The sequence below is a fragment of the Nonomuraea sp. NPDC051298 genome, assembly GCF_055586305.1.
Genome location: NZ_JBVJIM010000038.1, coordinates 19,071 through 59,864 on the forward strand (window position 1 = coordinate 19,071; position 40,794 = coordinate 59,864).

The 40,794-nt window shown below is 70.6% G+C and carries 38 protein-coding genes; 12 read left to right on the plus strand and 26 right to left on the minus strand.

The genetic code is table 11. The annotated features are described in order from the left end of the window. Nucleotides 1–179: 179 nt before the first annotated feature. A complete protein-coding gene (locus ACZ6S0_RS49605) occupies nucleotides 180–1,478 on the minus strand; it encodes a M48 family metallopeptidase (protein ID WP_465927546.1) in 1,299 nt (432 codons plus the stop codon). Between the two features lie 64 nt (nucleotides 1,479–1,542). Next, nucleotides 1,543–1,914, minus strand: coding sequence for an NADH-quinone oxidoreductase subunit A (locus ACZ6S0_RS49610; protein WP_465927618.1), 372 nt, complete (start codon nucleotides 1,912–1,914; stop codon nucleotides 1,543–1,545). Between the two features lie 109 nt (nucleotides 1,915–2,023). Between ACZ6S0_RS49610 and ACZ6S0_RS49615 the strand changes: the two genes are divergently transcribed. From ACZ6S0_RS49615 to ACZ6S0_RS49640, 6 genes are all read left to right on the plus strand, one after another. Continuing rightward, entirely contained in the window at nucleotides 2,024–3,475 is a 1,452-nt protein-coding gene (locus ACZ6S0_RS49615) for a polysaccharide deacetylase family protein (RefSeq protein WP_465927548.1), read from the plus strand. Nucleotides 3,476–3,534: 59 nt separating this feature from the next. Beyond that, on the plus strand, nucleotides 3,535–3,624 hold the full coding sequence (locus ACZ6S0_RS49620) for a putative leader peptide (protein ID WP_311132193.1): 90 nt from the start codon (nucleotides 3,535–3,537) through the stop codon (nucleotides 3,622–3,624). Nucleotides 3,625–3,750: 126 nt separating this feature from the next. After that, nucleotides 3,751–5,598 (plus strand): 2-oxoacid:acceptor oxidoreductase subunit alpha, encoded by a 1,848-nt coding sequence (locus tag ACZ6S0_RS49625; protein ID WP_465927550.1) that lies wholly within the window; start codon nucleotides 3,751–3,753, stop codon nucleotides 5,596–5,598. Then, nucleotides 5,588–6,637: a 2-oxoacid:ferredoxin oxidoreductase subunit beta gene (locus ACZ6S0_RS49630; protein ID WP_465927552.1), complete on the plus strand. Its 1,050-nt coding sequence runs from the start codon at nucleotides 5,588–5,590 to the stop codon at nucleotides 6,635–6,637. The genes ACZ6S0_RS49625 and ACZ6S0_RS49630 overlap by 11 nt, the downstream gene beginning before the upstream one ends. Nucleotides 6,638–6,697: 60 nt before the next feature. Continuing rightward, on the plus strand, nucleotides 6,698–7,621 hold the full coding sequence (locus ACZ6S0_RS49635; RefSeq protein ID WP_465927554.1) for an NAD-dependent epimerase/dehydratase family protein: 924 nt from the start codon (nucleotides 6,698–6,700) through the stop codon (nucleotides 7,619–7,621). A gap of 58 nt (nucleotides 7,622–7,679) precedes the next feature. Further along, complete coding sequence (locus tag ACZ6S0_RS49640; RefSeq protein ID WP_465927556.1) at nucleotides 7,680–8,336, plus strand: class I SAM-dependent methyltransferase; 657 nt, start codon at nucleotides 7,680–7,682, stop codon at nucleotides 8,334–8,336. Between the two features lie 21 nt (nucleotides 8,337–8,357). Here the strand turns inward: ACZ6S0_RS49640 and ACZ6S0_RS49645 are convergent, their stop codons facing one another. Beyond that, the gene (locus tag ACZ6S0_RS49645; RefSeq protein ID WP_465927558.1) at nucleotides 8,358–9,146 is read right to left on the minus strand and encodes a right-handed parallel beta-helix repeat-containing protein; all 789 of its coding nucleotides are present in this window, start codon (nucleotides 9,144–9,146) and stop codon (nucleotides 8,358–8,360) included. Between the two features lie 7 nt (nucleotides 9,147–9,153). Between ACZ6S0_RS49645 and ACZ6S0_RS49650 the strand changes: the two genes are divergently transcribed. Then, a complete protein-coding gene (locus ACZ6S0_RS49650) occupies nucleotides 9,154–9,747 on the plus strand; it encodes a hypothetical protein (protein WP_465927560.1) in 594 nt (197 codons plus the stop codon). 313 nt (nucleotides 9,748–10,060) lie between these two features. On the opposite strand, the gene ACZ6S0_RS49655 is transcribed toward ACZ6S0_RS49650, so the two are convergent. Together ACZ6S0_RS49655 and ACZ6S0_RS49660 are read right to left on the minus strand one after the other, a co-directional pair. Next, nucleotides 10,061–10,993, minus strand: coding sequence for a right-handed parallel beta-helix repeat-containing protein (locus tag ACZ6S0_RS49655; protein WP_465927562.1), 933 nt, complete (start codon nucleotides 10,991–10,993; stop codon nucleotides 10,061–10,063). Then, nucleotides 10,990–11,805, minus strand: a complete 816-nt coding sequence (locus ACZ6S0_RS49660; RefSeq protein WP_465927564.1) for a 2OG-Fe(II) oxygenase — start codon at nucleotides 11,803–11,805, stop codon at nucleotides 10,990–10,992. The genes ACZ6S0_RS49655 and ACZ6S0_RS49660 overlap by 4 nt, the downstream gene beginning before the upstream one ends. 115 nt (nucleotides 11,806–11,920) lie before the next feature. Here ACZ6S0_RS49660 and ACZ6S0_RS49665 point away from each other — a divergent pair, with 115 nt between their 5' ends. Both ACZ6S0_RS49665 and ACZ6S0_RS49670 read left to right on the plus strand, forming a co-directional pair. Beyond that, a complete protein-coding gene (locus ACZ6S0_RS49665; RefSeq protein ID WP_465927566.1) occupies nucleotides 11,921–12,844 on the plus strand; it encodes a glycosyltransferase family 2 protein in 924 nt (307 codons plus the stop codon). Between the two features lie 10 nt (nucleotides 12,845–12,854). Further along, nucleotides 12,855–13,403, plus strand: a complete 549-nt coding sequence (locus ACZ6S0_RS49670) for a dTDP-4-dehydrorhamnose 3,5-epimerase family protein (protein WP_465927568.1) — start codon at nucleotides 12,855–12,857, stop codon at nucleotides 13,401–13,403. Here ACZ6S0_RS49670 and ACZ6S0_RS49675 read toward each other — a convergent pair. Genes ACZ6S0_RS49675 through ACZ6S0_RS49685 form a run of 3 tightly spaced genes read right to left on the minus strand, consistent with a single transcriptional unit; the run spans nucleotide 13,292 to nucleotide 16,347 of the window. After that, nucleotides 13,292–14,734, minus strand: a complete 1,443-nt coding sequence (locus tag ACZ6S0_RS49675; protein ID WP_465927570.1) for an O-antigen ligase family protein — start codon at nucleotides 14,732–14,734, stop codon at nucleotides 13,292–13,294. The two genes, ACZ6S0_RS49670 and ACZ6S0_RS49675, sit on opposite strands and share 112 nt — an antisense overlap. Then, a complete protein-coding gene (locus ACZ6S0_RS49680) occupies nucleotides 14,731–15,480 on the minus strand; it encodes a hypothetical protein (protein WP_465927572.1) in 750 nt (249 codons plus the stop codon). Before ACZ6S0_RS49680 ends, ACZ6S0_RS49675 begins: the two co-directional genes overlap by 4 nt. A gap of 9 nt (nucleotides 15,481–15,489) precedes the next feature. Beyond that, a complete protein-coding gene (locus ACZ6S0_RS49685; protein ID WP_465927574.1) occupies nucleotides 15,490–16,347 on the minus strand; it encodes a hypothetical protein in 858 nt (285 codons plus the stop codon). A gap of 245 nt (nucleotides 16,348–16,592) precedes the next feature. Here ACZ6S0_RS49685 and ACZ6S0_RS49690 point away from each other — a divergent pair, with 245 nt between their 5' ends. Beyond that, the gene (locus ACZ6S0_RS49690; protein WP_465927576.1) at nucleotides 16,593–17,696 is read left to right on the plus strand and encodes an acyltransferase family protein; all 1,104 of its coding nucleotides are present in this window, start codon (nucleotides 16,593–16,595) and stop codon (nucleotides 17,694–17,696) included. Here ACZ6S0_RS49690 and ACZ6S0_RS49695 read toward each other — a convergent pair. The 10 genes from ACZ6S0_RS49695 to ACZ6S0_RS49740 all read right to left on the minus strand — a co-directional run bounded on the left by ACZ6S0_RS49695 (nucleotide 17,689) and on the right by ACZ6S0_RS49740 (nucleotide 27,765). After that, on the minus strand, nucleotides 17,689–18,534 hold the full coding sequence (locus ACZ6S0_RS49695) for a hypothetical protein (RefSeq protein ID WP_465927578.1): 846 nt from the start codon (nucleotides 18,532–18,534) through the stop codon (nucleotides 17,689–17,691). The genes ACZ6S0_RS49690 and ACZ6S0_RS49695 overlap by 8 nt on opposite strands. A gap of 124 nt (nucleotides 18,535–18,658) precedes the next feature. Further along, nucleotides 18,659–19,480 carry a hypothetical protein gene (locus ACZ6S0_RS49700; RefSeq protein ID WP_465927580.1) on the minus strand — a complete coding sequence of 274 codons (822 nt, stop codon included), beginning with the start codon at nucleotides 19,478–19,480 and terminating at the stop codon, nucleotides 18,659–18,661. Nucleotides 19,481–19,487: 7 nt separating this feature from the next. Then, nucleotides 19,488–20,366: a glycosyltransferase family 2 protein gene (locus ACZ6S0_RS49705; RefSeq protein ID WP_465927582.1), complete on the minus strand. Its 879-nt coding sequence runs from the start codon at nucleotides 20,364–20,366 to the stop codon at nucleotides 19,488–19,490. 16 nt (nucleotides 20,367–20,382) lie between these two features. Next, a complete protein-coding gene (locus ACZ6S0_RS49710; protein ID WP_465927584.1) occupies nucleotides 20,383–21,858 on the minus strand; it encodes an oligosaccharide flippase family protein in 1,476 nt (491 codons plus the stop codon). A gap of 11 nt (nucleotides 21,859–21,869) precedes the next feature. Beyond that, on the minus strand, nucleotides 21,870–22,862 hold the full coding sequence (locus ACZ6S0_RS49715) for a hypothetical protein (protein WP_465927586.1): 993 nt from the start codon (nucleotides 22,860–22,862) through the stop codon (nucleotides 21,870–21,872). Continuing rightward, nucleotides 22,859–24,124, minus strand: a complete 1,266-nt coding sequence (locus tag ACZ6S0_RS49720) for a DUF4910 domain-containing protein (protein WP_465927588.1) — start codon at nucleotides 24,122–24,124, stop codon at nucleotides 22,859–22,861. Before ACZ6S0_RS49720 ends, ACZ6S0_RS49715 begins: the two co-directional genes overlap by 4 nt. Further along, nucleotides 24,121–25,137 (minus strand): NAD-dependent epimerase/dehydratase family protein, encoded by a 1,017-nt coding sequence (locus ACZ6S0_RS49725; RefSeq protein ID WP_465927591.1) that lies wholly within the window; start codon nucleotides 25,135–25,137, stop codon nucleotides 24,121–24,123. Before ACZ6S0_RS49725 ends, ACZ6S0_RS49720 begins: the two co-directional genes overlap by 4 nt. Further along, the gene (locus tag ACZ6S0_RS49730; RefSeq protein WP_465927593.1) at nucleotides 25,137–25,784 is read right to left on the minus strand and encodes a PIG-L deacetylase family protein; all 648 of its coding nucleotides are present in this window, start codon (nucleotides 25,782–25,784) and stop codon (nucleotides 25,137–25,139) included. Before ACZ6S0_RS49730 ends, ACZ6S0_RS49725 begins: the two co-directional genes overlap by 1 nt. Further along, a complete protein-coding gene (locus ACZ6S0_RS49735; protein WP_465927595.1) occupies nucleotides 25,781–26,560 on the minus strand; it encodes a glycosyltransferase family protein in 780 nt (259 codons plus the stop codon). Before ACZ6S0_RS49735 ends, ACZ6S0_RS49730 begins: the two co-directional genes overlap by 4 nt. After that, nucleotides 26,557–27,765, minus strand: a complete 1,209-nt coding sequence (locus ACZ6S0_RS49740; protein ID WP_465927597.1) for a class I SAM-dependent methyltransferase — start codon at nucleotides 27,763–27,765, stop codon at nucleotides 26,557–26,559. The genes ACZ6S0_RS49735 and ACZ6S0_RS49740 overlap by 4 nt, the downstream gene beginning before the upstream one ends. Before the next feature lie 93 nt (nucleotides 27,766–27,858). Here ACZ6S0_RS49740 and rfbC point away from each other — a divergent pair, with 93 nt between their 5' ends. Both rfbC and ACZ6S0_RS49750 read left to right on the plus strand, forming a co-directional pair. Beyond that, entirely contained in the window at nucleotides 27,859–28,416 is a 558-nt protein-coding gene (rfbC, locus tag ACZ6S0_RS49745; RefSeq protein WP_465927599.1) for a dTDP-4-dehydrorhamnose 3,5-epimerase, read from the plus strand. Nucleotides 28,417–28,421: 5 nt separating this feature from the next. Then, complete coding sequence (locus tag ACZ6S0_RS49750) at nucleotides 28,422–29,240, plus strand: glycosyltransferase family 2 protein (RefSeq protein WP_465927601.1); 819 nt, start codon at nucleotides 28,422–28,424, stop codon at nucleotides 29,238–29,240. Here ACZ6S0_RS49750 and ACZ6S0_RS49755 read toward each other — a convergent pair. From ACZ6S0_RS49755 to ACZ6S0_RS49790, 8 genes are all read right to left on the minus strand, one after another. Continuing rightward, nucleotides 29,237–33,052, minus strand: coding sequence for a LamG-like jellyroll fold domain-containing protein (locus tag ACZ6S0_RS49755; protein ID WP_465927604.1), 3,816 nt, complete (start codon nucleotides 33,050–33,052; stop codon nucleotides 29,237–29,239). The two genes, ACZ6S0_RS49750 and ACZ6S0_RS49755, sit on opposite strands and share 4 nt — an antisense overlap. Nucleotides 33,053–33,122: 70 nt before the next feature. After that, on the minus strand, nucleotides 33,123–34,238 hold the full coding sequence (locus ACZ6S0_RS49760) for a hypothetical protein (RefSeq protein WP_465927606.1): 1,116 nt from the start codon (nucleotides 34,236–34,238) through the stop codon (nucleotides 33,123–33,125). Beyond that, complete coding sequence (locus tag ACZ6S0_RS49765; protein WP_465927608.1) at nucleotides 34,235–35,014, minus strand: WecB/TagA/CpsF family glycosyltransferase; 780 nt, start codon at nucleotides 35,012–35,014, stop codon at nucleotides 34,235–34,237. Before ACZ6S0_RS49765 ends, ACZ6S0_RS49760 begins: the two co-directional genes overlap by 4 nt. Nucleotides 35,015–35,066: 52 nt before the next feature. Next, nucleotides 35,067–36,002, minus strand: a complete 936-nt coding sequence (locus ACZ6S0_RS49770) for an endonuclease/exonuclease/phosphatase family protein (protein ID WP_465927620.1) — start codon at nucleotides 36,000–36,002, stop codon at nucleotides 35,067–35,069. A gap of 104 nt (nucleotides 36,003–36,106) precedes the next feature. Then, the gene (rfbD, locus tag ACZ6S0_RS49775) at nucleotides 36,107–36,958 is read right to left on the minus strand and encodes a dTDP-4-dehydrorhamnose reductase (RefSeq protein WP_465927610.1); all 852 of its coding nucleotides are present in this window, start codon (nucleotides 36,956–36,958) and stop codon (nucleotides 36,107–36,109) included. Between the two features lie 25 nt (nucleotides 36,959–36,983). Continuing rightward, a complete protein-coding gene (gene rfbB / locus ACZ6S0_RS49780) occupies nucleotides 36,984–37,910 on the minus strand; it encodes a dTDP-glucose 4,6-dehydratase (protein ID WP_465927612.1) in 927 nt (308 codons plus the stop codon). Next, nucleotides 37,907–38,974, minus strand: a complete 1,068-nt coding sequence (locus tag ACZ6S0_RS49785; protein WP_465927614.1) for a glucose-1-phosphate thymidylyltransferase — start codon at nucleotides 38,972–38,974, stop codon at nucleotides 37,907–37,909. Before ACZ6S0_RS49785 ends, rfbB begins: the two co-directional genes overlap by 4 nt. Before the next feature lie 3 nt (nucleotides 38,975–38,977). Then, nucleotides 38,978–40,432 carry a sugar transferase gene (locus ACZ6S0_RS49790; protein WP_465927616.1) on the minus strand — a complete coding sequence of 485 codons (1,455 nt, stop codon included), beginning with the start codon at nucleotides 40,430–40,432 and terminating at the stop codon, nucleotides 38,978–38,980. Between the last annotated feature and the right edge of the window lie 362 nt (nucleotides 40,433–40,794).

Below are 40,794 nucleotides of genomic sequence, written 5' to 3' on the forward strand. Positions count from 1 at the left end.
GTGCGGGGGTGAGGAAGGTGCGGGGGTGAGGAAGGTGCGGGGGTGAGGAAGGTGCGGGGGTGAGGAAGGTGCGGGGGTGAGGAAGGTGCGGGGGTGAGGAAGGTGCGGGGGTGAGGGAGGTGCGGGGGTGAGGGAGGTGCGGGGGTGAGGGAGGTGCGGGGGTGAGGGGGGTGCGGGGGTCAGTGGTAGAGGGCGGAGCGGGCGTCTTCCTTGATGGCGTGGGCCACGCGCCGCGCGACCGTCCCCAGTTCCCCGTCCATCAGCTCAACGCCTTCCGACTCCGCCCCCATCAGTCCCGCAGCGCGTACGCGGCCCTCCGGGTACGGGAGGCTCGCCACCCACTCCATCCGCAGGTACGTAGGGGGATGCGTCTGGTCCACGCGGAGTTCCTTCAGGCGGGCGGCTCGGCGGCGGCGTTCGCGTTCGGAGTCCGGGAGGGTGTCCACGGCGGCCCGTAGCGCCGTCCAGAGTTCGTCGGCCTTGGTGACGACGACGCTCGTGTCCAGGAACCGGACGGCGGGGTCCGCACGGGTGACCAGCGAGTTCAGACACGAGTTCATGGCGGGTACGCCCGCCACCTGGGCGGCGAGTTCGTCGGCCCGGTATTCGGCCCGTTGCGACGAGCGGTACAGCAGCAGTTCCAGCACCGCGATCAGGCCCCGTACGGGCAGCCCGACGACGGCGAGCAAGGACTCGGCGAACCAGCGCGACGCGCCGTCTCCCGGCTCCCAGCCGAAACGGGTCACATCGCGCAACACGCCGAGCGAGTGCAGCGCGCTGCCCACGACCAGGCCGTGCCTGCCGTCGCCGTTGCGGGAATGGGCCATTTCGTGGGCGAGGAGCGCGACGCGTTCCTGTGGGGTGAGGATGATCCACAGCGGGTAGCCGATCTCGACCAGGCGCCGACGCCGCCAGCCGTACGTGCGGAACGACGCGTTCACCGAGCCGCTGACGGCCACCAGGTCGGTACGTGGCGCGCCGATCTCGTCGCCGATCCGGTCGAGCAGGGCGTACAGGGTCGGGGCGGCCTCGCGGGTGAGGGGCTCGGCGTCCCGGGGGAAGGGGGCGGGGCGGGGCCGGAGCAGCCAGGCCAGGTCGAGGGCCACCAGGGCGGGGAGGACGGCGAAGAGGGTCCAGCGGGTCACGAGGTAGACGCCGAGGGCGAGGAACGCGGGGGCGAGGAGGTGGACGAGGAAGGCGAGGGCGTAGGTGGCGACGCGGGCCGCTCCCACCGAGGTGCCGGATCCGTCGGTACGCGAGCGGACGACGTCCTCGTGCAGGCCGCGGACGAGTCTTTCCGATAATCGGGCGAAGTGGGCCTTCTTCGCCGGGGCGGGGGTGCGTACGACGTTCCAGTCGCAGGACGGGCACCACTGCGGGTAAGGGGGCTCGGTCTTGAGCGGCTGGGCGCACTGCGGGCAGTCAAGGTCGCTCTGGGGGTGATCAAGCCTGTGAGGGCTCTGGGGGTGGTGGGTCACGGCACAGCAAGGTGCCACAGCGGGAGCACGCCCGGATAACGCTCTCCGGCCGGCGCGTCCGTCGCTACGTCCAGCTCAGTACGCGCTTGCGCCACGCGTACACGATGCCCAGGGCGATGAACCCCAGGAAGACGAACATCTCCACGAGCGTCGTCAGCCCGTAGCCGGGCGCGTCGAAGACCGTGGCCCAGGGGAAGAGGAAGACGGCGTCCACGGCGAACACGACGTACAGGTACGTGAAGACGTAGTAGCGCACCTGCGACTGCGCCCAGCCCTCCCCCACGGGGTCGACCCCGCACTCGTACGTGGTCAGCTTCTCCGGTGTCGGGCGGGTGGGGCGGAGGAGGCGGTTGGCGAACAGGGCACCGGCCACGATGGCGACGCCGATGGCGAGCAGCGCGGCCACGAGCGCGTAGGAGCCGAAGTAGCCGTCCATGACGGGATCGTAACCCGGCGCCGTGCCGATACCCAGCGCGGTCAAAGCCTCTCCGCCGATCACACAAAATCCAGGTAAATGGTAAGAATAGCCACATACCCTGACGTTTATGCGCATACCGCGATTCTTCACCGGAATCGCTCTGCTGGCCCTCTCGGTCTCCGGCTGCAGCCTCGCCTCCGCCCACGAGGGGGATGTCGTGGTGCCGGCAGAGCCGACACTGATCGACTTCGTCGACCCGGCGACCGTCGCCGGCCTGTCCACCAGAACGCTGACCGAAGGCGACTCCACCGCCCGAGGATACGTGCACATCAACTATCCGGAGCTGGCCAACGCCCCAGCGCTCAACCGGGCCCTGTCCGCCCGGGCCGAGCGCCAGCTCCGCGCGTTCCACAGCCGCACGCGCGGCGAGGACGCCTCCGGTCCTCGCGCCGAGCTGAACGTGGACTGGCAGCTCGCCGCCGCCTCTCCCCAGGCCGTCGCGGTACGGCTGCGCACCGGGGAGTTCCTCGGCAAGACCTGGGGCAACTCCACCCGTACGTACTGGTTCGACCCGGCCAAGGGCCAGGCCATCGACTCCACCGGGCTGCTGTCGGGACAGGCGTCCCAGGAGCGACTGGTGACGCTGGTCAGCGGCCTGCTGGAGAAGCGCGGGTCACAGGTGGATCGGAACGAGCTGAAGGCGGGCGGCAACGAGTTCGACTCGATGGCGTTCAACCGCAGCGGCGATCTCGTGGTGGAGTTCGACGACTGCGAGATCGGGCCGTGCTCGATCGGCCGCCTGGCCGTGGCCGTGCCCGCGCATCAGGTGGCGCCGCTGCTGTCGGACCTGGGGCGGCGGGCCCAGGAGAGCGTGCGGGCGGCGGCCACGCGCGCGGCGGGCGGCGGCACGCCGCCGTTCGCGCCCACGCCCGGGGTGGCCAGCGCAGGGAGCGGGTCGGGGAGCGTGGACTGCGCGCAGGTCAAGTGCGTGGCGCTGACGTTCGACGACGGGCCGGGGCCGTACACCGCGAAACTGCTCGACCTGCTGGCGCAGGAACGGGCGCGGGCCACGTTCTTCGCCGTGGGCAGCAACGCGGCCGCCCAACCGGCGCTGCTGAAGCGGATGAGCACGGAGGGCCACCTCGTCGGCAACCACTCCTGGGCACATACGGACCTGTCGAAACAGGCCAGCAGCAAGATCGCGGACTCGATCGGGAAGGCGGAGGACACGCTGTCGGCCGTCACCGGGCAGCGTCCCAGGCTGCTGCGCCCGCCGTACGGGGCCGTGAGCCAGCAGGTACAGGACGTGGCACGTGACCTGGGGCTCTCGCTGGTCACGTGGAGCGTCGACGCCGAGGACGGGCCCGGCAGCGAACCGCGCGACATAGCGGACCGGACCGTGCGCCAGGCGCATCCAGGTGCGATCATTCTCTTGCACGACATTCACCGGGAAACGGTGGATGCGGTTCCGGACATCCTCAAAACGTTGCGTGGGAAGGGTTACAGCTTCGTGACCGTTCCCGAGTTGTACGGCACTGCGGGGATGCAGGCCGGACGCCTGTACAGGTCAGGGAACTAACCGCCCGGTAAGCAGCCCTGACACCGAGCGCGTGTTGGGGGGACGTATAGTTGGCGCTCGTGACCCGAACCGTCCTGTTCGCCCGCCTGCATGTAGACCTCTGCAGGCTCGCCTCCGGACTGTGTCGTCGTTCTCCCACCTCACCCTGACTGTCAGTCGACCACGTTTACCCGCTCTTTGCGGGACGCAAACGCGTGACCTTCCGAGGATTTAGCATGGAAACAGAGAACGCGCCGAAGGCAAACGCGCAGTGGCGCGTCGAGGAGGACTGAGCTGTGACGAAGCAGGTCCAGCAACTTGACCGTGTGATCATCAGGTTCGCTGGAGACTCCGGCGACGGTATGCAGCTCACCGGCGACCGCTTCACCGCGGGCACGGCGGAGTTCGGCAACGACCTGTCGACGCTCCCCAACTTCCCCGCCGAGATCCGCGCGCCCGCAGGCACCCTGCCCGGCGTGTCGAGCTTCCAGCTCCACTTCGCCGACCACGACATCCTCACGCCGGGCGACGCGCCGAACGTGCTCGTGGCCATGAACCCGGCGGCGCTCAAGGCCAACCTCGGCGACCTGCCGAGAGGCGCGGACATCATCGCGAACACCGATGAGTTCACCAAGCGCAACCTCCAGAAGGTCGGCTACGCCGCCAACCCGCTGGAGGACGACTCGCTCAGCGAGTGGCGCGTGCACGCGGTGCCGCTGACCTCGCTCACCGTGAAGGCCCTCGAAGGCTTCGAGCTGTCCAAGAAGGACGCCGAGCGGTCGAAGAACATGTTCGCCCTCGGCCTGCTGTCGTGGCTCTACCACCGGCCGACCGAGCACACCATCACGTTCCTCGAGCAGAAGTTCGCCAAGAAGCCCGACATCGCCAAGGCCAACATCGCGGCCTTCCAGGCGGGCTGGAACTACGGCGAGACGACCGAGTCCTTCTCCGTCTCGTACGAGGTCAAGCCCGCGCGACTGGCGCCGGGCGTCTACCGCAACATCTCCGGCAACCAGGCGCTGGCCTACGGCCTGATCGCGGCCAGCGTGCAGTCGAAGCTGCCGCTGTTCCTGGGGTCCTACCCGATCACCCCGGCCAGCGACATCCTGCACGAGCTGTCCAAGCACAAGCGCTTCGGGATCCGTACCTTCCAGGCGGAGGACGAGATCGCCGGGGTCGGCGCGGCGCTCGGCGCCGCGTTCGGCGGGGCGCTCGGCGTGACCACGACCAGCGGCCCGGGTGTGGCGCTGAAGGCCGAGACGGTCGGCCTGGCCGTCACCACCGAGCTGCCGCTGATCGTCGTGGACGTGCAGCGGGCCGGGCCGAGCACCGGCATGCCGACCAAGACGGAGCAGACCGACCTGCTGATGGCCATGTTCGGCCGCAACGGCGAGTCGCCGGTGCCGATCGTGGCGCCGATGTCGCCGAGCGACTGCTTCGACGCGGCCGTCGAGGCGGCCAGGATCGCGATCAAGTACCGCACACCGGTCATGCTGCTCTCCGACGGCTACCTGGCCAACGGGTCCGAGCCCTGGCGCCTGCCCGAGATCTCCGAGCTGCCGGACATCTCGCAGACGTTCACCACCGAGCCCAACGGCGCGGACGGCGAGTTCCTGCCGTTCAAGCGCGACACCGAGACCCTCGCCCGCCCGTGGGCCATCCCCGGCACCCCCGGCCTCGAGCACCGCATCGGCGGCATCGAGAAGGCCGACGGCACCGGCAACATCTCCTACGATCCGGACAACCACGACCTGATGGTCCGCACCAGGGCCGCCAAGATCGCCGGCATCGACGTGCCCGCGCTCGATGTCGACGACCCCGACGGCGACGCCGACGTGCTCGTCATCGGCTGGGGATCGACGTACGGGCCGATCGCCGCGGCCGTGCGGCGCATCAGGAAGAGCGGCGGCAAGGTGGCCCAGGCCCACCTGCGCCACCTCAACCCGCTGCCCGCCAACACCGGCGACGTACTCAGGCGCTACGACAAGGTGCTGCTGCCCGAGATCAACCTGGGCCAGCTCGCGCTGCTGCTGCGGGCGAAATACCTCGTCGACGTGATCAGCTACAACCGTGTGCGCGGGCTCCCGTTCAAGGCCGAGGAGCTGGCCGGAGTCATCCAGGACGTGATCGACAGTGACCAGTGAGCTGGTGAACGGGAAGGGCCTGTCGCTCGTCCCGAAGACCGACGCCAAGCAGGGCCTGAAGGACTTCAAGTCCGACCAGGAGGTGCGCTGGTGCCCGGGTTGCGGTGACTACGCGATCCTGGCCGCGGTGCAGAGCTTCCTGCCCGAGCTGGGGCTCAGGCGCGAGAACATCGTGTTCGTGTCGGGCATCGGATGCTCGTCGCGCTTCCCCTACTACCTCAACACGTACGGGTTCCACTCGATCCACGGCCGGGCGCCGGCCATCGCCACCGGGCTCGCGGCGAGCCGGCCCGACCTGAGCGTGTGGGTGATCACCGGTGACGGCGACGCGCTGTCCATCGGCGGCAACCACCTGATCCACGCACTGCGCCGCAACGTCAACCTGAACATTCTGCTGTTCAACAACAGGATCTACGGTCTGACCAAGGGCCAGTACTCGCCCACCTCCGAGGTCGGCAAGATCACCAAGTCGACGCCGATGGGCTCGCTGGACCGGCCGTTCAACCCGATCTCGCTGGCCATCGGGGCCGAGGCGTCGTTCGTGGCCAGGACCATCGACTCCGACCGCAAGCACCTGCAGTCGGTGCTGCGCGAGGCGACCGCGCACCGCGGCACGTCGCTGGTGGAGATCTACCAAAACTGCAACATCTTCAACGACAACGCCTTCGAGCAGCTCAAGGACCCCGCGATCCGCGACGACATCACGTTGCGCCTGGAGCACGGGCAGCCGATCGTGAGCGCCTCCAAGGCCGTCGTACGGGCCGCGAACGGCGGCATCGAGGTCGTGGCGCGCGAGGGCGTGAGCGACGACCAGGTCCTCGTGCACGACGCCCACAACCCCGACCCGTCGGTGGCCTTCGCGCTCAGCAGGCTCGACGAGCCCGCGTTCGAGCACGTGCCGATCGGCATCTTCCGCCAGGTCGACCGCCCGGCGTACGACGTGCTCATGGCCGAGCAGCTCGAGGCGTCCGTGACGGAGAAGGGGCCCGGCGACCTGAGCGAGCTGCTGCTCGGCGGCGACACCTGGCGCATCGGCTAGTTGATGTATTAGATGGAGCCGTCGGCCCGACGGCTCCATCTCCCACGGAGGTCAATCACGATGGCGTATTGGCCGCGAACCGTGGTGCTGGTCACAGGGGCGGCCGGGTTCATCGGCTCGCATCTGGTGCGGCGCCTGCGCGCGCTCGGCGCCCAGGTGCACGCGGTCAGCCGCCGACCCCGGCCGGCTCGGCACGGCGAGACCTGGCACGCGGCCGATCTCTCCGACGCGGCCGCCACGGCGAGCCTGCTCCGGTCGGTACGCCCGGCCGTGCTGTTCCACCTCGCCGGCGAGGTCACCGGGTCGAGAAGCGACGAGGTGATCCGCGCGACCCTGGAGAACAACGTCCTCGGCTCGGTCAACCTGCTGGCCGCCGCCCGCGCGAACGACGTCAGGACCGTCTTCACCGGCTCCATCGAGGAGCCGCGGCCGGGCAACGACCTGGCCCCGCCGTCGTCGGCGTACGCGATGTCCAAGTGGGCCGCCACCGGCTACGCGCAGCTCTACCACCGGCTCTGGGACCTGCCCGTCACCGTGCTGCGCCCGAGCATGGTCTACGGGCCGGCCCAGCCCGACACCACCAAGCTCGTGCCGTACGTGACGCTCTGCCTGCTGCGGGGCCGGCGGCCCCGGCTCACCAGGGGGACCAAGCTCGCCGACTGGATCTACGTGGACGACGTCGTGGACGCGTACGTCCTGGCCGGGGAGTCGGACAAGGCGATCGGGCACACGCTCGACATCGCGACGGGCGTCGAGACCCCCGCCCACGAGATCGTCACGAGGCTTTACCGCATCACCGGCGCGGACACCTCCCCGGAATTCGGCACCTCTCCCGACCGCCCGCACGATATTACGCAGGTCGGCGACATCGCGCCCGCCGCTGATCTGCTCGGCTGGCACCCTGGCACGGAATTGGACGACGGGTTACGCCGAACGGTCAATTGGTACGCGTCCCAAGAATGTCACGAAGATTCGCCTTCTTAGGTTCTCGGGTTGAATTCTGGGAGCATTGGGGTACTTATCTGGCCGGAGGAGCCCCTTTATGAGCCGTTTGAATGGTCTGCGCAGTCGATTCGTGGACGCTCCGGACTCCCTGGGGGCCAAGGCGCGGGCGCGGAGGTGGCAGTGGTTCGCCGCCCGGTTCCCCGACCTCGACCGGATGAACGTCCTCGACCTCGGCGGCACGGCCGGGGCCTGGATGCGCGCCCCGATCCAGCCGGCGCACGTGCACATCGTCAACCTCGAACAGCCGCCCGCCGACCTGCCCGCGTGGCTGCGCGCCGACGTCGCCGACGCCTGCGACCTCCCGACCGCCATCCGCGGCACCCGCTACGACCTGGTCTTCTCCAACGCCGTGATCGAACACGTGGGCGGTCACCAGCGCCGTCAGCGCTTCGCCGACACCGTGCACGAGATGGCCGAGCGGCACTGGGTGCAGACGCCCTACCGCTATTTCCCGGTCGAGCCGCACTTCCTGTTCCCCGGGTTCCAGTTCCTGCCGCTGGCGGCGCGTACGACGATTCTGCGCCGCTGGCCGCTCGTCCACACCCCGACCTCCGACCGGGACGCCGCGCGCATGATCGCCATGGAGGTCGAGCTGCTCAGCGTGACCGAGATGCGGCACTACTTCCCCAAGTCGCTGATCCGCTTCGAGCGGCTGGCGGGGCTGGTGAAGTCGGTCATCGCGGTCCGCGGCTGAGCCCGGCCACCGGCCGGCCGGTCAGCCCCCGGCCATCACGCCCGCGCCGGTGCCCTCCCACGTGTTGCCGCGCCAGACGTTGCCCGGCCCGTTCGCGTCCCAGTACGACACCGGGCCCGCGTAGCCGCCCTTCGGCCAGACGCGGCGGCTGAAGACGTTGTCGAGCACCTTGATGTTCGAGGACAGGCCCTTGCGCCCCGCGCCCGCGTAGAGCGTCCAGCCGCCTCCGGCCAGCAGGTTGCCCTGCACGGTGACGTTGCGCGTCACGCCGAAGTCCTGGAACAGCGCGATCGCGCCGGTCTGGTTGAGCGTGTTGATCACCGTGTTGCGGCGGATGATCAGCTCGGTGCCCGCGGCGGCCGTGCCCGTCGACATGATCATGTCGGTGTGGTCCTCCGCGTAGTACTTCGGGTCGTGCACGTACGAGTCCTCGACCAGGCCCTGGTCGGTGAGGATGCCGTTGGAGATCGTGTGGATGTCCACCCGGCGGATGGTGATCATCTTGCCCTGGTTGAGTATGCCGAACTGGGTGCGCTGCCTGCCGTTGCCGAAGATCTCGCTGTCCTCGACCTTCAGGCCCGAGAAGCCCTTGCGCTGGAGGATGCCCCAGTAGTCGGACTGCCCGCGGACCCGGGTGTTGCGGATGGTGACGTTGTCGGCCTCGACCGTGAGGTCGCCGGTGACGTCCCAGCCGTCGATGACCTTGCCGTCCTCCCTGATGACGATCGAGCCGGTCTTCTTGACCATCGGGGTGCCGTCGGGGACGCCGGTGTTGCCTGGGCCTGGCCAGCCGCCGGGGGGTGGCGGCACGGTTCTGGTGGACGTCGGGCTCGGGGTCGAGGTCGGGGTCTGGGTCGGGGTCGCAGTGGGGGTGACCGTCGGAGTCACTGTGCGGGTCACGGTCGGAGTGGCCGTGGGGGTGCGCGTCCCCGTGAAGGTCGGGGTGGGCGTCACGGTTCCCGTGGGCGTGACCGTGATCGTGATCGTTGGCGTGGGCGTGGGTGTCCTCGTGGGCGTTCTCGTGGGCGTCGGGGTGCGCGTCGTCGTCGGGGTGACGGTGGGTGTCACCGTACGCGTGAGCGTGGGTGTGGGTGTGGGTGTCACCGTACGCGTGAGGGTGGGTGTGGGTGTCACGGTCCTCGTGGGCGTGACGATGGGGGTCGCGGTCTTGGTCGTCCTGGTCGCCGACGGGGTGGGGGTGGGGGTCCTGGTGGGCCTGCGGGTCGGGCGCGCGGTCGGCTTCCTCGTCGGCCGTCCTGGCCACCACCGCCAGGGGTCCCTGGTGGACCGGGCGTTCGGGGAGCCGGTGCCGGTCACGCGCGGCCTGAGTCCGCGGCCGGCGGCCGCCTGGGGCGATGCCGTGGCACCCGCCTCGGCACCCGCCTCACGCGCGCCCGTCAGGGACGACTGAGGCTCCGGCGTGTCGAGGACGATGATGCCGTACCCACCTGCCAGCACCGCCACCGCGGAGACGCCGACCAGGGATAACCACCCGATACGCCTGTTGCTCCTTCGATGCCTGGACACAGGCGACTCCTTCCGATCGTGGCCGAGCCGAACAGTGGGCCGAATATTGGCCGAATCCCAGGCCGGATCTCTCAAGGGGAGAGACTAGCCACGCCGGAAGCACGAAGAGGGTATTTTTAACGAAAAGGACTCGCTTTCCCCTCAATTCGCAAGTATTCCAATTTTCCCATTTGCCGCACGAATCGAGCGGACGATCTCTATCCTGGCGGCACCGTCCCGCCGTCTTCCCAGGTGTTGCCCTGCCACTGATTTCCGGGCCCGTCATTATCCCAATACGAAACCGGCCCCGCCGAGCCGCCCTTGGGCCAGACCCGGCGGCTGAAGACGTTGTCGATCACCTTGATGTTCGAGGACGTGCCCTTGGCCCCGGCGCCCGCGTACAACGACCAGCCGCCCCCCGCCAGCAGGTTGCCCTCCACCGTCACGTCCTTGACCACCCCGAAGTCCTGGAACAGGGCGATCGCGCCGGTCTGGTCGAGCGTGTTGATCACCGTGTTGCGCCGGATGACCAGTTCGGTGCCGGGCGCGGGCGGCCCGGTCGACATGATCATGTCGGTGTGGTCGCCGTCGTAGTACTTCGGGTCGTGCACGTACGAGTCCTCGACCAGGCCCTGCTGGGTGAGGATGCCGTTGGAGATCGTGTGGACGTCGACCCGGCGGACCGTGATCAGCTTGCCCTGGTTGAGAATGCCGAACTGGGTGCGCTGCCTGCCGTTGCCGAAGATCTCGCTGTCCTCGACCGTCAGCCCGGTACGCCCCTCGCGCTGGAGGATCCCCCACCAGCCCTTCGTGCCCCGCACCCGCGTGTTGCGGATGGTGACGTCGTCGGCCTCGACCGTGATGTACCCGGTCACCTCGAGGCCGTCGATGACCGTGCCGTTCTTGGTCACGCGCAGGGACCCCGACTTGCGCAGCCGTACGCCCTCGGGCACGCCCGTGTTGCCGGGCCCCGGCCAGGCGCGCCCGGCCGGTTCCGGCGATGACGTCGAGACGGACGGGGACGCCGACGGTGACGGGGTGGGCGGCTGCCGGGTGGTGACCGGCTGCCTGTCGCCGCCGTCGCTCTGGCAGCCGCTCAGCAGCACGACCAGGACGGCGCCGAGGCACCAGCCCTTGACGTGCCGCCTCACGTGTCCCTGGTCCGCCGGTTGCCGACGAGATCGGCGAGCGCGGGTGGCGTCCAGCGCTTGGCGACCTGGCGGAGGTTGCTCTTCCACGCCTCACCGGGCCGCTGCTTGAACAGCGTGGTGTGGTCGTCGGTGACCTCGTCGTCCGGCCTGCCGTTGGAGTAGTAGTAGAGCGCCATCGAGCGCCGCGCCCGGTCCGGCGGGCAGGTGAGCGGGTCGGGGTGGCCGTGGTTGGCGTCGTCGGTCGTGGCGAAGACCACGAACCGGTTGAAGACCGGGAGGATCTTGCCCTCGCACTCGGTCATGTCCCTGTTCCACAACTGCAGGTGGCCGCCGTAGTCCTCCTGCCAGTCCTTGTTCAGGTAGAGCAGGCCGTTGAGCCGGCGGTCGAGGTTCAACCTGCGGCTCTTGTTGAAGTCGGCGTGCACCTTGAGGAAGCCGCCGGGCCGGATCTGGTGCAGGCCGCCGCCCTCGTAGTGCGGGTCGGAGACGAGTTGCGTGATGCCGGTCAGCCGCTCCAGGAAGTCGACGAAAACGCTCCCGTTGAACTCCGCCAGCAGGTGCCGGGTGGCCGGGCCCATGCGCTCGGGGTCGGCCAGCGCCAGCTTCACCTCGCGGGCGGTGTCGAACCGCTGCCAGGTGGCGTCCCGCGGCTCGGGGAACTCCTCGAGCACCGGCTCCAGCACCTCGGGCGGCAGGAAGTCATCGATGATCACGTGACGGAACGGCGACGCCGTGCGGAACTGGTCGGAGTACTTGTCCGCCAACGGGAAGAACTCGTCCCGGCGAAAGGTGAAAGCCTGCAGATCCCGCATGAAGTGTGTCTCCGTCTCTACGGCAGCCCGCCCCTGGTCCCCTCTCCCCCTCATCGCCCCGGCGGTGCCCGCTGTTACCTGTAACGATCCATTGCTGGGGTTCGATGGCCGTCATGTGACGTCAGGCTCCCCCCGTGTCGCGATCGTGATCGTGACCTACAACAGCGCGGCAGTGCTCGGCGGTTGCCTGGCCTCCCTGGTGGAGGGCGCGGCAGGGGTACGGCTGTCGGCCGTGGTCGTGGCGGACAACGCCTCCAATGACGACTCGCTCCGCCTCGCCGAGCAGGCCACCGGCCTGCCCGTCAGGCCCGTCCGGGTGGGCAGGAACGCCGGTTACGCAGCGGCCATCAACGCCGGCGTCGCGGCGCTGGACCTCGCCGAACTGGACGCGGTCCTCGTACTGAACCCCGACTGCCGCCTGCGTCCGGGCGCGCTGGCCGTGCTGGCCGGGGCGCTCGGCCGCCCCGGCACCGGCATCGCCGCGCCCCGGCTGGTCAGCACCGAGGGAGTGCTGCACCACTCGCTGCGCCGTACGCCGACCGTGCGCCGCGCGCTCGCCGAGGCGCTGATCGGCGGCCGCCTGGCGGGCCGCATCGGCGCGCTGGGCGAGATGGTGGCCGACCCCACCCGGTACGAACGCCCTGGCCCCGCCGACTGGGCCACCGGGGCCGCGATGCTCGTCTCGGCCACCGCACTGGCCGAGATCGGCCCGTGGGACGAGTCGTTCCTGCTGTACAGCGAGGAGACCGAGTACGCGCTGCGGGCCGCCGACGCGGGCTGGACCCTCTGGTACGAGCCCGCCGCGGTGATCGAGCACATCGGCGGCGAGGCGAAGACCAGCCCCATGCTGGCCGCGCTGCTCACGGTCAACCGGGTACGGCTCTTCCGCCGGCGCCGGGGCAGGGTCGCGAGCGCGGGCTTCTACCTCGCCGTGCTGCTCGGTGAGACGATGCGGGCGGCCGCCGGTCGACGTACGGCCAGAGCTTCGGTCGTGGCGCTGCTGCGGCCCTCCAGGCGGCTGCGGGCACTACCCGGATGAGAGGATCACCATGAGAGTCGAGCGGCTGGAGCTCGAGGGCGCGCTGCTGTTCGTGCCGACGCCGAGCCACGACGAGCGCGGCTTCTTCACCAGGACCTTCGACACCGCGATCGCCGCGGAGCACGGGCTCGACCACACCGCGTTCGTCCAGGACAGCCAGTCGCGCTCGCGGCTGGGCACGATCAGGGGCATGCACGGCCGTTCCGGGCGCGGAGAGGCCAAGCTGGTGCGGGCGGCGCACGGCGCCGTGCTCGACGTGCTGGTGGACGCGCGGCCGGGGTCGCCGACGTTCGGCTCGCAGGTGACCGTCCGGCTCGACGACGTCTCCTTCGCCCACCTCTACGTGCCGCCGGGCCTGCTGCACGGCTACCAGGCGCTGACCGAGCACGCCGACGTCTGCTACCGCATCGACCGGGAGCACGACCCCGCCGAGGACCTGGCCGTCCGCTACGACGACCCCGACCTCGCGCTGCCGTGGCCGTTGCCGGTCGGCGCCATCAGCGGGCGCGACCTGTCGGCGGGGTCCTGGAAGGAGCTGAGGAGCAGCCTGTCCGCCTGATCGGCGCGTTCGAGGCGGAGCAGCGCCCCGGCCGCGCCGATGAGCAGGAACAGCACGCTGGTGATGCCGGGGAAGGAGAGCAGGTCGAACGTGGCCGCGCCGAGCAGCGGGATCACCAGGCAGGCGGCGATGGTCAGCCCGAGGTTGCGGGCGTTCGGGTCGGCGCTGGTCGCGCGTACGCGCAGGGCCACGACGATCCCGCACACGATCACCCCGACGAAGCCGAGCACGCCGAGCAGCCCGGTCTCGACCAGCGACAGCAGATACTGGTTGTCGAAGACCTGGTGTTTGAACGGATACCAGGTGCCGGGCCCGCGGCCGAAGATCGGGCTCTTGTCGAACTCCCGCATCGCGAAGGGGTAGTCGTGGGTGCGGTAGATGATGCTGCTGTCGTCGCCCACCCCGGCGAACAGGTTGTAGAACGTTCCGAGCAGCCCCGGCGCCACGACCTTCATCACGCCGAGGAACACCACGAACGCCCCGATGGTGGCGATCCTGCGCCTGTTGGACCAGCCGATCAGGAGGATCAGCCCCGCCCCCGCCATGCCGAGCACGGCCGTCCTGGAGACCGAGAACATCAGCCCGGCCGCGATGACGGCGGCGCAGATCCACCAGCGGACCGCGCCCTCCCCCCGGCTGCGCGCCTGGAAGCCGAGGTGCGCGGCCAGCGGCAGCAGCATCGCCGACAGCGCCCCGAACTCGATCGGGTGCCCGAGCGTGCCGGCGACCCGGCGCAGGTCCGAGCGGGAGATCACGGTCGGCACCTCCTCCGCCGAGGAGTGCCGCAGCCCGGGGATCTTCAGGTACTCGGTGAGGTCGAAGTTCAGCCTGAACTGCATCAGGGCCACGACCGCCGCGAACGTGCCGCCGATGACCACCGCCTTCAGCACGAAGTCGAGCCGCTCGCGCCTGCCGATGCCGTCGCAGACCACCAGCGCCAGGCTCACGTAGCCGGCGAAGAGCACGATCGTGTGGTCGGCGAGGTTCAGCTCGTCGGAGGGCAGGTAGACGTTGGTCGCGTACCCGTAGACGGCCAGCAGGATCATCCCGTACGCGAAGATCGCGGTACGGACCGGGTTGGACCCCTTGGCGACGCCCGACGTCCTGACCATCTGGGCGCACACCCACACCACGCCCAGCGACAGCGCCACGATCTCGGCGGGCGTGAGCGAGAGCGGCAGGCCGGCCACCGCCAGGCGCGCCGGGAGGATCAGCAGGCACAGGACGAACACGCAGACCAGCGTGGCGCCGTCGGCCCGCCGCGGGTGCCGTAGCGGCACGGGCGTCGCGGTCACCGCCGGCGCCGTGGCCGTGCTGCTGGCCCAGGTCATCCTTCGCGCCCCGCCAGTGACCGCGATCCGTTGCTCGCGGCGGCCGCGGCGGGCACGAGGTCGGGCTGGGCCGGAGCCTGCCGATCGGTCCCGCGGCGGGCCCGGCGGTGGCGGGCGAAGCTCTCGGCCGCGAACGCGGCGAACAGGCCCATGAAGAACGCCAGCGCCCCGGTGACCACCGCGCTGCGCATCCGGCTGCCCTTCTTCTCGTCGGGCTGGGTCGGCGGCACCACGACGGTGGCGCTCACGTACGTGGTGGGCGGCGCCTTGACCTGCTGCTGACGGGCGCGCAGCTCCGTCTGGGCCAGCGCGGTCATCTTCGTCACGATCCCGAGCGCCTGCTCGGCGGTCGGGGCCTCGCAGGTGATGACGATGAAGGGGGTGGCCGGCATCAGCTCGGGGTTGGTGCCCCCGCTGGTGACCTTGAGCGTGACCTCGCCACCGGGCGGCACGCCCACCTCGGCCGCCGCGTCAGGGGTGTTCAGCGCCTGGATGAGGATCGACGAGGTCATGCTCAGCCCCTGGTCGAAGGAGACCAGGGGGTTGGTGCGCGGGTTGGGGAACTTGGGGTCGCTCGGCACGCTGCCGCCGGTGACCGGCAGGGTCAGGACGAGCGCCGAGGTGGAGATGAAGGTCTTGGGCGCCACGGCGAAGACGCCGAGTGCCACCGCGATCGTGAGCAGGAAGGCGGGCACCGTCACGTACCAGCGCCTGAACAGGATCGTCACCGTCGCCCAGAAGTCCATGGCAGGGCCTCATCCCTCGCCGTCGTCCTGGCTCGCCTTCCGGAAACCGGGCACGGGTGCGAGCGGCTCGCCCCGGTAGGCGGGGAACTCCATGGTGGCGGAGCTGTCCTCGTCGGCCTCGGGCGCATCGGCGGGCTCGCCCGCCTTGCCCGGCACCCCCACCGGCACCCCCACCGGTTCGGGAGCCGGTGTCGGGACCGGCGTTTGGATCGGTCCCAGGGCGGGTTGCTGGACCGCTCCCAGGACCGCCCCCACCACCGGGGGCGCCGAGAGGTCCGGGCGCCTGCGGGCGCGCCCGTGCACCACGCCGTACGCGATGCCGAACCCGACGCCCAGGGTGAGCAGGGCGGCGATGATCCCGCCCTGCCAGTTGAGGCTGTGGTCGGCCTCAGGCTTGGCGGGCGGCACGATGTCGGTCGAGGTGATGAAGGTGTTCGCCGGGGCGCCGAGCGCCTTCTGCCACTTGAACAGCTCTGTCGCCACCCGCTCGCGCGCCGCCATCAGCACGGCCGTCGCCGTCGCCGGAGACTCGCTGTCGACCCGGATGTAGATGTAGGGGCCGTTGATGTCCAGCACGTTCGGGTTGCTGCGCCCGTCGTCGATCGTGATCTCCGTCGGGCCGTCCTTGGGCGCGCCCAGCTCCGTCCAGACGTCCTGCGTGTTCATGGACAGGATGACGATGCTGGCCCCGGTCTTGAGCGCGTCGTTGAACGAGAGGAACGGGTTGGTGAGCCCCTGCTTGGTCTTGTCGGACGGGATCGTCCCGCCGTTCACCGGCGTGGCCAGGACGAGCGAGACGTCGGCCGAGTAGTGCACAGGAAGCACCGAGTACGCCACGACGCCCACCGCGAGCGACGCCAGAACCAACGGTGGGCCGATCAGAATTCTCCGGAGAAGACCAAGAATCGCCTTCCAGAACTCCATTTTGGTACGTTCCCCCGCATCAGCGACTCTTGCTCTATAGAGGGCCATCGCGCCATGGCCACCAGACGTTACATCCCCCAACAGCCCCCGACTTCCGCCGCGAAACGGTTACACCGCCCGCCACCGGAGCGATAGACGTACGACTACGTCGACGGGGGCTTGCGGTGGGGCTGACAGAAGAGCGTGCGGTGACGCGGGGCAGGCTGGCCGGGCTCGACGGCATCCGGGGCCTGGCCGCGCTGTTCGTCGTCCTGCACCACTGCTGGCTCCTGTCCTTCCCCGGGTTCCCGGTCAACGCCGCGCCCGCGTGGACGGGGTGGCTGCTGTACGGCCATTTCGCGGTGGTGGTGTTCATCGTGCTGTCCGGCTTCTCGCTGGCGGTCTCGCCCGCGCGGTCCGGGTGGCGGCTGGGCAGCGGGCGTACGTTCTTCCAGCGGCGGGCCTGGCGCATCCTGCCGCCGTACTGGGCGGCGCTGGCGTTCAGCCTGGTGATCGCGTGGGCGGTCATCCCGCAGCCGGGGCAGCAGGCGCCCACAGGGAAGTCGGTCGTCATCTACGGGCTGCTGCTGCAGGACGTCTTCGGCTCCCCCAGCCCCAACGGCGCCCTGTGGTCGATCGCCGTCGAGGCGCAGCTCTACCTGGTGTTCCCGCTGATGTTGCTGGTGCTGCACAGGATGGGCGCGGCGGTGATGCTCGGCGCGGTGACCGCGCTCGTGGTGGCGGTGGGGGCGCTGGCGCCGGCCGTACCGGCCGTGGACCTGCTGATGCGGCTGACCCCGCAGTTCGCGGCGCTGTTCGCCCTGGGCGCGGTCTGCGCGGGCGTCGTGAACGCGCGGGAGCGGGCCGCCCGGCTGCCCTGGCACTGGTTCGCGCTGGCCGCCGCGCTGCCGGCGCTGCTGCTCGTCGTGCTGGCCGGGCCGGTGTGGGTGGTCGGGAACTTCTTCTGGGTGGACCTGGCGGTGGGCCCGGCCGCCGGGCTGCTGCTGGTGGCGGTGGCGACGGGCAGACCGGCGCCGCTCGTGCGGCTGCTCGACACGGCGCCGGTCCGGCGGCTGGGGTCCTTCTCCTACAGCCTCTACCTGATCCACTCGCCGATCGTCGTCATGGTGAACCGCCTGCTCGTCGCGCCGCACGTGCCGGCGGGCATGCCAGCGTTCCTCCTCACGCTCGCCGTGGGCGTGCCGGCGAGCGTGGGGGCGGCGTGGGTGTTCGCGTCGGTCTTCGAGCTGCCGTTCCAGCGGCACAGGAGCTGGAAGGGCCTGCGCGAGGCCGTACGCGCGCGGGTCAGGTGAGCTTGGCCAGCGCCTCCGCCTCGTACGCGGCCGCCAACTCCTCCGGGATGCGCGTCAGGTCGTCGGCCCGGTAGAAGTCGCGCAGGGTGGTGCCGCGGCAGGTGGCGTCCACGTTCGGGGCCGCCGCGCGGGAGCGCACGTCGTCGATGTGCACGGTGCGGAAGTCGATGCTGAAGCGGGTCCTGCCGGAGGTGTTGGTGACGGTGGAGTGCAGGTGCGCCCCGGAGAAGAGCATCATGCCGCCCGGCTCGGGCACCAGGCGCAGCTCGCTGCCGAGGTCCAGCTCCTCCTCGGGTTTCGGCTGGTCCCGGGTGTCGCTGTGGACGTGCTGGGCGGCGGTGGGACGGCTGACCGCGACCCATTCCGCGTAGTCGTAGCGTCCGCTGCTGTTGCGTACGGGTCGGTCGAAGTAGTGCGGGTGCAGCGCGAAGACGTTCTCCGGGACCACCTCGTAGACCGGGATCCACCAGTTGACCTGGCAGAACGGGGCGGCGTACCAGCAGTCGCGGTGGGCGTGGTAGGCGTAGGAGATGCCGGAGTCGAGGTAGTGGCCCGAGGTCGAGGTGCGCAGCCTGGGCACGTCGAAATAGGTCCCGTCCAGCGCCATGCCCATCTCGTCCAGCAGGGTGGCGATGATCTTCTTGCTGGTGGGGTGGTGGATGAAGCGTGGTTTGAGGGCCGCGAGCAGCGCGGCGAACTCCTCGACCGGCATCTCGTGCTGGGCGGTCTCGGGGTCGCGGCCCTCGAACGCCTCCTCGACCAGCTCGCGGGCGAACGCGATCAGCTCGGTCGAGGCGGGTGTCGCCGAGTAGAGGAAGACGTCCCCCTGGAAGAGCATTTTCCGCCGAACCTCATCGTCAATTCGGCTATTCGATAATAGAACGGACATAGCGAGATTTTCCCCCTCGCGTTGTGCTTTTCCCTTCTCTCGCCCGCGCCCGTCGCTTCGTTACAGGGGGTGTTCAAAGCGGCAGTTGCGTCTGGGTGTCGGGCCGGCCGACGTACGTGGAGTAGTCGGGGTGGTCGAAGCGGTGCAGCGCCTGGATGTTGTCGTTCCAGGGGGCGGCGACGGCGCGCTTGTGCCGCAGGCCGTTGATCGGGGCCAGCTTCATCAGCTCGTTGGCCTCGTTGAACTCCCTGATCGCGCTCAGCTCGCCGACGTAGTCGTTGTGGATGACCTGGTCGTCGTCGCCCACGGTGTCGTCGAGGTAGCAGAACACGCGGGGCAGGAAATACTTGTGGTCGCCCGCGAACAGCCGCAGCGCCGCCGCGGTCGAGGAGTAGAAGTCCACGTCGATGGAGACGAACCCGATCGGCGCCGGCCGCTCGCCGTCGAGGAACTGCCCCACGGTGTCGCTGATGTCACCCAGGACCAGCGTCGCCCCCGCCAGGCGGGCCTTGAGCGCGTCGACGTCCATGACGAAGTCGCCCTCGCGCCAGATGTAGGGCAGGTCCCGGTGGTCGGTGGGCTTGGGCAGCCCGGCGCCCGTGTCGAAGCCGTAGACGTCGATCTTCACGCCGGAGGCGGCCGTCGCCAGCGCCGCCATGCGGTTGAGCTCCACCATGCCCGCGCCGCCCGCGACGCCGAACTCGACCACGCTGATCCGGCCGACGCCGAGCCGCCTGGCCAATTCGGCCGCCTGCTGCACGCCGTACGCGTAGTGGGGCCTCGGGTAGAGGTCGAGGGCGCAGCGCAGCTCGTACGAGCCGAACGGCAGCCGCCGCATGAGCGCCAGCAGGATCCGGCCCGGATGCATGAGCAACCGCACGATGCGAATCAACACGAGAAGATCACCCTTTCGAGGAGACGGACCTGACGGCCATCCCGGCGAGTTTGCGGCCGCGGTGCCCGAGCGTCTGCCGCTGCCGACGCCAGTACGTACGCAGCAGCACGGCACGCGCCCGGCTTCGCTGCTGCGCGGAGAGCTCCAGGATGCGCAGGGCCCGGTACATCGCCCTGAACTGCAACGTGGTCGCGAAGTGCGCGGTCCAGGCCGGTACGCCGAGCGCCGCGGCGATCCCGGAAAGCCGCCGCTCACGCAGGTTGCGGTGCGCCAGCGGCTCCGGCACGTGCCCCCAGGGCGCGGTCAGCGCGAGCATGGTGGCGTAGACCTCGTCCTCGCGGATCATCAGCGGCCGGGGCACGGCGGCCACCCGGTCGCGCCGCATGAGGCCGTAGAGGGGGTCGAGTCCGTGGTGCTGGGTGGTGACCACGTCCCACAGCTCGTCCAGGCGGTCGATGGGGTCGTCGGAGAGCATCCGGGTGCCGCGGTAGTGCGGCCGGTGCACGGCGCCGTCCGCGCCCGTGTAGGTGACGTCGGAGGTGACCAGGATGAGCCGCTCGTCGGCCAGGAACGGCTCCAGCGTCCTGGACACGTAGCTCGGTTCGAGCAGGTCGTCGTCGCCCATCCAGCGGAAGAACTCCCCGCGTGCCCGCCGCAGCACCTCCACGAAGTTGCCCACCACGTGCAGGTCGTGCGGCTGCCGGTAGTAGGCGATCCGGCCGTCCTGGCGCACCAGCTCGCGGCACAGCTCCTCCGTGCCGTCGGTCGAGGCGTTGTCGGAGATCACCACCTCGATGTCGGCGTGGTCCTGGGCGAGCGCCGACCGTACGGCGCTCTCCAGGCGGTCCGCGCCGTTGCGGACCGGGATTCCGATGGACACCAGCATCGCTTCTCCTCGGGGGTCATCGCGCGCGGGCGGGAAGCAGCCGCACCAGGCGATCGCTCACGGTGTGGAACTGGTCGCGGGTCACCACGACCAGCGCGTACGCCAGCAGGCCGCCGCCGCCCGCCACGGCGAGCTGGACGAACGGCAGGCCCTCGGTCAGCGCCGTGAGGCCGAGCATGACGCCGCCGCACAGCAGGGCCCCCAGCATCGGGCGGACGAGAGCGGGCAGCACGGGCGCCAGGCGTACGCCCGCGCGGTGCACGGCGAGCATGGCGAGCGGGAGCGCGACCAGCACCGCGGCCACCGCCTGCCCGATCGCGGCACCGCGGATGCCGTCGAGCTGCGTGCCGACGATGAGCGCCGGGATCATCGCCGCCGCGTGCCCGAGGTTCATCCAGACCGTGGAGCGGGTGGCGCCCTGCCCGTTGAGTATGTCGAGGGCGAAGGAGGTGAGCATGCGCACCACCATCACGACCGCCAGGAAGCGCAGCACACCGGCCGCCAGCTCCCACTCCTCGCCGTAGATGAAGATGATCAGCGGGTGCGCCAGCACGGCCATGAAGGCGCCCAGCGGCAGCACCGTCGTGATGAGCAGCGGCACGGTTCGCTGCACGCCGAGCGACAGCGACTCCTCGTCACGTTCGGCCAGCCGGGAGAACCCGGCGATCGACACCATGCGGATGGCGCTGCCGATCATGCCGGGCACCCAGCTCGACACGTTGAAGGCCATCAGGTAGAAGCCCAGCCAGTCCTTGCCCATGATGTTGCCGACGATGATGTAGCCCACGTTGAGCAGGGAGATCTCCAGCGCGATCCCGGCCGCCGAGGGGACGCCGAAGCGCAGCAGCCTGCCCGCGATCCGCCGGTCGAACCCCAGCCGGTACGGCAGCTTCGCGTAGAGCATCATGAACACGCCCGTGACCACGGCCCCGGCGACCTGCCCCCACGCGAAGCTGTACGCCCCCGCCCCGTTGACCGCCAGCACGATGGCCACCGGCGCGTTGACCAGGAACCCCGCCAGCACGGCCTTGGCGTTCTTGCCCGTGCGGAACCAGCGCAGCAGGGCCGCGCTGCGCACCGCCGTGATCGCCTCGACCAGGATGACCGCGGTGAGGATGCGCACCACGGGCGTGGCCTCCTCGCTGCCCGCCAGCCGCGAGAAGTACGGCGCCCCGACCCAGAAGAGCGCGTACAAGGCCAGGGCGGAGCACATCGTCAGCGTCGTGGCCGTGGGGGCGATGTCCTTCAGCCGTCCCCGCCACTGCACGACGGCCGACATGACGCCGACGTCCTTGACGACCATGACGAACTGGGTGGCCGCGAGCGCGACCGCGTAGATGCCGAAGTCGGCCGGCGCGAGCAGCCTGGCCAGCACCAGGCCGAGGATGAACGAGCCCGCGCGCGTGACCAGCGTGCCGAGCAGGCTCCACATCGCCCCTCGGCCCGCCTTGCGCCCGATGTCGCTGATATCCGGGCCCGTTTGCTCTGCCATACCCGTCTTCCCTAGCTCGGCTCGTCGATCCGCTCCAGCCAGATCTCCCGCCAGAACGGGAGGAACGCGCGGGGGCAGTTGGACTTGTAGACGCCGTCGCAGATGATGCCGTCGAGCACGATGCAGGGGTTCTTCATCCGCAGCAGCTCGCCGGTCTTCTCGTCGATGCACTGCTCGACGCGGGCGCTCACGCGGGCGACGCGCCCGCACGAACGCGCCATGCTCTCCTCGAAGCCCAGGCCACGGTTGAAGCCCTTGGTGGTCAGCGTGGCGACGATCTCGTCCTTGGACCTGATCCTGACCAGGTCGCCGGGCCGCAGACCGGTCGCGGCCTTCGGCGCGGGGCCCGCGTGCGGGCCCGGACGGACGAACCCCCAGGCCAGGCCCCCCTTGATGCGCAGTCGGCGGGGGAACTTCCTGGAGAGCCGCTGGTAGCGGTTGAACACGCCGAAGAAGAGCGTGCGCAGGGTCGAGGCGATGCCGGCGTTGCCCGACCGGACGTCGGTGACGTACTGGCCGAGGTCGCGAAAGGGCAGCCGCTCCGGGGCCGCGCGCAGCAGCTCGGTCGCCTGGCAGCGGTAGCGCGGCGTGCCGTCGGGCCCCGGCTCCCTGCGGGTGTTGTCCTCCAGGAGGGGCAGCAGTGGGCGCTCGCCACTGCTCGCACCAGGGCCGGCCGGGCCGGCGGCGGGTGGGCCGGTGACCGGCTTGAGCCAGGAGGTCTTCCAGTAGAGCAGGCAGGCCGTCTGGCAGCCGCCGTGGGCCGAGCCGTCGCAGCGCGCGCCCGCCAGGTGGACGGCGTCGTCCATCCGCCGCATCCCGGACTTGCCGATGGTGTCGCAGAGCTTGTGCGCCACCTTGTCCACGGTCAGCCGTCGCCCGCAGTAGGACAGCATCTCCGGCATGAAGGGCAGACTGTCCAGCTCGCCCTTCTCGTCCAGGGTGGCGAGGATCTCCTCAGCGCTGAGGACCTCGACCACGTCGCCGACTTTCAGCGCCAGGCTCAACCCGTCAACTCCTTCACCAGACCCGCCCCCCGAAGGGCGGCCGCCGCCTCCGCCAGTGCGTGGAACGGCAGGTTCGACCGTTCCGCGATGTCGAGGAGGCTGTGGCTCCCGTCGGAGTAGCTCAGCACCCACAACATCGCCATCTGTGCCTGTTTCGTGTCACTGCGGCCGCCGAGGGACCCGTACAGGCCCCTGGCGCCGAGCTGGGGTTCGCCGTACGGGCTGAGGTTCTCGTAGCGGCGGTTGGCCTCCAGGACCCGTACGGCCGTCCACAGGGTCTCCAGCGTGTCCTCCATCGCCTCCGGCCGGACGAAGTCCGGGTCGTCGGCCGAGGTGTGGTACTCCGGGTAGCCGCCGTAGGGCGTCCTGGTCAGCGACCCGACGGCGAGGTTGAACCCGGGCGAGCAGTACTGCCGCTCGTCGTAGCCGTAGGGGGAGAAGTCGAGCAGGGTGTGCGGCCGGTCCTTCAGCACGTGCGCGAAGACCCGGTCGACCTCGGCGTCGCCGCGCCTGCTCCGCTTGTACGTGATCGCGCCCGAGTCGCCCGCACAGGCCAGGGTCACGCCGTGGGCGACGCGGTCGACGTGCGCCCGGTTGCGCGCGAGCCAGGCGATCGCCCCGATCGTGCCGGGCGCGAACACGAACCGGTAGGTGTACCAGGGGTCGGTCAGCCGCCGGGCCAGCGCGACGGCCACCGCCACCCCGGCCAGGTTGTCGTTGGCCAGCGACGGGTGGCACACGTGGCAGGAGATCAGCACCTCCTGGCTGCTGGCCCCGCGCACGACGTGCTCCCCGTAGGTCAGGTGCCCGTCGGCCAGCGTGGAGTCGATCCTGACCTCGTACGGCCCGTCCGCGAGCCCGTCCAGGGTCCGCTGGCTCAGGCAGAAGCCCCAGGTCTCGGCGTAGTAGCTGGTCCGGTACGGCACCAGGTCCGGCTGGCCGGGCAGGGTGTGCAGGTGCCCGCGCAGCTCCCCCAGCGACATGGTCGCCTCGACGGGCGCGCTGTAGCCGACCACGTGCAGGTTGGAGTCCTGGAAGTCGACGACCTTGGCGCCCGTGGCGTCCTTGATGTAGGCGTCGCGGATGGTCCATTCGCGGGGGATCGTCCAGTTGAGGACCTTGGTCCCGGTCGGCACCTCGGTGATCTCCAGCGGGATCGACTCGCCGATGATCTCCAGGGTGCGGCGCAGCCCGGGGCCGGTGATGCTGCGGCACAGCGGGTAGAGCCGGCGTACCAGGTCGTGCATCTCGGGCCCGGTCATGGCCGGAGGGTGTCGTCGACGGTGCCGTCCGCGCGCCGGTCGGCGAGGCGGGCCAGCCTGGTGAAGCGGCGGCCGAAGTCCTGGGCGGTCAGGCCGTGGTCGCGGTAGGCGTCGATGAGTTCGACCGCGCCCGCCTTGACCGTCCAGCGGGCCTCGTAGCCGAGCGCGGCCCTGATACGGGAGAAGTCGACGCGGTACGAGCGCGGATCGGCTCCCGTCTCACCGGTGATGGCCAGCGTCGAGCCGGGCACCGCGGCGACGACCTCGGCCGCGATCTCGGCCACGGTCACGTTGTTGACCTCGGTGCCCACGTTGAAGGCCGTCGCGTGCACGGCCTCCCTGGGTGCGTCCAGCGCCGCCGCGAACGCCTCCGCGATGTCCCTGGCGTGCACCAGCGGGCGCCACGGGGTGCCGTCGGACAACACCCGCACCTCGCCGCTCAGGTACGCGTGCCCCACCAGGTTGTTCAGCACGATGTCGGCGCGCAGCCGGGGCGAGAACCCGAAGGCCGTGGCGTTGCGCAGGAACACCGGCGTGAAGTGGTCGTCGGCCAGCGCGGCCAGGTCGTCCTCGACCCGCACCTTCGACTCGGCGTACGGGGTCACCGGGCGCAGCGGCGCGTCCTCGTCCAGCAGGTCCTCGCCGCCGGACGCGCCGTAGACCGAGCAGGTGGAGGCGTACAGGAAGCGGCGCACGCCCGCCTCCTTGGCCAGCCTGGCCAGCCGGACGGAGGCGTGGTGGTTGATGTCGTAGGTCAGGTCGGGAGCGAGCGCGCCGAGCGGGTCGTTGGACAGCGCGGCCAGGTGGACCACCGCGTCGAACCCGGCCACGTGCTCAGGGCCCGCGTCGCGCAGGTCCACGGCGTGCGTCTCGATCGGCTCGGGCGCGGGGCCGAGCACGCAGTCGGCGAACAGGCCGGAGTCCAGGCCGACCACCCGGTGCCCGGCCTCGGTCAGCATGGGGGCCATCACGCTGCCCAGGTAGCCCTGGTGGCCGGTGAGCAGTACGCGCATCAGTTCTCCAGATCGAGGGTCAGCTTGGAAACGTGGAACGCCTCTGCGTAGCGCGCATGGCACTCGATCCCGCGGATGCGGGCCAGGCCCAGGAACGCCTCGCGGTCGTACCAGGCGCGGTGTCGCTGGGAGGCGTAGTGGCGTTGCAGCAGGTCCGCCTTCAGCTCCGCCACCTCGGGCGTGAGCGGCTGGAACACGGTGGGGGCGGCGAGGTCGCCGTCCCATTTGACGATCTCGTAGCCGAGCGTCAGGTGGTCGCGGAAGGCCGTGGGCACGAGCTTCGCCAGCCCGCGGTGGTCCTGGTGGGCGTCGCCCCGCCAGGGCGCGAAGATCAGGCCGGGCTCGGTACGCGAGCGCAGCTCCTCCACCGCCGTCTTGGCCTCCTCCCACCGGGCGGGCAGGTGGCCGTCGGGCAGCTTGAGCACGGTGACCCGCAGGTCCGCCCCCGGGCAGAAGTCGGCGAGCGCGGCGCGCTCCTCGTCCTCGCGCTCGGTGCCGCCGCCGGAGAGCACCAGCGCGTCCACGCGCAGGCCGGGGCGGGCGGCGCAGACCGTGAGCAGGCTGCCGCCCGCCCCGATGGCCAGGTCGTCGCAGTGGGCGCCGAGCGCCACGAGGCCGGTGAGCCGTTCAGGGCGCAGTCCGATCATTGGGACCGTTCCCACAGCGCCCATGGGCGCTCGCCGCGCGAGTACGCCTCGTCCAGCTCCATGCGCTGGTTGACGGTGTCGGTCGGCCGCCAGTAGCCGCGGTGCGGGTAGGCCAGCAGGCGGCCCCGCTTGGCGAGTTCGACGCAGCCGTCGGCGACCAGGTCCCCGTTCTCCGGGATGTGCTCGAAGACCTCCTGGGTCAGCACGAAGTAGCCGCCGTTGACCCACATGGGCATCTCGCTGACCGGCGAGATGCCGCCGACCAGGCCGTTCTCGTCGAGGTCCACGCAGTGGAAGGTCTGCGACGGCGGCACGACCATCATCGAGGCCGCCGCGCCCGAGTCGGCGAAGCGGCCGATGATGTCGGGCAGGGGGGCGTCGGTGAGCACGTCCGCGTAGTTCGCGAGGAACATCTCGTCGCCGCCCAGGTACGGGCGCACCCGCCGCAGCCGTTCGCCGATCGGGGAGTTGATCCCGGTCTGCACGAACGAGATGGACCAGTCGGAGATGTCACTCGACAACAGCTCGACCCTGCCGCCGCGTAACACGAAGTCGTTGGACGTGGCCTCCTGGTAGCCGAGGAAGAAGTCCTTGATGTGGTGCGCGCCGTAGCCCAGGCACAGGATGAACTCGTTGTGCCCGAAGTGCGCGTAGTAGCGCATCACGTGCCAGAGCAGCGGCCGGGGGCCGACCAGGGCCATCGGCTTGGGCACCTCGCCCGGCACGCCGGTGCGCATGCGCGTCCCGAAGCCCCCGCAGAACAGGACGACCTTCACACGACCTCCAGGTGAGGGATGGGGAAGACCAGGCGGCCGCCCCATTCGTGCACGTAGGAGAGCTGGGCGGTGAGTTCCTCGCGCAGGTTCCACGGCAGGACGAGCACGTAGTCGGGACGGTCGCGGGCGATGCGCTCCGGCTCGACGACGGGGATCCGGGTGCCGGGGGTGAACCTGCCGTGCTTGTAGGGGTTGCGGTCGACCGTGTACGCCAGCAGGTCCTGGCGGACGCCGCAGTGGTTGAGCAGCGTGTTGCCCTTGCCCGGCGCCCCGTAGCCGACGACGGTCTTTCCCTCGTCGGCGGCGGCGACCAGGAAGCGGAGCAGGTCGCGGCGGACCCGGGCCACCCGGTCGGCGAAGCCGGCGTACCCGGACAGGTCGTGCAGCCCGGCGGCCTTCTCCCTGGCGAGCACGTCGTGCACCCGCTCGGACGGGCTCCCCGACGGCCGCGCCCACAGGCGGATGGACCCGCCGTGGGTGGCCAGCAGCTCGACGTCGACCAGCGTCAGCCCGCCGGCGGCCAGGGCCCGCTGCGCCGACGCGACCGTGTAGTACTGGAAGTGCTCGTGGTAGATCGTGTCGTACTGGTTGAGCTCCACGAGGGTCAGCAGGTGCTGCACCTCGATCGACACCCATCCGTCGTCCGCCACCAGGGCGCGCAGCCCCTCGGTGAAGCCGATCACGTCGGGGATGTGCGCGTAGACGTTGTTGGCCACGACGAGGTCGGCGGGACCGTTCCCGGCCCGCACCGCAGCGCCCGTCTCCGGCGTCAGGAACGCGGTCAGCGTGGGCACGCCCTTGTCCTTGGCGGCCTGCCCGACGTTGGCCGACGGCTCGATGCCCAGGCACCTGACGCCGCGCTCGACCACGTGCCGCAGCAGGTAGCCGTCGTTGCTGGCCACCTCGACCACGAACGACGGTTTGAACCGTTCCACAGCGCGGTCGACGAATTGCCGTGCGTGATCCACCCAGGAAGCGGAATATGACGCGTAGTAGGCGTACTCGGTGAATGTCTCTTCCGGTGTGATCAGCGGTGGTATCTGGGCCAGCCAGCAACCGGTGCACACCCGCAGGTGGAGCGGATAGGTGGTCTCGGGCTCGTCGAGCTGTCCGGCGGTGAGGAAGCGCTCACAGGGCGGTGTCGCCCCGAGATCCACCACGCTGACCAGGTCGCCCGAGCCGCACAGCCGGCACGATGTCGTCAACAATGAACCCCACCCGAAAATAACAAGATTTCCCCCTTTGGCCACTCCCAGCCATACTTCGGGCGAGCACCAATGAGTGTTACAAGTATCTTCATGAAACGCCTGAGCATCGATGGAGCACTGCTCTACACCCCCCGCATCCACAGCGATCCGCGGGGCGATTTCCTGGAAGGCTTCCGCGCGGCCGACCTGCGGGAGGCGCTCGGACACTCGATGGAGCTGGCCCAGGTCAACTGCTCGATCTCCCTGCGCGGCGTGCTGCGCGGCCTGCACTTCGCCGACGTGCCTCCTGGCCAGGCCAAATACGTCATGTGCGTCTCGGGGGCGGTGCTCGACGTCGCCGTGGACCTGCGCGTCGGCTCGCCCACCTTCGGCCGGTGGGAGGCGGTGCGGCTGGACGACTCGGCGCGCTGCGGGCTCTACCTCGCCGAAGGGCTGGGCCACGGCTTCCTGGCGCTGAGCGAGTCGGCCACGGTGGTCTACCTCTGCTCCACCGCGTACGACCCAGCGCGCGAGCACGGCGTGCACCCGCTCGACCCCGACCTCGGCATCGACTGGCCGCTCGACGGCGAGCCCGTCCTGTCGGCCAAGGACGCCGCCGCGCCCACACTCCAGCAGGCGCTCGACGCGGGGCTGTTGCCGACGTGGTGAGCGTCGTGATTCCGGCCCACAACGAGGCCAAGGTGATCGGCCGCCTGCTCGACGGGCTGCTCCGCGAGGCGGCGCCGGGCGAGTTCGACGTCGTGGTCGTGGCCAACGGCTGCACCGACGACACCGCCGGGGTGGCCGGCACGTACGCCGTGCGCGTCCTGACCACGCCCGTCCCCTCCAAGCGCGAGGCGTTACGCATGGGCGACGCGGCGGCCCGCGGGTACCCCCGCCTGTACGTGGACGCCGACATCGAGCTGAGCACCGACTCCGCCCGCGCGCTCACGGCCGTGCTGGCCGCGCCCGGCGGGCCGCTGGCCGCCGCGCCCGAGCGGGAGCTGGCGCTGGCCGGCCGCCCATGGCCGATCCGCGCCTACTACGCGATCTGGACGCGGCTCCCCCACGTGCGCGCCGGGCTGTTCGGCCGCGGCGTCATCGCGGTGAACGACGCGGGCAACGCGCGCATCCGTGCCCTGCCCCCGGCGATGGCCGACGACCTGGCCGCCTCGCTCGCGTTCTCGGCCGGGGAGCGCGCGGTCGTGACCGAGGCGCGGGCCGTGATCCAGACCCCGCGGACGTTCGCCGACCTGCTGCGCCGCCGCGTACGCGCGATGACCAGCGTGAGCGAGCTGGAGCAGGGCACGGCCACGGCCGGGGAGCGCACGGGGGCGCGCGACCTGCTGGCCATCGTGGCCAGGGAGCCGCGCCTGGTGGGCGCGGCGGTCGTCTTCGCCGCGGTCGCGGTGCTGGCCAGGCGGAGAGCCGCCCGCGCGATCCGCGCGGGCGACTACACCACCTGGCTGCGTGACGAGAGCAGCCGGGGCTAACCGACAGGGGTGTTCATGTCGGTGGTGATCTGGGCGGGGGTGAGCGCCTTGTTGTAGATCCGTACCTCGTCGATGAGGCCGCTGAAGTGCTCGCCCGAGCCGCTGTTGCCGCCGATCCGCAGCGGACTCGTCCCCGTACGCAGATCACCACCCGTCGGATTCGTCGCCACCTGGGCTCCGTTCACGAACATCCGCAACGTCGACCCGTCGTACGTGGCCGCCACATGACTCCAGGCGTCCAGCGGCAGATTCGCGGGAGCGGGCGCGTTGGCCCCCGACGACGTGTGGATGAACGCCCCAGGACCGCTGCTCCCGCTCCCCATGATCGCGTACGCCAGATCAGCCCCGAACTCCTTCATCACCACCGTCCGCCACCCCGTCACACTCGACGGACGCACCCACGCCATCACCGTCATCCCGTCCGTCAACCGCAACGAACCCGAGTCCGCCACCGTCACCCAGCTCGACGTCCCGTTGAACGACAACGCCTGGCCGAACTTCCCGCTCGCCCAGGTCGTCGCGGCGGCCGTGCCGTCGTTGCCGTTCCCCGAGGCGTCGGCGACGGCGGCGCCCGTGCCCGCGTCCATGCCGTACGCGGCCACCAGCCCCGTGACCGCAGGCGCCTGGGTCACCACGGCCGACGCCTCGCCGGACGGCGGGCCGGTGTTGCTGGACCCGTCGAAGGCCACGACGCGGTAGTGGTAGGTGCCCGGCTCGACGCCCGAGTCGGTGAACGCCGTGCCCGCGGTCGAGCCCACCTGGTTGGCCCCAGAAGGGGGGAACCCGGCGGTGGCGGAGCGGTGGACGGTGTACCCGGTCACGCCCACGTCGTCGGTGGCGGCCGTCCAGGTGAGCTGGGCGCTGCCCTGGCCGCCGGTCGCCACGAGCGAGCCGGGCGCGGTGGGCGGCTGGGTGTCGGGCGGCCCCTGCTGACCGACGGGCGTGTTCATGTCGGTGGCGATCTGGGCGGGGGTGAGCGCCTTGTTGTAGATCCGTACCTCGTCGATGAGGCCGTTGAAGTGCTCGCCCGAGCCGCTGTTGCCGCCGATCCGCAACGGGCTGCTGCCGGTCCGCAGAGCACCGGTCGTGGGGTTGGTGGCCACCTGTGTGCCGTCCACGAACATCCGCAACGTCGACCCGTCGTACGTGGCCGCCACATGACTCCAGGTGTTCAGCGGCAGATTGGCGGGAGCGGGCGCGTTGGCCCCCGAGGTGGTGTGGATGAACGCGCCAGGACCGCTGCTCCCGCTTCCCATGATCGCGTACGCCAGATCGGCCCCGAACTCCTTCATCACCACCGTCCGCCACCCCGTCACACTCGACGGACGCACCCACGCCTCCACCGTCATCCCGTCCGTCAACCGCAGCGAACTCGAGTCCGCCACCGTCACCCAGCTCGACGTCCCGTTGAACGACAACGCCTGGCCGTACTTGCCGGTCACCGTCCACGCGGTGTTCGCCGCCGTGCCGGCGTTGCCGTGGCCCGAGGCGTCGCCGACGGCCGTGCCGCCGCCCTCGTCCATCGCGTACGCGGCCACCAGCCCGTCCGGCGCCTGCGAGCGCTCGTAGGTGGCGGTGTAGGTGGTCGCGGTGGCGGGCGCGGTGACGTTGTGGCTGGCCGCGCCGCCGTCGGACCAGGAGGTCAGCGTGTGGCTGAACCCGTCGGCGCTCTGCGGCGACGGCGCCGAGACCGAGTTGTGCGAGCCCACGATCACCGTACGCGTGAAGGGCGCGATGGTCTGCTCGCCGTTGAAGCCGAGCCGCAGCCCGGCCGGCACGGTCTGGAAGGTCAGGTCCACCGTCTTGGGCTGGAGGATCACGCTCTCGGTGTCGGTCAGGCCGTGCGCGTCCGTCACGGTCAGCCGCAGCTCCAGGTGCGCGGGGTACTCGTGGTCGGGAGGCGCGAAGGAGCCGCTCGCGCCGGTGAACGTGGTGATCTCGTGCTCGTGGCAGGTGCCGGGGCAGTGGTGCAGAATCAGCCGCCACGACATCCGTGAGCCGGGGATCGTTCCGTCCTGGGCGTCCGTGCCGGTGCCGGAGAACGTGACCGTGTCCCCGACCGCCCAGGTCAGGGAGACCGCCGGGGAGACGATGGCCGCGGTCGGGGCCGTGTTGCCCACGTTGATCGTGACGGTGGCGTCTCCCTGGCCGCCGCGCCCGTCGTCGGCGCGCAGCTTCACCACGTACGAGCCCGGCTGGGTGTAGGTGAAGGACGGGGTGGCGGAGGTGGAGTCGTCGAAGTCGCCGTCGCCGTCCAGGTCCCACCGGAAGGTCAGCGGGTCGGAGTCGGCGTCCGAGGAGCCCGCGGCGGTGAAGTCGACCGCGAGTGGCGCGACGCCGGACGTGGCGCTCGCGCCGATGACCGCGCTCGGCGGGTTGTTGTCGTAGAGGTAGCGGACGATCCGGCCGCCCGCGTAGTCGACGGCGAAGAGGTCGCCGCCGGGGCCGGTCTGCACCTCGACGGCGGGGATGCCCGAGTCGAACGTGGTGACGGTCGCCGGGTCGGGCAGGCCGTTCGCGCCCTTGGTCATGACCCAGACGCACGACCGGCTGTAGTCCGAGAAGAACATCGCGCCGTCGTAGGAGTCGGGGTAGGAGCCGCCGGTGTAGAAGGCCACGCCGCTGGAGGAGGAGCCGCCCGACGGGCAGGGGTCGTTCGGCGCGGGCCTGGAGCCGTGGTTCCAGGCGAAGTACGGCTGCGTGTGCGCGGCGGGCCCGGCCGCGTACAGGTTCTCGCAGAGGGTCAGGTTGAGGTTGTCGTAGCCGCCCTGCCGCCCGGAGCCCTCGTAGCAGGGCCAGCCGAAGTTGGCCACGGAGCCGGTGGGGTCGGCGACCCGGTTGATCTCCTCCCAGGTGTTCCAGCCGACCTCGCCGGCCCACACCTCGCTGGTGCCCGGCCGGATGGCGAAGCGGAAGGGGTTGCGCTGCCCGTAGGCGATGATCCTGGCCACGTTGGGGTCGCTGCTGCCGGCGTTCGGGTTGCCGGGGGCGGCGGCGCCGGTGTCCGGGTGGATCCTGATGGTGGTGCCGTTGAGCGCCGCCGGGTCGCCGGAGGTGCGCAGGTCCTGCGAGCGCAGCGCGCCGCCCTGGGCGGCCGGCGGGGTCAGCGCGGTGCCGACCGGCGAGGGCGGGTCGCCGCACGGGTTGTCGGGGGTGATGTCGGAGCTGGTCAGGTTGTCCTGGCCGTAGTCGGCGAAGTTGAAGCTGGCGCCGTCGCCGCCGGTGGCGTAGAGCATGCCGTCGGGGCCGAACTTGAGGTCTCCGACGGAGTGGCTGGGATGCTGCTGGCACCAGTCGGTGATCAGCGGGGTCTCGGTGATCTGGCCGCCGCCCGAGGGCGACAGCACCGACAGGCGCCCGGTGACGAGGCAGCCGTCGCCGGTCGCGCCGGGCGGTGTCGGGCAGGGGTCGGCGGTCGCGCCCGGCGTGCCCCAGCGCGGCGCGGTGCCGCCGGGGACGGCGTCGTAGGCGTACAGGACGTAGACGCGCGGGTCGGCGGGGAAGCCGGGGTGCAGGGCCAGGCCGAGCAGCCCTCGGTCCCAGAAGTTGTGGACCTGCGTGCGCAGGTCCGCGTAGACCGTCGGCGTGGTGTCGGTCATGGAGTCGAAGACCTTGATCAGCCCGCTCTTCTCCGCGATGAACACCCGGCCGTCCGAGGCGAACTCGATGTTGGACGGGTTGGTCAGCCCGCTGAAGACGACCTGTCTCTGGAAGCTGCCCGGTAGCGCCTGCGCGGCGGACGGCGCGACGACGGCCAGGCCGGTGGTGAGCAGCAGAACGGATAAGAGCGCACGGCGAAGCCGTCTCAACACGGGAACCCCCTCAAGAGCCGATACTCCCCCGAGCCCTGAACTCGATCTATCGCACCGATTCAGCCGGAAGTCACGAGGGCTGTCCGCATCTGGCCAGCCACGCGTACAGCAACCAGCCCAGCTCGTACGGCCGGCACTCCCGGTCCACGGCGACCGGCGGATAGATCCGGTCCAGCACGCCGAGCCGCATCCCCTGGTGCACCCCTGTCGCCGCTGCCCGCAGACCGCGGACGATCTTGCGGGGATCGGCCCTGGCCTCCTTGCGCCACGTCAGAGCCAGGTCGTCGCGCACGAACGCGGGCCGCTCGATCATCCAGTCGAGCCCCTTGGCGATCTCCGCCACGTGCGCGGCGCCGCCCGCCTCGGCCAGGTCGAGCAGCGCCATCGGCGCCATCGAGAGCTGGTGGACGCTGTAGACCGGATAGCCCTCGACCACCGCACCGCTGCGGGCGTCGTAGTGCCACCACCACTCCCCGTACGGGCCCTGCGCCTGGCAGATCCCCGTGGCCACCCGCTCGGCCGCGCGCAACGCCTCCTCGTCGCCGACCGCGGCGTGCAGCCTGGCCAGCGCCTGCAGCGGGTAGACCTGGTCGGCGAAGCAGCCCACGTGGGCGCGATAGCGCGGCACCAGCGGCCCCTGCCCGAGCGCGTGCGGGTAGAGCCGGTTGCCCGCCAGCCCGCCGAGCAGCCGCTCCCTGGCACGCTCGGTCCTGCCGTCCGTCACCCCGGACGCGACCAGCGCGGCCAGCGCCCACGCCGCCTCGACCGTGTGGATCTGGGGACCCGTGTCCAGCTCCGCCAGGCGGCTGAGAGCGAGGTCGACGTCCGCGTGCCCGGCCTGCGCCGCCGCCCAGCAGATCAGCGCGGCGTCGCCGGGCCCTGTCACCTCCGGCAGCCGTTTGACCAGGTGGCCCACCAGGTCGAGGAGGCCGTCACCGGCCAGCGCCGCCCGCTGCCGCGACTCGTCCAGCGTCGCCACGCCGAGCGCGACGATCGCCGAGTAGCGGATGCTGCGTCCTTCCGGCACCGCGGTCCACTCGCCGCCGGCGTCCCTGCGGGCGCGGCGGGTGAACACGAACCCGCCGTCGGCGTAGCCGGGCGGCAGCCCGCGTACGGCGAGGTCCAGCATCCTCGTCACGAAGTCCTGGTGTCCGGGGCCCAGCAGAGCGATCCGGTGATCCGTCACGTCGTCTCCTCGATCTTGCGTCTGACACCGGCCCACTCCCTGACCACCAGGAGCAGGAATCTGCCGTTGGTCCGGGCGTACCGGGGACCGAGCCGCAGCGGCTCCTGCAACGCGCGGTAGAGCCATTCCAGGCCCAGCCGCTGCCAGCGCAGCGGCGCCCTGCGGGTACGCCCGGCGAGCACGTCGAACGAGCCGCCCACGCCGTGGACGATCCGCGCCCGGGTGCTCTCGCCCCACTCGCGGATGAAGATCTCCTTCTTCGGCGAGGTGATGCCCAGGAACAACAGGTCGGCCCCGGAGGCGGCGATCTCCGCGGCGACCTCGGCCGACTCCTCCGCGGTGAAGTAGCCGTCACGCGAGCCGGCGACGGCCAGCCCGGGATAGCGCAGCCGTACCTCCGCCAGCAGGCGGGCCAGCACCTCCTCGGTCGCGCCGAGGAAGTACGCCCGGTACCCGCGCCTGCCGCCCTCCGCCATCAGCTCCGTGAACAGGTCGATCCCCGCCACCCGCTCGGGAACCCGGTGACCGAGCATCCGCGCGGCCCAGACCACCGACTGCCCGTCGGCCAGCACGAGATCGCTGTCGAGGACCGACTGGCGCAACGCGAGGTCCGTACGCATGTTGACGACCTTGGCGGCGTTCACCACGCCGATGGTCAGCCGCTGGTGCTCGGCTACCGCCGCCACGCACCGCGCGACCACCTGGCTCATGGTGAGGGCGTCCAGCACGGTGCCGAACACCGTCTTCCTGCTGGACTGCTCGGGTAACCTCGTCATTCGTCCCCCTGGGTGTCCATGGCATATCGCCCACAACTCCGGAAACGTGACATCACGGAAAAACCAGCTCGGTGAGCGTCGCGCGGTGGTCCGTACGGGGCAGCGGCACCGTCTCGAAACCGCGGATCGCGATCCGGCGATCGGCCAGCACGTGGTCGATCGCCGCCTTCGGGAACAATCTCGGCTGCTCGTAGTAGGGCCAGGTCATGGACAGCCCCTTGCCGGTGACGTCCGCCGCGTCGCGGTAGCCGGTGGCGATCAGTTCGCGCAGCACCACGTGGTCGAGGGTGGAGTTGAAGTCACCGGCCAGGACGCGCGGGCGCTCCTCGGCGGGCGGCAGGGCCCGGATGCTCGACGCCCAGCACGCCGTACGCCAGCCCTCCGAGGGCGCGCACGCGTGAACGGCCACGAACTCGGCCTCCCGCCCGCCCGGCAGGGTGATCACCGCCGGGAGGTGGCGGGGGCTGCCCCTGAACACGGGGGCCTCGATCGGCGTCTCCGACGGCCGCAGCGGGTACCGCGAGTAGATCGCCGCGCCCTCGGAGTTCTTGCCCGGCAGCACGACCTCGTACGGCAGCAGCCGCCCCAGCCCGAGCCCCTCCACCCGCTCCCGCATCCGGTCGGTGAACTCCAGCAGGTGCAGCGCATCCGGCCGGACCCGTTCCACCACGTCCATCAGCGCCGACGGAGGCACGGAGGAGTGCAGCAGGTTGACGGCCAGCACCCGGACCACCGGGCCCGCGGCGGGCGGGTTGCGCTCCGGCAGCGCCCGCGGCAGGACCACCGTCGCGAACGCCCCGGCCACCACCAGCGCGGCCACCTGGAGGGGACGGTCGCGCGTGAGGACCGCGACGGGCAGCGGCACCAGGGAGAGGGCTGCCGCGTAGGGGGTGAACGAGACGAGCTGGGACCAGAAGAACGCGGGCTCCCAGCCGAGCAGCCGCAGCCCCACCCAGCCGGCCAGCGCCACGACCGCGAGCCACGACATCACGGCAGCCGCTCCTCTCCTCCTCCGGCCCCGCCCCTCCGTTCCCTCGCCCGCGGGCACCCCACCCGGTCGAACCTCAGAACGCTGCTCCGGACGACGTTGCTCTAGACGACGCTGCACTGGGGCTCACGTGTCAGCACCGGCCAGGCCGCGTGCAGGGCCTGCCGCCAATGGCGGATCGGCTGTCCCCGGGTGTGCGCGAGCACGCTGTTGGCCGGCCGACGGGCCGGGCGGGGAAAGTCCGCGGAGGTCACGGGGCGTACCCGGCCAGGATCGAGGCCCAGCAGCGTGAAGATCTCCTTGGCCAGCCCGCACCACGTCGTCTCACCGGCGCTGGTGCCGTGGTAGACGCCCGGCGGCAGGTCGGACTGCGCCAGCCGCACCAGGTAGTCGGCCAGGTCGGCCGCCCACGTCGGCTGACCGCGCTGGTCGTCGACCACGTCGACGGTCTCGCGCTCGGCCGCCAGCCTGATCATCGTCTTCACGAAGTTCCGCCCCCGCGCGCCGTACAGCCAGGCGCTGCGCACCACGTAGTGCCCGTGCTCCAGCGCCGCCGACTCCCCGGCCAGCTTGGTACGGCCGTACGCGTTCACCGGCGCGACCGGCGCGTCCTCGGGGTAGGACACGGGCGCGGTCCCGTCGAAGACGTAGTCGGTGGACACGTGCAGCAGCCGGGCCCCGACCAGGTCGCACGCCTCGGCCAGCCAGCGCACGGCGTCCCCGTTGACGGCCAGCGCCTCGGCCTCGCGCGTCTCGGCGTCGTCCACCGCCGTCCAGGCGGCGCAGTTGACCACGGCCCTGGGCCGGTACGCGGAGACGAAGTCGCGTACCGCCCGCCTGTCGCACACGTCCAGTTCGCCCCGGCCGAGGGCGAGCACCGGCTCGCCGGTCAGCGCGGCCCGGTCGAGGACGTCGGCGGCCAGCATGCCGCCGGCCCCCGTGATCAGCCACCTCACTCCGCCTCCCGGCACGACAGAACGGTCATCCCCGCCACCAGTCCCGGTGCTCGGCGTACCAGCGGACCGTGTCCTTCAGCCCCTGCTCGAACGGGATCTCCGGCCGGTAGCCGAGGGCCCGCAGCTTGGCGTCGTCCAGCGAGTACCTGCGGTCGTGGCCCTTGCGGTCGGCGACGTGCTCCACCAGGTCCCAGTCCCGGCCGCAGGCTTCCAGGAGGAGGTTGGTGAGCTGCTTGTTCGTCAGCTCGGCGGTGCCCGCGACGTGGTAGACCTCGCCGGGCTCGCCCCGCTCGGCGACCAGGCGGATGCCCGCGCAGTGGTCGTCGACGTGGATCCAGTCCCGTACGTTGCCGCCGTCCCCGTACAGCGGGACCTTCCTGCCGAGCAGCAGGTTCGTGACGAACAACGGGATGATCTTCTCGGGGTACTGCCGGGGGCCGTAGTTGTTGCCGCAGCGGGTGATCGAGACGTTCAGCCCGTACGTGACCGCGTACGCGCGGGCGATCAGGTCACCGCTCGCCTTCGAGGCCGCGTACGGCGAGCGTGGGCGCACCGGCGCGTTCTCGTCCCACGAGCCGATGTCGATCGAGCCGTACACCTCGTCGGTCGAGACCTGCACCACCTTCGGCACGCCCGCGTCCAGGCACGCCTGGAGCAGCGTCTGGGTGCCGAGCGCGTTGGTGCGCATGAACTCGGCGGCGCCCTCGATCGAACGGTCCACGTGCGTCTCGGCGGCGAAGTTCACCACCAGGTCGTGCCCGGGGACGACGCTCGCCAGCAACCCCGCGTCGCAGATGTCCCCGTGCACGAACTCGTGCCGGACCCCGTCGAGGTTGGCCCGGTTGCCCGCGTACGTCAGCTTGTCGAGGACCGTGACGTAGGCGTCGTGAAGGCTCCGGACGAAGTGGGAGCCGATGAATCCCGCCCCGCCTGTCACCAGGATTCTGGTCATGAACTGATCTGCACCTTGCTGTGATCGCCCAGTACGAGACGGTGGGCTCTGGGGGTGTTGGGCGCCGGGGTGACCTCGACGTCGTGCCCGATCAGCGACGACTCGATCCGGCCGACCCCGGCGATGGAGGCCCTGGGCAGCACGATCGAGTACTCGATCTCGCTGCCCGTGACGGCGCAGGAGGCCCCGATGGAGGTGTACGGGCCGACGTAGCTGTCCTGGATCCGGGCGTCCGCGCCGATGACGGCCGGGCCGACGATCCTGGAGCGCTCGACCACGGCACCCGGCTCGACCGCGACCCGGCCGATCAGCTCGCTGGCGCCGTCCACCAGCCCGTCGATCCTGGGCTCGACCGACTCCAGCACCAGCCGGTTGACCTCCAGCATGTCGGTGACGTTGCCGGTGTCCTTCCAGTAACCGGAGATCACCGAGGACTCCACGCGCAGCCCGGCCTCGATCAGCCACTGGATCGCGTCGGTGATCTCCAGCTCGCCCCGCCACGACGGCTTCAGCTCCGCCACCGCCGCGTGCACGGCCGGGCTGAACAGGTAGACGCCGACCAGCGCCAGATCGCTCTTGGGCCGCGCGGGCTTCTCCTCCAGGCCGATCACGCGTCCCTCGGAGTCCAGCTCGGCGACCCCGAACTGCCGGGGGTCGCCGACCTTCGTCAGCATGATCTGGGCGGCCGGCCGCTCCCGCTGGAACCGGTCCACCAGCCCGTTGATGCCGCCCACGACGAAGTTGTCGCCCAGATACATGACGAAGTCGTCGTCACCCAGGTAGTCGCGGGCGATCAGCACGCCGTGGGCCAGCCCGAGCGGGGCCTCCTGCCGCAGGTACGTCACCTGCAGCCCGAACGCCGAGCCGTCCCCGACGGCGGCCTCGATCTCCGCCTGCGTGTCCCCGACCACCAGGCCCAGCTCCGTGATGCCCGCCTCCGCGATCGCCTCCAGGCCGTAGAACAGGACCGGTTTGTTCGCGACCGGGACCAGTTGCTTGGCGGACGTGTGCGTGATGGGCCGTAACCGGGTGCCCGAACCCCCCGCGAGCACGAGTGCCTTCACCTTCTAGTACGCCCCTTCTCCACGGGTGACGACGGACCAGGTCTTCCACAGGATCTGCAGGTCGAGGATGAGCGACCAGTTCTCGACGTAGCGCAGGTCGAGGCGTACGGACTCCTCCCACGTCAGGTCCGAGCGCCCGCTGACCTGCCACAGTCCGGTCATGCCCGGCTTGACCACGAGGCGGCGGCGGACGTCCGTGCCGTACTCGGCCACCTCCTGCGGCAGCGGCGGGCGCGGGCCGACGAGGGACATCTCCCCGCGCAGGACATTGAGGAGCTGGGGCAGCTCGTCGAGGGAGTATTTCCGCAGGAAAGCGCCTACCCGAGTGATCCTTGGATCGTTCCTAATCTTGAAGAGCACGCCGTCGAACTCGTTCGCGTCGAGGAGTGTCCCTTTGAGCCGTTCGGCATCGGCCACCATCGTACGAAATTTCACCAGACGGAAGGTCTTGCCGTCCCTGCCGACCCTCGTCTGGAAGAACAGCGCGGGGCCGTCGCTCGTCGTACGGATCACCAGCGCGATCGCCAGCAGCGGCAGCGCCAGCACCAGCAGCGCGAGCCCGGCGCCCAGCCGGTCGAACACGGTCTTCACGAACTGCCGCACGCCGTCGAACTCGGGATGCTCCACGTGCAGCAGCGGCATGCCCGCGACCGGCCTGATGCTGATGCGCGGCCCCGCCACGTCGAGCAGCGCCGGCGCCACGAACAGGTCGGTACGCGCGGTCTCCAGGCTCCAGGCCAGCCGGCGCAGCGCCGCCCCGTCCAGCTCCGGGCAGGCCAGCACGGCCACCGCGTCGGCCTGCGACCGCTCGACCACGCTCGCCACGTCGCCGAACGACCCCAGCACCGGAATCCCGTCGAGATCGACGTCGATCGAATCGTCGGGAAGGCAGGCCCCCACCACCCGCATTCCGTGGTAGGGCTGACGCCTGAACTGCACCACCAGGTCGAGAATCGACTCCCGGTGCCCGACCGCTATCACCTGGCGCATGTACTCGCCCACCGCTCTCCTTCGGTGGAGGCGCTTGCGCATGCGGTAGCGGTAGTAGATCGTGATCAGCAACGCGAGCGGCAGCATCGCCATCACGAAGCTCCGCGCGATCGCGGTCTGCGTGGCGTACGCCATGATCGCGACCGTGGCCATCAGGCCGACGCCGCCGTTGAAGACGGCCCTGAACTCCTCTGTCCCCTCACCGTTGGCCCGCTGCCGGTACGCCCCGCCCATCATGAGCGCGACCGGCCAGGCGACGACCAGGCCGAACCCCAGCAGGAACTCCGCCAGCGGTATGTACACCCCGGCGATCAGCCGGATGCCCAGCACGCAGACGCATGCGAGCAGCGCGCATAACGTGTCCCCGGATAACAGGAGCCGTAAGTACGCCCGTGTCCAGATACTGGACGCACGGCGTGGCACGGCCCCGAGGAGCACGACAGTGGACTCCCCAGTCCCCACCCTCATAGCACCACCCTGACAACTCTGTGCTCTGCGATAACTTGACGTTCCTTGAACCACATGGGTTGACAAGTCCCACGCACAACAAGGGCGGCGGCCCCCACTAAAGAGTAAAGATCCATTCCATCCCGGGGAATATCGCCAATTGTCCACAATCGGACGATAGTTAGGCGTCATAGGGCTTGACGGAACGATCCAAAAGTGGCAGCAACGGATCAGCGGAACTGGAGATTTGCTCGGACATTTCCGCTGGTTGCTGTTATGTGACGGGGCTAGCCTCGATCTTTCGTGATCTTGGTGTGGTCCGTTAAACGGTTCGGCTGTGGGTTGAATGCGTGCTGTAGTCAGCACGCTGGCCCGGCTGTCGC

Excerpts from the sequence above, each read along its gene's own strand:
- ACZ6S0_RS49610 (WP_465927618.1), bottom strand. The coding sequence starts at position 1,914 with ATGGACGGCTACTTCGGCTCCTACGCGCTCGTGGCCGCGCTGCTCGCC.
- ACZ6S0_RS49615 (WP_465927548.1), top strand. The coding sequence starts at position 2,024 with ATGCGCATACCGCGATTCTTCACCGGAATCGCTCTGCTGGCCCTCTCG.
- ACZ6S0_RS49635 (WP_465927554.1), top strand. The coding sequence starts at position 6,698 with ATGGCGTATTGGCCGCGAACCGTGGTGCTGGTCACAGGGGCGGCCGGG.
- ACZ6S0_RS49640 (WP_465927556.1), top strand. The coding sequence starts at position 7,680 with ATGAGCCGTTTGAATGGTCTGCGCAGTCGATTCGTGGACGCTCCGGAC.
- ACZ6S0_RS49660 (WP_465927564.1), bottom strand. The coding sequence starts at position 11,805 with ATGCGGGATCTGCAGGCTTTCACCTTTCGCCGGGACGAGTTCTTCCCG.
- ACZ6S0_RS49670 (WP_465927568.1), top strand. The coding sequence starts at position 12,855 with ATGAGAGTCGAGCGGCTGGAGCTCGAGGGCGCGCTGCTGTTCGTGCCG.
- ACZ6S0_RS49675 (WP_465927570.1), bottom strand. The coding sequence starts at position 14,734 with ATGACCTGGGCCAGCAGCACGGCCACGGCGCCGGCGGTGACCGCGACG.
- ACZ6S0_RS49680 (WP_465927572.1), bottom strand. The coding sequence starts at position 15,480 with ATGGACTTCTGGGCGACGGTGACGATCCTGTTCAGGCGCTGGTACGTG.
- ACZ6S0_RS49695 (WP_465927578.1), bottom strand. The coding sequence starts at position 18,534 with ATGCTCTTCCAGGGGGACGTCTTCCTCTACTCGGCGACACCCGCCTCG.
- ACZ6S0_RS49705 (WP_465927582.1), bottom strand. The coding sequence starts at position 20,366 with ATGCTGGTGTCCATCGGAATCCCGGTCCGCAACGGCGCGGACCGCCTG.
- ACZ6S0_RS49710 (WP_465927584.1), bottom strand. The coding sequence starts at position 21,858 with ATGGCAGAGCAAACGGGCCCGGATATCAGCGACATCGGGCGCAAGGCG.
- ACZ6S0_RS49720 (WP_465927588.1), bottom strand. The coding sequence starts at position 24,124 with ATGACCGGGCCCGAGATGCACGACCTGGTACGCCGGCTCTACCCGCTG.
- ACZ6S0_RS49725 (WP_465927591.1), bottom strand. The coding sequence starts at position 25,137 with ATGCGCGTACTGCTCACCGGCCACCAGGGCTACCTGGGCAGCGTGATG.
- ACZ6S0_RS49730 (WP_465927593.1), bottom strand. The coding sequence starts at position 25,784 with ATGATCGGACTGCGCCCTGAACGGCTCACCGGCCTCGTGGCGCTCGGC.
- rfbC (WP_465927599.1), top strand. The coding sequence starts at position 27,859 with ATGAAACGCCTGAGCATCGATGGAGCACTGCTCTACACCCCCCGCATC.
- ACZ6S0_RS49765 (WP_465927608.1), bottom strand. The coding sequence starts at position 35,014 with ATGACGAGGTTACCCGAGCAGTCCAGCAGGAAGACGGTGTTCGGCACC.
- ACZ6S0_RS49770 (WP_465927620.1), bottom strand. The coding sequence starts at position 36,002 with ATGTCGTGGCTCGCGGTCGTGGCGCTGGCCGGCTGGGTGGGGCTGCGG.
- rfbB (WP_465927612.1), bottom strand. The coding sequence starts at position 37,910 with ATGACCAGAATCCTGGTGACAGGCGGGGCGGGATTCATCGGCTCCCAC.
- ACZ6S0_RS49790 (WP_465927616.1), bottom strand. The coding sequence starts at position 40,432 with ATGAGGGTGGGGACTGGGGAGTCCACTGTCGTGCTCCTCGGGGCCGTG.